Here is a 55277-nt window from a genome sequence, read left to right on the forward strand (position 1 = left end):
ATAAGTGTGCATCTCATCTAATTCCACAATATCTATCTGGTTTTCGCTTTTTAGATCCTCTAATTCCTGGCCAAATTTCTTAATCCATTTATATACTGAAACATGGCTTACTCCTAAAACTCTTCCGATAGAACGAAAACCTAATCCCTCAAGATAAAGTTGTAATGCCTGCCTTTTAACAGAAGTGGAACTAGCAGTTGATTTTATCTCGACGGTATAATTATAGCCGCAATCATGGCATTTGTAGCGTTGACGTCCACCAACTTTTCCATTCTTCTTGTGATTGGAACTCTTACATTTTGGACAGTTCATATTTAAGTATAAGAATTCAATATATATAACTATGTTTAGATAACAAAGCCCCAATAATTCGGAATTATGGAATTGAAAAATAGATTCTATTTTTCTAAGTAAAGGATCAAAGCACTCCTTTGGTGCTTTTGATCTCATCTCCTTCTACAACTATTGCTCTTCTGAGAGCATAGGCGAAGGCTTTGAAGAGTGCTTCTATCTTGTGGTGGTCGTTGTCACCATAAACATGGGCATGCATGTTCATTTTTGCATTCTGAGCAACGGCTTCAAAGAAGTGATCTACCATCTGGGTGCTGAACTCACCAACTTTAGGAGCTTTGAACTCTGCATCTATTACAAGATAGCTGCGTCCTCCAAGGTCCAGTGCAACGGTTGCAAGTGCTTCATCCATGGGGATGCGTGCTTCTCCAAACCTTGCGATACCTGCTTTATTTCCAAGTGATTCAGCAAGCACCTGACCAATTACTATGCCGGTATCTTCAACCAGGTGGTGGTCATCCACAATGAGGTCTCCGGTGGCTTTTACAGTGAGGTCGAAGTTCCCATGTTTTGTGAAAGCAGTCAGCATGTGATCAAAAAAACCGACTCCTGTACTGATATCTGCAACTCCTTTTCCATCCAGGTCGATCTCAATAGAAATGTCGGTCTCGCTGGTTTTGCGTGAAATCTCTGCTTTTCTCATGGGTGCACCTGTTGAATTTGCTCTCTATAGTATACTAATTTATAAATCCTCTCTGATAATATTTATCGCTTCTGGAAGTGTAAATTTTCCTGTATATAATGCACTTCCGACAACAACTGCCTTTGCTCCGGTATTCTTCAGTGCAATGAGGTCTTCAAGTTTTGTCACACCACCTGATGCAATTACCGGAATATTCACTGATCTGACAAGTTCTTCGGTAGGGGCAGTGTTCACTCCCTGAAGCAGTCCTTCAGTATCTATATTGGTAAACAGAATACTTCCTGCTCCGAGTCCCTCAAATTTGATTCCCATTTCAACAGCTGTGAATTCTGATTCCTTTTTCCAGCCTTCAATTGACACTTTGCCATTCTTTGAATCCAGAGCCACGTTAATGTGTTCACTTCCAAACTCCTCGGCTAGCTCTTTTACAAGCTGTGGGTTATTGATGGCGGCAGTGCTGAGTATCACTCTGTCAACACCAATATTCAGAAGTTCAGCAGCATTTTCAAAAGAACGGATTCCGCCACCGACCTGGATCTTCATTCCAAGAGGCTTGCATTCCTTTACTATGTTCTCGATAATTGGTGAATTCTTGCGTTTTCCGTCAATGGCACCGTCAAGGTCTATGAGATGCAGGGTCTTTGCACCCTGGGATACCCAGTCCTTTGCTACGGCAACCGGGTCGTCGATGGAAATCATCTCGCTTCCCGGAACACCCTGTACGAGTTGTACACATTTGCCGTTTCTCATGTCAACAGCAGGGATCACTTCAAATGACATGTAACCTCAGTTAGGGCATCATTCTTTCAATTGGAACTACCAGTATATCCTTTGCACCTGCTTTTTTGAGCTCGCCAACGGTGGCAAAGATACTGGATGCATCAACAACAGCATGTACGGCAAGTATGGAATTATCAGACTCAACTTTCATTACAGTTGGTCCTGCCATTCCAGGGAGCACTTTCTTTACGGTTTCAAGCTCGCTTTCCGGAACGTTCATCATAAGGTAACGTTTTCCCTTTGCCCTGAGCACACTTTCAACGGCTGTCTGGATCTGTTCGATCTTCTCATTATCAGCCCTTGTCTTTTTATTTGCGATAAGGTAAACTGATGAAGTGAACACTTTCTCTATCATTTTGAGATGATTGGTTACAAGAGTTGTTCCTGAACTTGAAATATCAACAATAGCATCAGCAATTCCAACGTGTGGTGTCATTTCACATGCGCCACTGACCTTTATTACTTCGATGTCAACACCAAGGTTTTTGAAGTATTTTGCAGTGATGTTTGGGAATTCTGTTGCAACACGCATTCCCTGAAGCTCTGCGGCAGAACTGATACTGGAATCTTCAGGCACAGCAAGTACCAGATTTGCACCACCGAATTTAAGGTCAAGCATGACCTCTACATCGGACTCGGTCTCATCAATGAGGTCAAGACCGGTGATTCCTACATCTGCGGCACCATCCTGTACATATTCCGGGATATCTGCTGCCCTTGCAAAAAGGTATGTGATCTCAGGGTCTGTTGTTTTGGCGAAAAGTTTCCTTGTCCCTCCTTCAAGTACAGGGAGACCTGCCTCTTTGAGGAGGTTTACGGTAGGGTCATGTAAGCGCCCTTTGTTGGGTATTGCAATACGTATCATGGGGATCCTTCTGTAATATTATAATCAGTATCAATTGAACGTTCTTTGAAAGACTTTTATAGCATATAGAGTTCACGCTGAACTTAAAAATTCTATAATTTATTTAATACATGAGGTATTATTACTATTAGTTATATTCTCTGATGGTAAATATTAAATATATATTGCGTTCTTGATATAGCGAAGAATACATAATCAATTTGATTTATCTTCTTACATTTGTCTTTTAATTAATTTATAGAGGATTAATATGATGCGAAACATCAAAGTTGAACACCTGATCGAAACGCCGGTGGAAAAACAGCAGATCGAGCTTGTGGAGAGAAAGGGAGTAGGTCACCCTGACAGTATCTCAGACGGTCTGGCAGAAGCAATGAGCCGTGCACTGTGTAAGGAATATATCGAAAAATGTGGCGTGGTTCTTCACCACAATACCGATGAGACTCAGATCGTTGCAGGAAGGTCAAACCCTCAGTTTGGAGGTGGAGAGGTCATCCAGCCTATTTACACTCTGCTTGTAGGAAGGGCAACCAAAGAATTCAATGGTGTCGAAATACCTGCTGAAGCGGTTGCTCTAAGAGCTGCCAAAGATTACCTCAGAAATACAATAGTTGACCTTGACCTTGAAGGTGACATTATTCTTGACTGTAAACTTGGTACAGGTTCATCTGATCTTAGAGATGTTTTCCAGAGGGACAGGGTTCCTGTGGCAAACGATACTTCCTTTGGTGTAGGTCATGCTCCATTCTCAGAACTTGAACAGATCGTCTATGATTCTGAGAGGATGCTGATCACAGATCTTAAGAAGAAGATTCCTGGAATCGGTACAGATATCAAGGTAATGGGTCTGAGAGATAACAATGATATTCAGCTTACCATCTGCTGTGGTATGGTTGGCAAGTACGTCGATGATATGGACCACTACCTGAACATCAAGGAAGAAATGGTGGATTACGTTACTGACCTTGCTCTTAAGCGCACAGACCGCACAGTAAAGACATTTGTCAATGCAGCAGATAATGTAAAGTGTAACTCAGTATTCCTTACAGTTACCGGTACTTCTGCAGAAATGGGGGATGACGGTTCAGTAGGACGTGGAAACCGCTGTAACGGACTTATCACTCCTAACAGGCCAATGAGTATGGAAGCAACCAGTGGTAAGAACCCGATCAACCACATTGGTAAGATATACAACCTGCTGTCAACACAGATGGCAAGGGATATCGTAAAGGCTGTTCCTGATGTAGATGATGTTTACATTAAGCTCCTTTCCCAGATAGGCCAGCCAATAGACCAGCCATTTGTAGCCAGCGCACAGATCATCCCTGCTGACGGTGCAAACTTCAACTCTATTAAGTCAGAAGTTGAGGTCATTATGGATGACTGGCTCGCTGACGTTACTAAGATCACAAAGATGGTCATCAACGGCGAACTGGACACTTTCTAACTCTATCCCGAAGTGCGCCCTTCAGATAAGTGACAGGGCAACTTCTTTTTTGTTTTTAGGTATTTTCTATTTTATTCCCTTTTTTAGATTTTTACTATGGCAGGTTTAGATGCTTCTCTTTATATAGTTCGCAGACGCAAACGTATTTTGCGGCGAAAGAGCTAAGTATGATTATGCGTATTGGAGTGTTGCATCGCACGGCACTGTCGTGCGGAAGCATGATTTGTAAGACCCGCTTTAACTCAGTTGGTAGAGTGCGCGGCTGTAGTTTGATTCATGTGCATGGTCACATTACGCGCAGGCACCGCGATGTCCCCGGTTCGAGTCTGGGAGGCGGGACTTTCAAAATCATGAATAAAGCACAAAAAGCTTTATATACAAGAGCAGCCTTTTAGGGGTGCTCACAAGCGAAATCCACTTGAATGTCCGAATAGTGTAGAGGCCTATCATGGAGCCCTGTCGAGGCTCCGACCCGGGTTCGAATCCCGGTTCGGGCGTTTTGGTCTAATTCCCGGAATTTCCGGGGATTTTTAACTATTTTTACTTAGAAACTATCCTTCTTTGAAAACATTCGCCGCAACTCATGTATATACATCAAGGTGTTAAACCAAGTTGTGGGATATGTCTCATATATGCAGCTTTTAGTTCATCACATTCTATGTGGTCATAGATATCTATTGCCTCTCCTCTTACGTCTCCTCGGAGTTCCTGGATGAAGGATTTAGACATTCCAGAACGTCTTAGATGAGTAGTGAACCAGACCCTAAAACAATGTGGTGTGAACTTCTCATGAACATGACCTTTCGGTCTGTGTATACCAAGTTTCCTTGCATATTCTGTGATGATCTTGTAGACCATATTACGGCTGATCCTATCTCCAGTAGTTGACAGGAACAAAGCCGGATTTTTGTCTGTCCTGGTCTTTAGATAAGCCCCCAGGAAGGCTTTACATTCATCGTCAAAGTATACCAGGCGGTTAGATCTCTTTGGAGTAGGCTTAAGCAATACTGTATTGTTTGCCAGGGAAATATCTGATCTATCAAGTGTAATTAACTCATTTCGACGTATTCCAGTTTTAGCCAGGAAGATCATTAAAGTCTGATGTTCCAAGGAATCGGCGGATTCTATGAGTTCTCGCATCTTGTCAATGCTAATAAGTTGCTTTTTTTGTGGTGTATGTCGTTTTTTGTAGCGTCTTAAGTATCGTTTCCGGAACTTCCCTATTTCATGCTTCTGAAGTATCCCTACATGCTCCAGATAGTCAAAAAAAGTACTTAGGGATGCAAAGTATGCATTGATGGTTGAAAACGTCAGATTCCGCTCATCTCGAAGATGTATAAGGAAAGGTTGCAGGTCTTCAGCTTTAATCTGAGGTCCAATAGAATAACGACCAAGATAATATTTCACATGGCCAGTATAGGATTCAATTGTTCGGTATGAATAACCCATAGTTTTACAATCAACAACAAAGTCATCTATCAAATTATTCATACAGTGTATATAAAAGTCAGATATATAATTTATAGGTAACGAAAAGGTGTTAATTCCAGAACATTGTAAAATAGTTTTTTTCGCTATTAGCACCCCGACCATACGTCGCACAATCCTTCGGTATAAGGAGCATAGGGACCCAGGCTAAAGCCTGGGTCCTGGAACAGGCAAAACAAGATTTTGAAAGATGCAATTTAAGATTTTTTTGATTTAATATTATCAACAACAAACATAACAAAAAACCCAATTAACGCACCTGCATAAACATAATAAGAAGCAATTTCAGCATAATGCACATAAAAGGAATCCTTTAAAGTCATACCTCTAAAAAGAATATCAACATACGTTAAATCACTGGTAAAAATACGAACTGGATTTAAAAAATAACCAATTAAAGAACCTATAAAAATAGAGATGAAATAAGAATAGCCATTTAACGCAGTTTCATCGGATGATATGTCAAGCATATAGAGCACCTGAATTAATTTTAATAATACATAATATTCATTATTATATATAGTTAACATTATTCTATTAATCCAACCATAATATGCATTATATTGAAACTCTGCCTATGCGCCGCCAAAGGCGGGCGCTTGAATCGCTTCCCTTTGCCTGAGCGCAATAACCGGCATTCTGAAAGAGTGATTCGTTATTGATTTTATTTTGTTATATAATACAGAAATAGTAAAAAATCTGAACTTAAGAAGGAGTTAGATTAAGTTGCAGATAGAGAAGTTCTTTAACGCTAAAGGAACCAAATACTCCATTGACTGAAAAGAAAGATGATAGAGAGATTAGAGAAGAGAGGAAAGGGAACCCGTTTAAAATAACGTTGAAACCTTTTGAGTTATGCAGCAAAAATGGAGAGCACCCTCCCAGGGGCCAGCCAAACCTACGAGAAAGACAGTCTTTTATACCCACTAAAAAAGACTTTCTTAAACTTTAGAAAACCCAAGACATTAGTCACACGCACCCTGTCTATGAAGTGAACCCGCCCAACCGACCCCGCAACCAGCTACGCCCTAAATCAAAGAATCAATAACCTCACAGGTATCATATAAACCCAGAACTGGAGAAGGTTCAATTAAGATCTGAGAAGGAGAAAGAGAGAAGACACCCCATTTATCTTTTTTAAGAGTATCTACTTTCATGAGAATTGGATTATCATTTTTATCTTTGAGAGTCTCTACTATAAGGATAGCCATCATTCTATCACGGTAACGACCATCTATGAGGTCCATAGATTGCATGTTAAGGTATGCATTCATATTGCGTTTTGCTAGTTTAGAGAAGATATAGGATCCTTCTTTATTCTTATTGGTGCCGAAGTTACGGCTATCGAAGGTGTACCAGGCTTCATCCATTACAAGGGTCCCGGAGTGCATTTTGTCGAGGTCTTCTACTTTGTTTATTCTGGTGTGTGGGAAGTTCAGGTCGTAGTTGCTGTAGATGGGGATTCCTTTCAGGTGGTCGTGGTAGGCTATGGCTGTCATGAGAAGGGTCTTACCGGCTGAGAGGTCGCCGATTATTGCGTATCTGCCGGTTGGTAGTCTTCCGGTCATGGGAGGACACCCTTTAGTTTGCTCATGAGTTCTTCTTTTTTGTCAAGGGAGTTCTTGAAGAATCCCTGCATGATGTCTCTTATGTCATGTCTTCCATGGGCTGATTTGGAGACATTTATTTTGAGGTAGATCTCTACGAATTCATTGATGAATTCGCAGGTATCAGGGAGCATCATGTTCTTGATAAGAAGTATCTTGTTTATCTCGTTTATCTGTGTACTATTGAGGTTTGAGACTGCAAGCCATGCTTTGAGGTCCTGGGGGAAGAGGATTCCCATGGAATCCCTCATGAGCTCATACTTTTGTTCATGCTCTGTCTTTCTCATACTGGTCTGTATGAGTTCGGAGAAATTGACAGGTTCATTGCTCATAGCAGGCTCACTCCAAGGACTGTCGTAACGAATGCCAGGGTAATACAGATACCCATTACAAAACCGATAACACCGAGGGTGATATTCGGTCTGAGGATGTTCGTGAGAAGTCCGGAACATAGCAGGGCTTCTGTTTGCTCGCCTGTGAGATAGTCCTGTTTTTCCTTCTCATGACGAATGGATACTGCTGAGTTATAGGAAGCCATAACTGCAGGTCCTTTATCATCGTGATACATGCCTTTATTTCCAAGGTAGATGAGCTTCAGACCAAAGACACTGATACAGTCCGTATCCGGTAGGTATTCACCTTCTTTTTTGACAATCTTATGTGAGGGTGTCAGATAGTAAACTGTAACCTTGTTATCTTTTACGACCTTGCCTTTGCTTCGCAGGTCCTTGAAGAAATGACGAAGCTGCTTGAAGTCTATGTTCAGGCTCATTCTGAACACATCCCCTTCTTTTTATAGAGGCTGTCGAACTGCCTCTTCGCTTTTTCTGTGTCTGTACTGTGAACTTTCAATACCTTACGGTGATTGATCTCTAAGTGTATCTTTACATTTTCCATGTCACCAACTCGTTAAAAGGATTAACCGGGGATGAGCCGGTTCGCTATGCTGAATACAAATTCTACGAAGAACTTGAACAGGATGAATGGAAGTTTCATGAAGAAGCCGAAGGCTTCTATGTACTTCTGTATCATCCTAAAAACGCCCTGGTTCTTGTGCAGGATACCCCAGAAGAGGGAGCCACACTGAGCAACCGCAACATATACCCAGAATGAACTCAGGAAGAACTCAACAAGGAATAGAAGGAAGGTGAGCATCTTCTGCATGTAATAGAGTATCTGATAAAGTGTCCTGTCAGAATCTGCAAAATCTATTAGTTCATACAGATAGTGCAATGGTCCTGAGATATCATTTGAATAATCTGAATCCTGGACCCTGAGTGTTGCATATCCATATCCTCCACGTCCTGGCTTTTCTTCAGCGGACATGAAGCTGATAGAGGATATATCAAAGGTCATTCCCTGTGCTGGAAGCAGGGATACGTTAAGGTCAGACCGACCTAAACTTATTGATTCCTGGGTAATTTCAATACTGCAGGAATCAACACCTAATCCCTGTTCGCCTTCAAGGTAGGTATTTCCGAGGGTATCGGTCAGATTATAGCATAATCTTTCATTGGTCCAGAAGAACAGGACAGTTTCTTCTTCATAGAAGAAGTTGAAGTTCAACTGCGTAGAGTTGAAGCTATCATACCAGAAATAAACAGGTAATTGGGAATCTTCTTTGATTCCTGTGAGGTCCATTTCAAGATAGTATATCTCATCATCTGAAGGGCAGATGACGTTATCGTATACATCATTATCAATTACTGTTCTGTCTGTTGTCACCCATTCAGTAGATAGTGAGTTCACTATGATGTACTCATCAAACCCGGGTGTGTTCTCAAGCTCATAGGTTCCTGCAGATGCAAGAGGGATAGTAAGAAGAATGAGACAGATAAGAGGTAGTAAGTATCTCAATTCTTACCACCCATTGCAGCCATTAGGAATAAACAGATCAATAGTATCCAGGTAATACCACTGTAATTGGTAGCTACTTCTTTTGCATCTTCAGGGGAATCAAGATTTAAAAGTGGATTGCCTGTTGTCGAACTGTCATCTTCAGAACTACCAGCTGATGAGGGAAAATAACCACCTGCTAGATTAATAGTTGAATACGTTTTTATCTGGTCCTGAAGAACCACATAGATCACACCACCAGAATCAATTAACAGATCCCATCCATAATTACCAAGAGATGATATTTGCGCATGTGTACCGGAAGAAGGATTATAATACCTCAACTCATCCATACCGACGTAATATATTATACCGTCTGTATCGGATTTTGCACCTTTGTACCATGAAGACGTGATATATGATACCACGGGATTGAAAGAAGGAACCGAAGATGTTAAATTCCAAATATTTAGACCGTTACCCGGATAATTATTTTCTGCCTGTACTACATGTATTTCACCATTGGGATGTCCAAATATATAATACCATTCTCCGGAAACAGATGAATTGGTATACCATATAGATTGTGATTCAGTGCCCTTATGGACTTTCCATAGTTTAGGATTAAAATCACCTACGCCAGACCGAACAGAACCAGTCCCTATATAGAGATAACCATCCTGATGATCATAAATAGACGACACCCAACCAGAGCCACCAGACTGGAATACTGTGTGAACATCATCAATTGTTGCAGAATCCATATCAAGAACGCCATTAGCTTGAAGACGTTTAAATATTAATTCCCCATCAGAAAAATAGAGGTTTGAGCCATCATAATATAGGGATTCAATACCATAATCGGCATTACTCACATATAGACTAGCACTTACACCCGGTTCCCAGATGTAAACAGCCTCGCCATAAGATGTAGTTGAACCTGAAAGGAAAAACTGACCGTCCTGATAATAACAGATAGACCTTGCAAGAGTCATATCAGAAGGCAATGAATACGAAGCTGCTGAAGCAGTAGAGACAGAAATAAACACTAAAAACAAACTTATAATTATTTTGTTCATAGTTTAGCACCTCTCTTCCATATCAGGAACAATCCTACAACGACACAGCCGACAAGTGCAAAGGCCAGTATGAAAGGTAGATATGCCTGGAACCAATAGACACCCTGAATAGGGTCTGCTGTAAGAGATACTACATTAGGCTTTACAGTGATCTGATAATTGTAAGCTGAACTCAGAACAAGAGTGTCGTTAGTTGTGAAATCTCCAATATATTCGGTGTCATTAGCTGTAACCTGATAGACCGTATACTCGTAAGCATCGAGTGGGTCTGTTATCCTTACTGTTCCTGCCGATGCAGTGGAGACCGAAAGCAGGAAAAAAGAAAGAAGAAGGAGAGAGAGGAACCTTCTCATAGTTACCTCATTCCTCTACGTCCTATGTTAAGTCCGTCAAGAAGCTTGTCGAATGCACCGGTGAAGAATCCGACTACTGAAACAGTAATCAGGATACCTGCAAAGGCAATGACAAGACTCTGCATAGAAGGCATCATAAGAACAACATCATCGACCATTGGAGTTATGGTTTCGTTAAGTTGTGCTGCGGAAGCCGGTGCAATTACTGAGACTGCTGCACCTGTAGCTACTACAGCTTTTCTACCATGTTCTTTGACCTTTTCTTTAAAATCACTGAGTTTGACCATGTAAAACACCCCCTCTTACAGAAGAGAGGATATCAGGTATTTTCAGACCAAGAAGTTCGAGATCATCAGCAAAGATAGAGAAGTTCTCGTATTCATCCTTGTGCTTATTGAACTTGGATAACTGCGCCCATCTGACAGTAGAACCGTCGTCCTTTTGCTTTTCAGATACCGATACACTAATACCAGGAAGGCGCACTCTTTCGCCTACCTGCCGAATTCCATATTTATTGAAGTCTGACATACTTATCAATGCAGACTTTAGGAAAGGGATATTTAAACTGTTCAAATTATCATAAATTTAAGCCTAAATTTAAGCTTAAAATTAAGTATAAAATATAGTTTTGAATAAAGTGAAAGGCTGAATTACTGCGTAGATCAACATTTTAGTAAATAACTGATGCGTCAATATGGCAGAGTGCCGCATTCACACAGAAAGAAGATATCACTTGCTACTTATGGAACGTCTATAAGTTCCCTGCGTGCTGGTTGCTGCGCTTCGCTTGCTATTCCTTCCGCTACGCTCCAGAAAAACCAGCCACTCAAGAAACTCACGACTTAGTGTTATGGGATTGCCTGTATTGGTGGGTATTTAGATGAAGGGTTGCTACATGAAGGACTACGACAGCGGGATGTATCCCGCTAATTCTTCCGTTTTGTCAATCATCCAAGAAGTTCATTTCCAAGGGTGTTTATAGATGTTGAAAAAAGAGAGTTTAGTATATAAAGAAATGAACGTTTTTCAGTATGTTGTTGGAAGTCTAAAAAGTAACACTTCCTTTTCTTGGCGGTTCAGGCAGTCACTAAATATGATTGTAAGATCGGACATTATTATCAACAACCTTTCTAAGAAGACTCGTCATCTTTCAGAGGCTCGAAATAAGTACACGCCTGGCAATAGTGACCAATCTTAGGAGTACTCAATTTACCATCAATACGCTTTTGAATATACGCCGAAACCATCTTACTACCACACTTAGGACAAATTAATCTAGACATATCCATAAATCAGACCTCATTACAAATAAAAATGTCTATAGACAATCACACCTGAAGTACAATATAAATACCGACACCACCCGCCATAAGTCCTGTTTTTTCGATATTTTCAACATTAAAAAAGAATGATGAAAATTCAACAGCGGGTATATGAGTAATATAGATATCTCCTTTTTTCAGGACCACATTCCGAACATCAGAATAATGAACACCATCTTCAGGAATATGATCAGGATGCCAATTAACATGTACTTTCATTCAAATCACTCCATGACCAATTATAATCTTATCAATAAAATCAAGTTTTAAATCACCTGTTTCAACTTCATTGTTATAACAAAAAGCAAGATGTTTACTGAATATTATTTTAATATCTCCAAGGACCTCTCTAAATCTGATAGTATCACATTCAAATGAAAAAAACACATCCCTACGACCAAATTCACATTCAGTATATACAAACGCATGTTTATACTTTGAATCAAAATATAGTATTTTAGCATTATTCATTTTAGTACCTCATAAAGTCTCTAGACAATTAACTATAAGTCTCTAGACTATATAAAAACATCGGCGGCTACTGATAGCGTTTTTATTATATCCAACAAAAAGAATAAATATAAATTGCCGCAAGTCTAGAGACATTTAGAAACCTTCCATTATTATGGGGTTCCGGCTACCTTCAACGCATGTGGATAGTACGGACTATCCTTGTTTTCCTGCCAGTAATGATCGAAACAAAGATCACCGCCTATCAAATATAGGCCGTCAGTTTCAACGACCTCTTCACCGCAAACTCTGCATTTCAAATTTTCATCTCCTTATCTATGGGTCATCGGCAGCAGGTCTGATGATTCCGTACGAGCCAGTATCATCATATCCAAGCTCGAACCGAACACAATCTATCAACAATTTTCCATCAAGGTCACGAAGGCCAAGAGCAAAGGCAAGCTCAGAAGGAATAGTGACATAAACGCCACTGCCGTTATTGCTTTTCAGAGCGTATTTTGCCTTAGCCATGGAAGACCACCGCCGTATTACATACCGTTGCTAGCAGGCCAATACAGGAAACGGAATGTCTTGTGATGTTCCAGTAAAAACGATCTGCATTTTTGTAAACATGATAGAGCAGAATAAGGAATGATGCTTTAATTGGAATTAGTGAAAGATATCCATAAGCGTTGAATATCTGAGAAAGTACAGGATTCCCTTCATAGAAAAGGCCTGTATGCAGTGCGTAGATCGTTGTGAGAGTATCTCCTAAAATAAAAAGAAGGAATAGAACCCTGACATCTTTTAAAAATGTCAAAGTGCAACACCCCGATTCAAAACATTATCAATATGATATTGTCTTGTATTCGGTTTACCATTCAGGAAATGAAATAAGGTAAGTTCTTGATCAGGCCGTCTTTTATCACATGGCTTACGTTTAACCGAAGCCCAACTATCCAAACTGTTTATCGAACTCATTTATCAAACCTCACACGTTTAACTTAGTGATCTTAAAGCTGTTTGGGGGATCCCGAAGATCTCCCAGGAACAAACGCCGCTTTTTTTGTGGGATATCAGTATCCTTCAAAATTCGAGAGTATTCACTCAGCAGGTACTCGACATAGACGGCGTTATCAGGATTCCGTATTGAACTGAGCCATGAATCAATACACTCGCCGGTGCATTCATCATAGGCAATGAACTCTTTAAGAGGGAAGTATCCGGCATCCTCTGCTGTTTTTTCTTCTTCCTTATCACGAAGATAGCAGAGTTCTCCCATGTCATCAACTGTATAGGGAGTGGTACGTTTTTCATTCAGGTGGTTTAAAACAGATAATTGTATGTCCTGAATCTCTTCAGGAGTGAGATAGTCTTCAGGCTTCCAATTACGGAGATCACCAAAGACTCCAGCAGGTTCCATCCGGGATTTACCTGCATTTACGAGTATTCCGCAGTGAGTAAGGAGATAACGGAGATGTTGAACGATATCAGAGACATTATCGAGAGTATAGGAGCCGTCCGTTTTTTGCAGCTTGGTGATTACGATATTTTTATCCCCTGATATCTTTTGATGACCGGGGAAAAGAAGGTAATGAACATGAGGAGAGAAGTTAACGAGGTCACGCCACGATTTAAAATCAGTATCGAGATAGTTGTTTATCTCATTAATAGAAGAAGGATTCAGAATATAGTTCCAGAAACCTCCGGAACTTGTTTCTTCTCCACAGAGAACACGGACAGCCTGTTGAACGCTCTTTTTTATTCTAAATGGGTGATCAAGTTTGAATCCGGCAGTTACACCGTTACGCTTTAACCGGTCCTTTGCGTTCCTGCGGAATCCCCGGTATTCATCAAGGGTTAGGGAATAGGCTTTATCTGAATCCATTGAAGCTACAGCCCTGAACGGCCTGTCACCGGTTACAAGAGAATAACATTCCAAGAGAACAGCATATTTGAATACTTCAGAATCTACTTTTAACCGATAACAGGAAGGACAACGCCAAAGCTTGCAGGATATTATCATTTCAAGGGCACTGTTACCCGATGCATGGATATGGCTAATATACGGAGTATGACAGTAGTCCGGTGATTGACCCTGTCCTGGCACGGTAAAGTTACCTTTGTTCAGGATGGTGGTTTTTGGGTCAAATAGCTCGTCCTGTCGCTTTTGATAGTCATACTCAAGGGTTCCAAGAGCACCAAGAGCAGACATCAGCACTCCTGAGCAAAGCTAAAGCTTAAGCTGTTTATATTCAATGGATTCATTTTATTCGTGCCTACAATTTGTTCCCAGGCTGGTGACCTGGAAGATTTTGTTAAGTTTGGTGAACTTAACATTTTTTGGAATGAAGTCCAAATATAAAAAGATTTTTAATTATGCACGTACATCTAGAAACTGACTTGTACTGGCCTGCTGGTAACAGGTCAAGTCAGGAATGCGAAACAAGTTTTCTAATCGTGCCGCTTGCTAGCATTTTGTGATAACAGTTACAAGACCAAAAACGCCCGGGGATTTAGACTCAATTCTCGATTGGGTTCAAATCCCGGTTCGGGCGTTAAATCCTTAATCCCGGTATTCCGGGTTTCTTTTCTCTTTTTGCTTTGATCTAAAACTTAGTTCTCCCTTTATTAAATTACATTTATCAATCAGTTTTAATAAATTTTGAATTTTAACTACTTATAAATAGCATGTATATGTAACCATAAATTGTGGTACATATGAATGATTCCGGCAATTTAATTGCTGCTAAAGCGTTGATACTTGCGATTTTGTATATCGCTCTTCTTTTTGGGATAGTGATCTTTGCAGGCGTAACCAATATATGAATTTACAGATTTTCGAATAACTCTTTTTGCATAACAATGCTTCTTATCTTATGTAGTGGCAGCCAAGTGCAATTCTCAATGGCACATCTGCCCTGTCACCCCTCTTTTGACTAGCATGGATCATTTACATATTCCTTAACGGTATGATGTTTGACATAATTAGAAATGTATTTATAACACAACTGTCTTTTTGTAGACTGTTATGTTTACAAAGGCTAGCAAATCCACTGCAGTAAGGGTAATAATTCTTATTTCTCTTTACCTTCTTTTGATGTTGTCAGTGGGTGTCTTCTCTGCCTTAATGCGCTAGTTCCATCATACTTTCAGATAATAATGTTCTCCCACTATCTTTAGAAGCTAAACTTCAATGATTACTTATAATAGTATACCGATGGAATATTATGGTACGAATGAATTCAGCAGCCAATCTCCCCATCATGAAGATATTATTTGTTCTAATGTTGTATCTTCTAATGGTACTATCTATTGGTCTGCTGGCAGGGATAATGTCAACATAACAGCATGATAAGATCAGATGTCAGAAAAGTAATAAAAATGGTGGATTTCCCGTTTTTTATCGTTTTTGGGACGTTTTTCCGTTTTTCTGTTTTTCGTCGTTTTTGGAACGTTTTTCCGTTTTTACCATCATAATGCCACAGTGTGGAGTATCTGCACAAGGCTGCATTCCATGAATATGACCATCAGGTTGTTCACCACCAGGAACAGACCTACGAATGCAATACCTTTCCTTGACACCCTCCACAAAAGATCTGTCCATTTTGAATCTGCATTCTTCAGGATTGTGTAATTCCAGTACACGATTCCAATGAACAGGATTTTAAGCATAAGGAGAGAGCCCACGCCATAGTTCTGCATAACTGCCGCCAGGAAATCATTCTCTTCGAATCCATAGTTAAGCGCATGAGCCGTTGTCAGGAAATCTCCAAGTACGTAAAACAGTATTATATACTTAATATCCCTGAGAAAATCAGAGACATTTGTGAACTGTGAAACGTACTGATTTGCATTGTGCATAATAGTTGCTTTTTATGGAGCTGTATATAATCAGAATGTGGTTATATTGCACATCTATGTTCATAGATCCCGGATAAATGTACTTTTCCCATGTAAATTAGGTTTCTAGTGGCATGGCGCAATATTTGTGAATACATTATTCTTTTATAATCACATATTTTACAATCAACTTCCAATCAAACATTTGATAACAATTTTGTACTAGTAGCTACTAGATATTATATTATGACCTCATCAACAGTTCCCATTGATATTTCCGCAACGCTGGAAAGCCACAAGTCAGATGCATATCTGATGGTAGGGAATTCGAACAATGCTGATATTTATTATGCAACCCGTTTTTCAGCATCAGACGAGTTCACATATACTCAGATAAAGAACGGTAAAGAAATCCTTCTGATATCTGACATGGAAAAAGGCAGAGCTGAACTGGAATCCCGGGTTTCTGATATTCGTACCTTACAGGGATGCGATTACAGGTCAAAAGTAAAGGAAAGGCAGGATCCTGCTCTTGCCTATTGCGACTGCATTGCTGAAATCCTTCAAAAGGAAGGTGCAAGGCACATTGCCGTACCCAGGGATTTCCCCTATCATATTGCTCAGACCCTAAAGGAAGAAGGTTTTAGTATACAGGCAATCAAGAGCCCATTTGCCCAGCTGCGTGCAAGGAAAGACGAATCCGAGATCAAAATCGTCAGAAAGGTACAGGATGCCTGTAACACTGCAATGAAAGCAGCTGCAGAAATGATCCGTAAATCCGAAAACGTGGAAGGCATACTTAATTACCGTGGCTTTGCCCTGACATCAGAAATGATCCGCAAAGAGATTGATATCACTCTTCTGGAACATGGCTGTGAGGCAGACAGTACCATTGTTGCCGGTGGAAAAGGTTCAGCAAACCCTCACTGGGAAGGCGAAGGTCCGATAAAGGCAAATGAACCTGTGGTCATAGATATCTTCCCTCGTAGTAAAAGAAAAAAATATTATGCAGACATGACCCGCACAGTTCTCAACGGAACTCCTTCTGATAAGCTCAAGGACATGTACGATGCAGTACTTGCAGCGCAGACCGCAGGTATTGAGATGGTCAAACCTGGTGTTAAATGCAGCGATATACACAACAAGGTTTGTGATGTTTTTAAGGAAAGGGGATATGACACAGTAAGGGAAGGCTCAAATGTTGGTTTTATTCATTCAACCGGGCATGGTGTAGGTCTTGAGATCCATGAACTTCCCTTTGTTGGCAACAGTGATGTGGAACTGGAAGAAGGTAATATCATAACCATTGAGCCGGGACTTTATTATCCTGATGTAGGCGGTATTCGTCTTGAAGACCTGATCCTTGTGACAGCAGACGGGCATGAGAACCTGACTGAAATGGAAAAGAAATTTGTATATTAGTGCCAACTAAAGTGTTATTAGGAGATTTTACATGGCTGATAAAGTTAAGGAGATCGAAGAGATAGTTGAAAAATATCTCAAAGCAGGAAAGATACTCTCACAGGTAAGAAGTGAGGCAAAGGACAGGATCAAGGTAGGTGTCAGCCTGCTGGAGATCGCTGAGTTTGTGGAGAACCGTGCAGTAGAACTCGGTGCGGATGGCTCTGCATTCCCATGTAATATTTCCCGTAACGATGAAGCGGCACACGCCACTCCATATGCAGGTGAGGAAACTGTCTTTGGTGAAGATGTCATAAAACTTGATCTTGGTGTTCATGTTGATGGTTATATTGCAGATTCTGCAATCACAATTGACCTTTCCGGAAAGTATACTGAACTTGTGAACGCGTCCAGAGATGCTCTTGATGCAGCAATAGATACTGTTAAGAATGGTGTAACCACAGCAGATATTGCCGCAGCCATAGAAGATGCAATTCTTGCGCATGACCTGAAACCAGTAGGAAACCTCACAGGACACGGGCTTGCACAGTATATTCCTCATGCTCCTCCAAGTGTGCCCAACAGAAGAGTAAGCAGTGGAGTTGTACTTAAAACAGGTGACATAATTGCCATAGAGCCTTTCGCAACAGATGGTGCAGGCAGGGTAGTTGACGGATCACTAACTGAGATCTTCCAGGTAGTGAACAAAAAACCAGTACGTTTACCAGCTGCAAGGGCTCTTCTTAAAGAACTTGCTCCTCACAGGACTCTTCCATTTGCAAAGAGATGGCTTAAGACACCGCAACTTGACTTTGCACTTATGCAACTTGAAAAAGCAGGAATTGTCCATTCATATCCTGTCCTTAAGGAAGTCGCAGGTGGAATGGTCTCACAGGCAGAGCATACTGTTATAGTAACAGAAGACGGGTGTCAGGTTACAACTAAATAACGTACTAGGAAGAGATTTGATTGAGAATCGGGAGTTTCTTATCTTTAATCTTTATTCTTTTTTTATTGCTGGTCATCCCTGCAAGTGCAGCCTACACCTGGGATAACAGCATAAATGTACAGAAAGACAATATGACCTGGTCTTACACGGAACAGTACTCAGGTGACAGATCTATCATTTTCAAAAAATATGTTGATATAGAATTCGGGAATGATGACGGTTTTGTGGCCGCCTGGGAATTACTGAAAGCGGATGTGTCCATGAGCAAGACATTCAGACAGTCCATAGAGGACAATATGGATGTGAAAATTGACAATTCTTCAAAGAATGTCATTTTACTGGACGTTGAAGCGGACATGTCATCAGAGCTTATTGGTCCCACAAACGAGAAACGTGATGTAGTCAACGAATATAAGGTATCTTACGACTTCAAGGTTCCCTTAGATGAGTCAGGTTCTGTGCTGTGGTTCCAGGGTGAACCTCAAACCGATGTTGCTATCAGTTTGCCTGAAGGTATGGATGTCTTATCTATAGATGGGATAGATAATGAATCTGTAAAGGAATCATCAAAAGGAACTATAATTGAAGGAACATTTGGCTTCACTGGTGAAGTGGTCATTGAGTATTCCATTGCAAAGAAAAAATCTGAATTTAACGACGGAAATGCTGGAAATGTAACTTCAAACATGACAAAGTCTTCTCCCGAATCAGCAAAGAAAACACGCATAGAGGATTTCTTTGACAGGTTATTTTCCGGTGGTACTGACGAAATACTTAAGAAATTGAAATTGGATGGCACCAACAATCCTCATATATACTGAAAAGATCGAGGTGGTATTATGCTGATAGAAATGATCGAACTTGAGAACGGAACTTGCATGGGTTTGAGTTTCGCTATGCAGAATGCATCATTACTCGTAATTCGCGCTGACAGAGGTTTTGTGATGTGCGGTTATCTTGACATGGAAACCGCATCAGCTCTTGGTGATGTAGCTGTGAAGGTCAAGGGTGTGAACAGCTTTGAAGATGTGCTTGCAGCACCGGTTGTCGGAGCAACTCAGAAAGCTATTAACCTCGGTATTAAAGTAGGTATGACAGGAAAAGAAGCATTAGAACTGATGTTCTGATTCTTTTCTTGTGCCGATTCCTAATTTGTTTTTTGTTTTTAAACCTTCACTGAAACGCTTTAAATACTACTTCTATTCTCTATTGCAGTTATTATGCTGTATGCTTTTGAGTTATCCGGTGAGCACGCTGTCCTGCCAGTAAAAGAGGTCTACGCCTGTCTTTCAATGGAAGGTCTGACATTCAGGGAACATGCATTCTATGACCAGTGCCTGATAGTTGATATTGAAGGTGAGGGCGTGGCTGCAAAGCTTCGCTTCATTGCAGGCAGATTGGCAATGTCCCATTACATACTGAAGGTTGTCGGGATCTGCGATGTTGAAGCCGAGCAGATCATAGAGATGTGTGACAGTTCCGATCTCTCAGGACACCTGTCAGAAGACCAGACCTATGTTGTCCGTGCAAAAAGGGCAAAACATCATGGTGATGTCAAAAGAGAGTTCATAGAAGGAAGACTTGGTGGCAGTATATATCGCAAAGGCTTCAGGGCTAATATGAAAGAACCTGATGTGACTTTCCGTTTAATAATGACCAACAAGGCAGTCCTGGGCTCATTGGTGGCAACAGTTGACAGGGGCGACTATGAACACCGTGCACCACATAAGAAACCATTTTTCTACCCCGGTGTGCTCATGCCAAGGGTTGCAAGAGCTCTGGTGAACATATCTCAGATCCGTTCAGATGAGGTTTTTTTTGACCCCTTCAGCGGTACGGCAGGTATTCTGGTAGAAGGTGGTCTTATAGGTGCTCATGTTATTGGCATCGAAGTACGCCGTAAGATCTCTCACGGTGCAAAGATGAACCTTGATGAATACAATGCTGAGTATTCATTACTGGTCGGTGATGCATGTCGTGTTTCTCTTAAAGATTCGTGTGTGGATGCAATCGTAACCGATCCTCCTTACGGGAGGTCTGCAGCTATCAGGGCTGAATCTCTTCATCATCTGTACACAGATTCATTTGCAGAAATGTATCGCGTCCTTAAAGCCGGAAAACTTGCAGTTGTGGTTTCAGAGATGAAGGTTGTTGAATTCGCAGAAAAGGCTGGCTTTACAGTTGTAGATATTTTCACGCAAAAAGTACATAAGAGTCTTACAAGGACATTTACTGTCCTTCGAAAAAACTAACAGAAGGCCCTACTGATAATTTTGAGATTCTTGCTGTATCATCGACCAGTAGGCTGCAAGCCTTGTCTCTGATTCTTTGTAATCAGGATAACGCTTTTTGACATGACTCCAGAACTTAGGACTATGGTTCAGTTCGATGAGATGAACCATCTCATGATGGACAATATACTCCACCATTTCATCTGGAAGGCATTGCATAAAAGTATTGAAATTGAGATTTCCTTTGGAACTACAACTTCCCCATTTTGTTTTCATTTTCCTGAACCTGACATTTTCAGGTTTGACTTTGAGTTCCTTTCCAATCAATACCACACATTTATGAACAAGACTTTTCAGTTCGTCCACTGACCTACCGGTTACAAGTTCAATGTCCTGAGAAAGATCCTGTATTTTCTGCATTCTGGAATAGCGGTTGTATATCCATCTCTGATGCCTGCGGATTATTTTCTCATGTTCTATGAACGATTTCGGAACAATGAGATACAGCTCTCCCTCACGAAACTCTAATCTTGGATTCTTCACATCCCTGCGGATCAGTTCATAGTCTATGACCAGATCCCGAATGCTTGCAGTACAACGCATTTTCTTAAAAAAGTTGAAAGGGTTATTCGTTTGGAACCAAGTGGTCCATTACTTCAGCCATGACCCTATGTCGCACCAGATAGTCGTGCACATTATCGCTGGCTCTTCTGATAGCATAAGCATCCTCACACCAGTCAATAGGTTCTGGATATTCCACTTCCATGAGTGTCAGGCCGTATGCAGCCGATGACTCAAGTCCTTCTTCGTATGATTCAGGGTCAAGCATTTGCATAAGCCATTCTTCATCCCTTACACCACTTCCAACCATTGTGAGGGCTGTGACGATTTTCCTTACCATGTTCCAGAGAAAACTGTTTGCCTGGATGTCTATTTTAGTTAAGGTTCCACTGACGCGCACATCTATTTTTTCCACATTGCGGACGGTGCTTTTGTCTCCTTCCTTGGTGCAGAAATTGGCAAAATCATGTTCACCAACAAGCAGTTTTGAAGCAGCTCTTATCTTTGCTATGTCATACTGCTCGCCGCTCATAATGTATCTATATTTGCGGCTGATGGCCCATCGCCTTGGGTCAAAATCATCAGGTACTTCTGCATGTGCCCATGCCCATATTGAATTTGGTAATTTTGAATTAATGACCCTTGGGATTGCGAGATTGGGTTTGTCGGTATCAAAAGCAACAACCTGTTCTCTTGCATGTACTCCTGCATCCGTTCTTCCGGAACTTGAAAAACGTGCAGATTTAGGATTTTCTATGATCTCAAGCTGTGTGAGTGCATTGAACAGCTCGCCTTCTATCGTAGCTACATCCGGCTGGACCTGTGATCCATGATAGCCAGTGCCTACATATGCTATTTTCAGAGCAACTCTCATACAATTCACTCTGGCTTCATATGTTCTTTTTTCTATAATAGATTTCTCTTACAAATAGAAGGGTGATCACAAAAATGCAGCCGAAGAAGAACCATACACTCATATGTGACAGAATTCCGTGCATAAACGGATCTGTAACAGTTCCTCCTGTTGCAGTCACACTATCTGTTACTGTATTAGACATGGGTGCGACCTGTGTATGATTTGTTGCCATCGCACTTTCTCTAATAAGATCAGCACCTGTATCAGTTCCATTAGGAGCTGATGAGGCAAGCATTTCAGGTTGTACGCCGTTTGATGGTATTGATGTCATTTCAGCAGGCATCTCATGTACAATGGTTTGATTATGGAGTACGGTGCCAGATGCGTTTGTATCCACATCATATTGGTATCCTGCAAATTTCGCTGCTTCATATGCCGGTACTTCTTTTGTCATTGCAGCCACGGATTCATTTCCTGCATAAACAGGAATGCTGCTGGTGCTGGCAGAATCCTGTGCCATTTGAGGTGCATAAGAAAACATTGAGTATCTGCTAAGGGCTTCAAGTCCTGTTGCAGCAAAAACGGCACCTGCGATGAGGCCAAGATACTTTTTGAGCATACTGATAATGGAAGATCTGTCTTTTTTCATGCTTCCAGGGGCAACAACTATCAGTTTCTGGACCGGTTCGTATATCTTGACTTCCCGGCCTTTGCGACTCCATTTTGTTTCTTTGACTTTTATAAGATCAGCTTCAATAAGCCCGTCCAGATTATATTTTACAGTTGTCAGCGGCATGTCAAGTTCTTCAGCGACATCACTGGCAGACATTGGTTTATCTGCAAGTATCTCCAGCATTTTCATTGCTTTTTCATTTGAAAGCAATTGGGTTATTTTTTTAGAATCCTCACTCAGAGGAAGAATGAGCACTTTTTCCGAGCTTGTACCTTCTTCGTTCTCTCCCATAAATCCCAGTATATGAATGTTGATTTATATTATTTCCTTTAAGTTCAATTTCACTTGAACTTATAACAATTTAAAATGTAACTCGAAAAGTTAAAGAATAGCAAGAACAATATGAGGTAAATTCTAGGGGCTATTACACTATGATCACTAAAGAAGAAATAATGGAAATCGTTGAGAATTATGACCAGGACAATCTGAGCATTGCCACTGTTTGTTCTCACTCCAGTCTTCAAATATTCTATGGTGCAAGACAGGAAGGTTTCAGGACCATAGGCATCTGTGTAAAAGAGCCACCAAGATTCTACGATGCTTTTCCTCTTGCAAAACCGGATGAGTTCATTGTAGTTGACAGCTACAAGGAAATCCCAACTATCCTTGATGAGCTGCGCACAAAGAATGCTATTATCATTCCACATGGTTCTTTTGTAGAGTACATGGGTGGAGAGGTATTTGCCGAGCTCCCAATTCCAACTTTCGGGAACAGGGCCGTTCTTGAATGGGAATCAGACAGGGAAATGGAACGTGAATGGCTTGAAGGTGCGGGAATTGAAATGCCAAAGCTGGTGAAACCTCAGGAGATCGATGGTCCGGTAATGGTCAAATACCATGGTGCAAAAGGTGGCCGCGGTTTCTTTGTTGCCAAGAACTATGAGGAATTCCAGGAACACATTGATCCGAATGAGAAATTCACAATTCAGGAGTTCATTGTAGGAACCAGATATTACCTTCACTTCTTCTATTCACCACTAAGGGAAGAAGGCTACAAACTAAGTACTGGTATCCTTGAAATGCTCAGCATGGACCGCAGGGTCGAGTCAAATGCAGATGAGATCTTCAGGCTTGGTTCACCAAAAGAGCTTGAAGAGGCAGACATAATTCCAACTTATGTGGTTACGGGAAATGTTCCGCTGGTTGCCAGGGAATCACTTCTTCCAAAAATATTCAATCTTGGTGAAAGGGTTGTTGAGCAGTCACTAGAACTGTTCGGCGGTATGATCGGTCCTTTCTGTCTTGAGACAGTGGTCACGGACAAACTTGAGATCAAGGTCTTTGAGATATCCGCACGTATAGTTGCAGGTACAAACATTTATCTTGCAGGTTCTCCTTACTCCGACCTCATTGAACCAAATCTCTCAACCGGTAAGAGAATTGCTCAGGAAATAAAACTTGCAACTTCAATGGGACAACTCGACAAAATATTATCATAATTCTTTTATCTTCACAACGCTAATATTATTCTGTGGTTCTTTTATAGGGAACCACGGAGTGATACTATTTCTGACGCAAGCTATGATTATGATGTTATTATCGTAGGTGCCGGACCGGCAGGTTTGTTCGCAGCCTACGAACTTGCCGGAAAAGGGTTAGAAGTGCTGGTTGTGGATGCAGGAAAGAATATCACAGAAAGGCATTGCAGTGTATCTTCAAGCTCAACATGCGGTCATTGTTCTCCTTGCTCAATTTTATGCGGAGTAGGTGGTGCAGGAGCTTACTCGGACGGAACTCTTAATCTGAGGCCGGATGTAGGTGGAAATCTTGCAGAACAGACAGGGGATCCTGACTCTGCATGGGAACTTGTGGATTATGTGGATAATATCTATCTTAAATATGGAGCGCCTACCAAAACATATTCAGCAACAGGTGAAGATGCTGAAATGCTCAAGCGTAGAGCAGCTTCTGTTGGTGCCAGATTTATAGATATCAAGCAACGTCATATTGGTTCTGATAATTCCGTTGTGCTTATTGAACGCATGAAAAATGATCTGGAGTCAAAAGGTGTATCCTTCTTGCTGGAATCCAGAGTAAAAGATATAATTGTTGATAATAACAGATGCAATGGAGTACTTCTGGAACACAGGGAGATACGTTCAAAATACACTTTGGTTGCACCTGGAAGAGTTGGATATGAGTGGGTAAACTACCTTGTAGATCACCATTCAATTAAATTCTCTTATAGTGGTGTTGATATTGGTGTCCGTGTGGAGGTTCCCTCAATAATCATGGACCCGGTAACAAAGATAAATCATGATCCGAAATTCCATATATATACCAAAGGTCACGATGATTTTGTAAGATCCTTCTGTACCAATGAACATGGATTTGTGGTTAAGGAAGAATACGAGGGTTTTGTTGCCACGAATGGACATTCCATGCATAGTAAAGAATCAGAGAACACCAATTTCGCTTTTTTGGTGCATGTGGAACTGACAAGACCTATGGAGAACACCATCAAATATGCAAGGTCAGTAGCAAAGCTTGCAACGACAATTGGAGGTGGAAAACCTGTCCTTCAAAGGCTCGGTGATCTTAAAAGAGGCCGGCGTTCAACATCAGAAAGTATCAGCAGAAATGCTGTTAACAATACCTTGACAGACATTACTCCGGGTGACATTTCCATGGCTTTGCCCCACAGAATAGTTATGGATATCATGGAGGGTCTTGAAGTTCTTAATGAGATAATTCCAGGTGTCTACTCAGATTGCACTCTTTTGTATGCTCCGGAAGTAAAGTTCTATTCCCTGAAAATAGATGTGGATAAAAGCATGCAGACCAATATCAAAGGTCTGTTCGTTGCAGGTGATGGTGCCGGTTTATCACGTGATCTTATTAACTCTTCAGCCACGGGAATTCTGGCTGCAAGAGGCATACTCACCCATGCAGAACATGGAAAAACTCTCTTAAAAATAAGTATCAATGAAAAGAAATGAGGAACCTCGCATAATGATGGTTTGGGTGAAGTTTGGGGTATGATACATTAAAATAATCAATGCATCAGAGGGGAATGATGTGATGACGGAGATTCCTCTTTCTCCTACATATTGATGTCCCTATAAATACTTTATTAATTAAAATACTGACACTCTTTTATTTTTAAATGTCTCCTGTTATTCATTTTAATCTTTTAAAATTGTATATTTTACATTTTCAGACGAAATCAAAAATACTATATATTGTAACTATGTTCTCCAGTCCTGTATGTCAGACTCTTTAAATGCAGGTGTTTCAAAGCAGCAATATATCCTTGGTGGGAACGGTGAAGATGTCCTTCTTTACATGGGAAGGTATCTTGCACGTGATCGCTCTTCCGGTTCACATGTATCACTGGATGTGAATAAACCGCATGCAGTTTTCATAGCAGGCAAAAGAGGCTATGGTAAATCCTACACAATGGCAGTTCTCATGGAAGGTATGATGATGCTGCCAGATGATATCAGGAGTAATGTTTCATCAGTTGTTATTGATACTATGGGTATTTTCTGGACACTTGGGAAAGCTAACGAGGTTCAAAAAGAACAGATGCTCAAATGGGAACTTGAACCTGCAGCATTTGATGTCGATATTTTCGTACCTGAAGGAAGTCTTGCTTCCTATGAAGAACGACACATCAATGTAAACCCGATCTCTTTACCAATATCAGAGATGGATGGGTATGAGTGGTGCAGGCTGTTTGGCATAGACCAGGTATCTCCATCCGGAGTTCTTATTGTACGGTTGATAGATGATCTGAGAAATAAAGAAACATTCTCATTTGAAGATATCATTGCTTCAGTGACGGTAGATGAACGTGCTGATCCAGTTGCAAAAAGTGCTGTTCAAAATCATTTCAGGACAGCAGATTCATGGGGTATCTTTTCGGAAAAAGGCGTGGGAATCGCAGAACTGGTTAAAGGCGGGTCAACATCAGTAATTGATGTCAGTACTATCAGAAGTGAGGCTGTAAGGTCTGCACTTGTGAGTTCAATTGCCAGGACTATCTATCATCTGAGACTGGAAGCCAGGCGTTCATATGAAAGAAAAATGATGGGCGATAATTCTGTCGAAAAAGGAATTCCAATGGTGTGGCTGTTTATCGATGAGGCTCAGCAGTTCCTTCCTGCACAGGGCGAGACGCTTGCATCGGATGTGTTACTGAACGAATGGTTAAAACAGGGAAGACAACCCGGTCTTTCACTTGTCCTTGCAACGCAGCGCCCGGTATCGATTCATCCAGATGTACTTTCACAATCTGATCTTGTAATATGCCATAGGCTCACGTCCCAGGATGATATCGATATCCTTGAATCTGTCAGACCTACCTATATGAAAGACAATTTCGCAGATTCAATAATGAAAATGGGTTCTGAGAAAGGAATTGCGTTTGTTGTGGATGATAATACAGAGGCTACACATATCATCCGTATTCGTCCCCGCCTTAGCTGGCATGGGGGAGACGATCCTTCGGTTATTCCATAATGTGGGTTCTGCGGATTCTGCAAAAATAATATGGCAAAAATTCAGATATCTCCAATAAATTATATAATACCTAAAAAGATTATTTGCTATTATATCAGAATTGATACGTGCGCAGAAGATCAGCGCTGGACTATGTTTGTGATCTAATGATATTTCGCAAACAGAAAACAGGTTCAGTGTGTTCTGTTTTCAACTCTCTTCTGCAGATCCATATACTATTAAGTGATTTGATGCAATCTTACAAACTCAGGCAGCAAAATATTGTAGATAGAATAGACTCTGAAGAACCTCTTGCAAAATGGAATGACTGGAAGTGGCAGTTAAGACATTCAGTTAATGATATTGACACTTTTGAAACACTTCTTGACATTAAGTTTGAGGCTGAAGAAAGGGAAGCTTTACTAAAAACACTTGAAAAATTCCCGTTATCAATTACTCCTTACTATCTTTCTCTCATAGAAGTGGAAGATTTCAGAAATGACCCAATTTTCATGCAATCTTTTCCTTCTCCGCAGGAACTCATTGTATCATCTGATGAGATGGCAGACCCGCTGAGTGAAGATCATGACAGTCCTGTCCCGGGAATAACGCACAGATATCCTGACAGGGTACTTTTCCATATCAGTAATGTATGTTCAATGTATTGCAGGCACTGTACAAGAAAAAGAAAGGTAGGTGACGTAGATTCCATTCCTGAAAAAGATGAAGTTCTTCAGGGAATAGAGTACATAGCAAACAACCCTCAGGTGAGAGATGTTCTTCTCTCCGGAGGCGATCCTCTGATGCTTTCGGATGAATATCTGGACTGGATTCTTACAGAATTACGTGCAATTCCACATGTTGAGGTCATAAGGATTGGTAGCAGAATGCCGGTTGTTCTGCCATACAGAATAACGGACAATCTTGTAAACGTCCTGAAAAAACATCATCCTGTGTGGCTAAACACTCATTTCAACCATCCGCGTGAAGTTACAACTTCTTCAAAACAGGCACTCAGAAAGCTTGCAGATGCAGGTATCCCACTGGGTAACCAGACCGTCCTGCTTGCAGGTGTGAATGACTGTTACAGGATTCTCAAAAGACTATTCCACAAGCTTGTGGAAAACCGTGTCCGTCCATATTATCTTTATCAGTGTGACCTTTCCGAAGGTCTGACTCATTTCAGGACATCTGTGGGTAAAGGCATAGAGATCATGGAAAATCTCATAGGTCATACAAGTGGCTTTGCAATTCCATCCTATGTAATTGACGCTCCCGGCGGAGGAGGAAAAATACCTGTAATGCCAAACTACCTGATCTCCTGGTCAACTAACAAAGTCATTCTCAGAAATTATGAGGGAGTTATCACTTCCTACAAAGAACCGGATTCTTATGAAGCAATTTATTGTGACAGGAAATGCGATGATTGTGCTTTGCAGTTAAAGCTTGATGAAGCTCAGGAATTCAGATCAGTGGGAATTGCAAAACTGCTTTCTGATTTTGATGATGCATTGAGTCTTGTACCTGAAGATACCGAACGTATGGAGAGAAGGAACGTTGAGTGATAAGGTTCTTAAGATCAATAATTCAGTGATCCAGCACGGTCCTTTCAATGACCGTGTGTACCTGATGAAGCTTTCACCGGAGGATTTTGCAGAAGTACCTGCCAGGGTAGAGGAAATAGCAGAAACGAATGGATATTCAAAGATATTCTCCAAGATACCTTCGTCTGCAAAAGATCATTTTCAGGAAACAGGCCATGTTGAAGAAGCCTGTGTACCAGGTATGTATAATGGAGATGAAAGTGCCAGCTTCATGGCAAAGTTCCTTTCAGATGAACGTAAGAAAGAGCAAACTCCTGATGAGGTTTCAGGAGTAATCAGTACCGCACTTTCAAAGCTCAATAACTCTAAGGAAGTAAAACTTTCAGGCGATGAATATTCTTTTGTTTGCACCAAAGAAGACGCTCAGGAAATGGCAAAAATATATAGTAAAGTTTTTCCAAGTTATCCTTTTCCTATACAAAGCCCGGAATATCTTCTCAGGACAATGCAGGAGAACCTTGTTTATTTTGGAATAAGGAAAGCAGGGAAAATTGTTGCTCTTGCATCCAGTGAAATGGATGTTGAGAACAGCAATGTTGAGATGACCGATTTTGCAACATTACCTGAATACAGAGGTAGAGGTTATTCTTACTATCTGTTGGAAAAGATGGAATCAAAAATGCGTGAGATGGGGATAATAACTGCTTATACGATTGCAAGGGCAAGATCCTATGGAATGAACATTACATTTTCCCGTAGTTCATATTCATATGCAGGAACCCTAGTGAATAATACTAACATTTCCGGGTCCATTGAAAGCATGAACGTCTGGTATAAAAAGCTTGATCAGATGTGATATATGCTGTCCTTGATATTTTTTGTAATTATCTCTACACTATAATTCTGTACGGGAATCTCATAGAGAAGACGATTGTTTATGAAATTTGTCAGTTCTTCTTCATCGTTGAAAAGACCGAAGGCTTTGATAGAGTATTGTCCTGTAGTCTGGTATATTTTGATGAACTCTTCAATATCCATGAGTTTTTTAATACTCTCTTTTGTCTTCTTTGGTTCCATTTCCAGATTGAAGATGGCAAATGTTCCCTTTCCAAACTTTTTGGGGTTTAGTAAAACAGTATAATTCTTGATGTATCCTTCATCTTCCAGTTTTTCAAGCCTGTACCTGACACCATTCTCACTAAGGCCTACTTCCTTGGCTATCTCTGATATTGGCGTTCTGGCTCCTTGTTGCAGTATGGATAGAATTAGTTCATCCTTTTTGCTGACCATCGCCTTTAACTTAGGTTTGCTATTATTAATGATTTCTTGTTAACTTGTTTCTGTTGTAAATGTCTACTCTATATACTTTTTCAAACTCATTGAGTTTTCCAGTAGTATTATTTAGTATGATGCTATCTATGGTATAGTTTCAAGTTCATTAATGATAATTATCAATTAATACTAATTAGGTGTAAATATGAGCGGAAGAGTCTGGAAATTTGGAGACGATGTTGATACTGATGCTGTAATTCCGGGAAGGTATCTTATTATGAATACCCCTGAAGAGCTTGCAGCACATGCTTTTGAAGGTGTAAGACCTGAATTCCCTAAAGAGGTAAAAGAAGGTGACATTATTGTTGCCGGTAACAATTTCGGCTGTGGTTCTTCAAGAGAACACGCACCAATCGCACTGAAAGGAACAAAGATAAGCTGCGTAATTGCAAAGTCATTTGCACGTATCTTTTTCAGAAATTCAATTAACATCGGTGTTGCACTTCTTGAGTGTCCTGACACTGACAGGATAGAGGACGGTGACCAGCTTGAGGTTGATTTCGCATCCGGTGTAATTAAGAATGTTACAAAGGGCGAAGAGTATCAGGCAACACCTCTGCCGGATTTCGTAAGAGGGATCATGGATGCTGGCGGACTTATCGAATACACAAGGCAGATCATCTGATCTGGCTATTTTATTTTATCAACATTAGCAATTCTATTCTAAATGCAATAATGGTTAGGAGTTATTATTTATGACACAGTATAAAATACCTGTAATACCAGGAGACGGTATAGGACCTGAGATCATTGCTGAAGGACGTAAGGTAATTGATGCTGCAGGTGAGAAATTCGGTTTTGATGTTAACTGGGTGGAGTTCCCACATGGAGCAGACCACTATCTTGAAACAGGGGAACTTATTTCAGAGGATTCCCTCAAAGAGCTTTCAGGTTACAAAGGAATCTTCCTTGGTTCGATTGGAGATGACAGGATTGCACCAGGTGTACTTGAAAAAGGTATCCTGCTTGCTGCAAGGTTCTACTTCGATCAGTATGTCAACCTTCGTCCAATCAAGCTTCTTGATGGTGTATGGTGCCCTATCAAGGACAAGACTCCTGCAGACATTGACTTTACAGTTGTAAGGGAAAATACCGAGGACTTTTACATTGGTATAGGCGGACGTGCAAAGTCAGGTGTAAGCAAGGATGTCCTTGAGGTTCACAGGACACTTTACAACGCAAAGTTCGGTCTTGACATAGAGACCGACAGCGAGGAGATAGGTTACCAGATTGGTATGATCTCAAAGGAAGGCACTCAGAGAGTTATCAACTATGCATTCGATCTTGCAGAAGGCAGTGACAAGCATGTTTCATCAGTTGACAAGGCGAACGTCCTTTCAGACATATACGGATTCTGGAGAGAGGAGTTCAATGCAGTTGCTGCAAAGCACCCTGATGTAAAGACCGACTTCAACTTCGTTGATGCTATCACAATGTGGTTCGTTAAGAACCCTGAATGGTTCGATGTTGTTGTAACACCAAATATGTTCGGTGACATCATCACTGATCTTGGTGCAATGGTACAGGGCGGTCTCGGACTTGCACCTGGAGGAAACATCAACCCTGAAGGTACAAGCATGTTCGAACCAATCCATGGTTCAGCACCAAAGTACAAGGGTCAGAACAAGGTCAATCCTATCGCTACTATCTGGGCAGGCGCAATGCTCATTGAACAGATGGGCGAGAAAGAAGCTGCAGATGCTATTGTTTCTGCAATTGAGACCAACATTAGTGAAGCAAAGGTCCAGACATACGATATGGGTGGCTCTGCAGGCACATCAGATGTTGGTGACGATATCGCAAGAATTGTTCTTGGAAAATAAATTGTTCTTTTGCATCCATCCGGGATGCACTCTTTTCTATTTTTATTCAGTACTTCTTCTTTAATAGAATATATTATTGATCTCTTCATTATTTATTGCCAAATACATTTATATCTGAATTATTTGTGATATTTTTATTTTATTATGTAGATTCATGAAAAATCTCTCTGTTTTATTCGATGAATTTATATACAATAGCAAAATTGTGAAAAATGTGACTAAATTGCACTAACGTGCGCAATTTATAATGTGCTAATCCAATCAAAGGGATGATAATTTGTCTCAGGGAAAAACTATTACACAAATTATAGATGAAGCAAAAAGATCCATACTGGATTTTGATGAGAAAGGCGCAGAAAACGCGGCAAATGGAGCCCTTGAGTTGGGTTACAACATAAACGAAATTATTGAGAAAGGATTTCTCGAAGGCATGAAAGCAATTGGGGACATGTTTGAAGAGGGAAACGCATGTCTCCTCCATATTTTTGCAGCAGCCGACACTCTGGATGCAGGTCTTGCTGTATTTGAGGAGTGTGAGGAATATAATAAACTCAGTAAGAACATTGCTATCGAACTTATCAGTGAAGGTCAGAGGGATGAAAAGATCGATGTCCTTGAAGCAATGTTCAGGATAAACGGTTATGATGTTGTCGAAATTCCAGACAATGTTCCAATAGTTGATTTCCTTGAAAAGGATGAAGCATTTGTAAATATTCCTGAATCCTGTAAGGAAGAGATCATGGAAAAAGTTACTGCCAATCCGGGTGTGACAACTTTCCAGCTATGTGAAATGTAATTTCTTCTTTTTTGGTAGGAATCCTACCTCTTGTTTATTTTAGCATACTAATTTTAAATTATTGATCCTCTTATTAAATTTTGATTAAATGGTTAGTTAATCAAAATAAGGATATTTCAGAAACCTTGATACATATTGTTTTTAAACCATTAAATATAGTTTCTATAGCATGAAACAGAATCCCATCTTCAAAACTAAAAATCCTCAACGAGTATCTTTTTTTAGGTGGGTTCTTGCAGATCTTTTTTTTATTGTTTTTGGTGTACACAGTTATATAACGTTTGATATTCACTCATATGATGGTTTATTTATTTTAGTTTCAGCCACATTTGTACTGACTTCATTATTATTCATCCGGGCAACTATGAAAAACGCTAAGATTCTGGATGAGGCTATAAATGGGCAAAATATGATTGTTCATTGGAAATACACAGATGAAGAATGGCTGGATTATTTATCGCATGAGGAGGATTATCGGAGCAATACGGGAATTCTAATGGCTATTGTTCTCTCAGTAATAACTGCAATCATATTCATTCCATTTATCTTGTTTATACCGGAAGGTAAGTTTTCCATGTTAATGGTTATGTTAGGTTTATTCATGCTTTACTTTTTCATGGGGTATGTCTTTCCTTCAATCCTGTTCTATGTCAAAAGAAAAAGCGTAGGAGAGGTCATTTTGCTTGAGAAAGGTGTTCTTTTGAATAAAGAATTCCATACATGGAACTTCCCTTTATCAAAATTCAATTCCGCAAAGTTCAAAGAAAAACCATATGTACATCTGGAAATAATCTATGATTACTTTGACCGAACAGGACCCAGAAGTTATACTATAAATGTTCCGGTGCCCAGTGATAATAAAAAGAACATTAACACGATAATCTCTAGTTTTTATTAGTTGCTTTATTTAGCTCTGTAGAAAATTTTCGTATTCAGATGACCAGAGGAATCAATGGTTATCTGGAATGTATATTCGATATTGGTACCCTTTGTCAATTTAGTATGGGACATGTAACTTGGACATCTTTTCTACAAATTTTTTTTTATTTCTTTTTGTTCAGTTCTTATTTTCTTTCCTGTCTCTCCTTTCTATCATCCTCATTATGATGATTAGATGGTTTAGAATAGATATTGTTATATATTAGTAATTGTACCCTTTAAATGTGAACTTGTGGCATATGGGCTGTAGAGTTAATCAAAAACGGACCTTTAGTCAAAGTTAACTTAAAGGAGTGTGAAACTCGTATGGCAAAAACAATTGAAGAACTGGAAAATGACCTTGATGTCATGAACGAGATGTTTCGTAAGTATGTAAAACTCTCTTTAAATTACCAGCAGCAGATAAACAACGCAGATATTTCTGAGGATCAGCGTAAAGCTCTCATGGAAAAACTGGAAGTTGAAAATGAAAAGGTCCGAAAGGCTAAAGAACAGATGGCAAAGTTCGAGAAGACCATTGAGACCCTTAAGAGATCCAATGATAAATTAAAAGAGGTGACTTCCTGCAAGGAAGAAACCGTAGAATATCTTGTGGCTTATAACTAAAGCCACCTTAACAACTTTTAATTCTTAATTAAAATAGAAGGATCAGTTAATGATCCTTGTGCCTAAATAAACAGCTTTTTTATCGGTCTTTCCGTTTTCATCACGAATGGCCTTCAGTACATCCTGTGGATCGCTGCCATCCATTACAATTGTCTCGATGTTGCAGCGCTCAATAATTTTTGCAGCAAGAGGGTCTACAGGTGATTTTGAGCCGGCTTTCATCTCAGTGGTCATCACAGTGCTTACAAGTTCTTTAGCTGTCATTGTTTCATACTTCACCGCATCAGGGTCCTTGCGTGGATCAGCAGAATATACTCCATCAACTGCTGTTGCGATTACAAGAAGGTTTGCACCCAGGTATTCTGTAAGAATCGCTGCTACTGCATCGGTAGTCTGTCCTGGAATAACTCCACCCATTACAAGTATCTTGCCAGAGGAAAGTTTTTCCTGTGCTTCCTTATAGTCCTTTGGTGGTTCAGGATAAGCAGCGTCTCCAAGGGCAGAAATTAGAAGCTTTGCATTGAGACGTGTTATGTCTATTCCAATATAGTCACATTCGACTTCATTGGCACCGGTACTTCGTGCAACGTTGATATAATCCCTTGCAGAAGCACCTCCTCCAGTCACGATTACGATTTCATGCTCTTTTGCAAGCTCTTTGAGAGCATCAGCATATCCTCTGAAACTGTCAGGGTTAAGTTCTTTTGCCAGTATTGATCCACCGACTGATAATACGATTAACATAATGATCTCTAGTCGTTACGTCGTTTTGATTTTAAAAGTAACGCTATCGATAAAATAGCCAAAGATCCCATTATGGATGAAAATCCCGGGACCAACGTGGATATTGACAATGGTGATTTGTTCAGTCCCATACTTTCACTGTAGAGTATCCTGCCATTGTAAAGTCCGAATACCTTTATTACATCCCCTGGGACAAGTTTTGTTGAACCGTAATAATATACTTTCAGGTCATTGTTATTATCGTCCCTAATGGTCATCTGGTATATTCCAGTGCTCATATCAATTTTGGACATGTTGCCTATTACGGTCATGTATCTTCCATTATGGGCGGATGAATTAGAAACAATGCTACTGATATTGACAAGTCCCATGTCCACAGTAGGATAATGGAGAACATATGTTGGTATGAATATACTATCTTCCAGTGGATCATATCTGAACTGACCTGTTATCATAGCCTGGTCGCCAACATTGAATCCATCAAACAGCTTTATCTCGGTTGTGTCAACTTTTAATGAAGTTGAATTCTCAGTAAGGTTTACATACTTTTTACTGAGTTCTGAAATATTTCCAACGACACTTATCTTGCGATAAGCCATTGTGCTATCATAAACTGTGGGATCTTTATTGATCTTGGATATCGGCACTATCTCCAGTTCAAACATTGAAGCATATGCATTGGTGGCAGTACAACTGAGTAAAAGTAATGCCATAATAATTATTCTTACAGTACTGCTTTTCAACACATTATCACATCGTGGGATTATAATACTAACTAAGTTATCTATGTATTTATATTTTGCACTGGTATAAATGTGTGCAACTTAAAATGCTAAAAAATATTCTGGATGAAAAAAGAATAGAAAAGAAAAAGTGTGGAATAGATGTCTAATCTTATTCCATTGCGATTGCGTCTGTTGGGCAGACGTCAACACATGCACCGCAGTCAAGGCACTCGCCTGCATCTACGATTGCAATGTTTTCACCGTTGAGTGTGATTGCCTCTGCTGGGCACTCGTCTACACATGTTCCGCATCCTACGCATTCATCGACAGTAATAATTGCTACCATTTGTTTTACGCTCCTTTAGTTGTATAACAACATGCTATTGCATTTGTATATTTTACTAGAGTATACTAGTTGAACTCTACACTCTATCATAACATAAGTGAGATAAAAAGTTATCGTTATTAAAATGAAAACATGGATACTGCTATTCTATTGCTGTTCTATATATAAGCATAAAAAGCTAATTTTTCTATAATTTAATTATTCGGGCGCTTGTATACTGGCACCGAATATATTATGATGATTAAGATTAATTTATATAGTTGGTATTAGATTTCTACATGTGGTTGAAAAAAATTTTATGATTTTGAATGATGGGGGTGGCACATCACCTATACTGGGAGTTGTGCTGATGTTACTTTTAACAATAGTACTGGCAGGTGTTACAGTGTCGGCAGTTTATAGTGATGATCTCAGTACATCACTCTCTAGCGCTCCAATGTCAGGTATAAAGGCAGAGTCAGAAGGTTCTATTGGCTATCATGTAGGCTTTGCTAAGAACTTTATTTATCTTGAACATACAGGTGGTGAACCATTATTTATTGATTCTACAAAAATAATCATAACTGGTGATGGGAATAGTTACACTCCCGTCTGCATAGGTGGGGTTGGTGGTTACCTGAATGGTGATGTCTTTATCAGTTACAATAACCTTTTATTTGATGGTAAGATTTCGGCATATGCTTCAAGGAATTCTGCTCTTTTGGATGGTGTTTGGTCTCCAGGCGAAAAATTAATCCTGAATGGTAAAGACAGCATTGATGGCACTTCGGCATCTTCAGTATCTGTTAGCGTAAACGGAAATACAAATACGTCCAATAACTATGGTTTGAAAGAGAATAGCATGATAACCATCAAAGTATTTGACATTAAAACACAGCGCCTGATATCTGAATGTGAATGTAAAGTGATTCCTGTAGAATGATTCTGCTGTATCAAAATCGTTTAAGTAATGTGAGCTCATAGGTAGTGCGATGAGCGGCAAAACCGGATACATGAAATATTTCCCAAAGGAAACCTGCTACCCGAATCAGCAGGATGCAATGGATAAGATCCATGCTTCTCTCATTAATAAGGAGATCATACTTTTTGAAGGAGCATGCGGTACAGGCAAAACTCTCAGTGCACTGGCACCTTCACTTAATGTGGGAAAACAACTTCAGAAGACCGTCATTATTGCAACAAACGTTCATCAGCAGATGGTTCAGTTCATTAACGAGGCCCGTGAGATAAAGCAGACAAACGACCTGAAGGTTGCAGTGGTAAAAGGTAAAGCCACAATGTGTCCGAATGAGACTGATTATGAGGAATGCAGGCTCAAACGTGAGAACACATTCGAACTTCTGGAAACCGAAAGGGAACTCGCTCTTAAAAAGCAGGAAATGAAGTCTGCGTATGAGAATTATAAAAAATCAAAGGATCCTGCTCTTGTAGCATTGCGTGATGCTCTTTCCAAGGAGCTTGATGTTGCAGAAGAAAAATCAAGAGAGCTTCGCAAGCGTTCCTGTGACTATCTTTATGAAGTGCTGCGTTATGACGGAGAAGCTTTCAGACAATGGCTTTTCGATGATGTCCGCACGCCTGAAGAGGTCAATGATTATGCTTTCCAGAAAGGCATGTGTGGTTACGAACTGCTGAAACGTGAACTGAAACATGCAGAGCTTGTGATATGTAATTTCCATCATGTGCTCAATTCCGATATTTTCATGACCGTGCTCAACTGGCTTGAAAAAGAACCGCAGGATGTTATTGTGATCTTTGACGAGGCACATAATATCGAATCTGCTGCAAGGTCTCATTCATCCATTACAATAACCGAACACACACTGGAAAAAGCAATTGCCGAGATCGAGGCAAATCTCGATATCATGCCGGATGGCGGAATCCATAATTTGCTTAAGATACTGACCAGTGTAATGCAGGATATCTATAACAACCGTTTCAAATTCGGAGAACGTGAACGTGTTGGAAGACACTGGTATGATATGCGTATCAGTGATCCATATGAGCGTAATGATATGGTTAGGGGTAAATTCCTGAAACAAGCACTAGAAGCAGGTTTTGGCGATGAAGCTGCAATTCAGGCAACCCTTTCTGAAGCAAGCGCTTTTGGAGCTATGCTTGATGAGAACTATCGCGAGCAGTATAAAAAAGGACTTACAGGTGTCCTGAAACGCTCCCATATAAGGTATGCGGCAGATTTCCTATCATCCTATCTTGTACTTTCAAATAACCTGAACTATTATCCGGTATTGAATGTGAGGCGTGACCTCAATGATGAGATATACGGCCGTATAGAACTTTTCACATGTATTCCGAAGAATGTAACTGAGCCTTTGTTTGATTCGCTTTTCTCAGCGGTGCTTATGTCAGCAACCCTGCGACCATTTGATATGGTCAAGTCCACACTTGGAATTGCAAGACCTACTTGTGAATTATCCTACGGAACCTCGTTCCCGGAGGATAGAAGGCTGACTCTTTCAGTTTCAGTTCCACCTTTGTTTGCAAAGACAAGAGATGATCCGCAGACTCTTCAGGCAGTTGAAGAAGTAATATTTGATTCCATTGAGCAGACAGAAGGTAATGTGATTATCTTTTTCCAGAGTTCCTTTGAAGCAAGGCGTTATTACAATAAACTGGAATCACGTCTGAGTGTTCCTGTTTTTCTTGATGAGGTGGGTGTGTCATCCCAGGAGATCAGGGAAGATTTCTTCAGGATGGGTGAATCCGGTGGAAAAGCAGTTCTTGTCTCGTATCTCTGGGGAACTCTCAGCGAAGGAATTGATTACCGTGATGGCAGGGGAAGAACTGTTATTATAGTAGGTGTCGGTTATCCTGCATTGAATGACAGGATGAATGCTGTTGAATCTGCTTATGATCATACTTTTGGGTTTGGTGCAGGCTGGGAATTTGCAGTTCAGGTGCCGACTATCCGTAAGATCCGTCAGGCTATGGGGAGAGTTGTGCGTTCACCGGTCGATTATGGGGTAAGGATCCTTCTTGACGGCAGGTTCACAACTGAAGCGCCGAAGAAGTTCGGGAAATTCTCCGTGTTTGAAATGTTCCCTGATGATGAAAGAGACGAATTTATTGATGTTGATCCTGAAAAGGTGAAATATTCTCTTATGAATTTCTTCCAGGACAATTCTGAAAGTTAAACACCGTATTTTTTGAAATTTACGGGATTTTTGATATATAGTTCCTCCATATTTTACAGGGACTACTTCTATATATTTTGAAGATACTTCTCTTATCAGGAAATAATATTAGCAATGAAATTCCATTATTCTTATAGGGGTTAAAATATGGCATTAGAAGATCTAATGAAGGAAGTATCCACAGAACTTGAAAGACTTGTGAGCACAAAGACCGTAGTTGGAGAAGCTATGGTCGTAGGTGAGACTACCATTATTCCTGTCACCAAGGTTTCATTTGGATTTGGAACCGGCGGCGGTGAAGGCAAGAAAATGGGTGAGGAAGAAGGCTTTGGCGGCGGTGGCGGTGCCGGTGCGAAAATAGAGCCTGTTGCATTTATTGTGATATCTGCAGAAGGCACAAAACTCATGACTATGTCAGGACAGACTGATTTTGGAAAGATCCTTGAATCAGTTCCGGGACTCATTGAGAAAGTCAAGTCCATGAAGAAGTCAAAGAAAGATGACAGTTGTGAAGGCGATGGACCCTGTGAGGGTGCAGAAGAGTCTTCAGAAGACTGATTCTTTCTTTTTTTGCTGACAGGCCCGCACAGGAGCAGATATGCTATCGATCCTAACGGTGATACTGCTTCTTATTGTATTTTTAGTTCTCTTAGTCCTGTTTGCCGCAATAGATGTTGTTTTTGATATGAAAGGCTCCGGTGTATCGGTTGAACATACTGTTGTTGTTCACTGGTTATTATTTTCCAGACAGGTGAGTCCCGAGCCGGAGGATGAGGTTAATGATGAGCATTCAAATGACGATTTTCCTGAGGAGTTCAAGGATGCAGAAAAATACGTTACAGAAAAGGTAAAGGGGCATTTTCAGGAATCCGGTGAAAAAGAGAAAACTAAAAAGAAAAAGTCAATTGATATGACCTATTCCGAGATGATACAGACTTTCAGGCAACTGAGGGCACCTGTAATTAGATTTATCAAGGGACTTGTCTGCGCTATAAAGATTCCTGATGCCAGGGTAAATGCAGTTTATGGATTCCCTGATCCATCATATACTGGTATTGCATGTGGATATTCGCATGCATTGATGGCTTATCTCAAATGCAATTTTAAAAATCTGAGAATGAATCTGGAGCCGGATTTTGTGGAGAGCAAGATTGAATTTGATATGTCCGGCAAGCTCCGTATAAGATTGTATCGTTTTATTCCTGTTATTTTGAAGTTTGTATTTAACATGAGTGTACTTAGGTTTTCATGGAGCTTTTTTATTAAAAAATATTACAGAAAATCAAGTGGTAATCTTTAATAGTATGTGTCACTGATAACCCATGACATGATTACTATTAAGTCCCCATCAAGACTTCATCTGACTCTTATCGACCTGAATGCGCAACTTGGAAGAGTGGATGGAGGCGCAGGAATTTCGATAGAATCTCCGCATGTTATTATATCTGCGGAAAAATCAGATACTATTGAAGTGATGGGTGACTCTTTTCTTGCCGAAAGGATGGTCAGTGCTGTAAAGCAGGTCCTTCCTGAAGGCGAGGGTATTAGCCTTAAAATTGAAGAAGATATGCTGGCACACGTCGGTTTTGGCTCCGGCACCCAGGCAGCGCTCTCTGCCGCTGCGGCTGTGAATGATATATATGGTCTTGGCATGAGCGTAAGGGAACTTGCAGTTGCAGTTGGACGCGGTGGAACATCCGGTATTGGTGTTGCATCATTTGAGATGGGCGGTTTCATAGTTGACGGAGGTCACAGGTTTATCGATAAAGGTTCATTCTCACCATCTTCTGCAAGCAGGGCAGACCCGGCTCCAGTGCTTTTCAGAAACGATTTTCCAGACTGGGACATAGTGCTTGCACTTCCTGATACAACAGGGGCACACGATGCAAAAGAGGTCAATATCTTCCAGAAAGAGTGTCCGATTCCTCTGAATGAGGTTCAGGAACTCTCACATATCATTCTTATGAAAATGATGCCTGCTATTATGGAGCAGGACATCGAAGCTTTTGGTTATTGCATAAACCACATACAGAACATCGGTTTTAAGAAACGTGAAGTAGCCCTTCAGCATCAGGTTGTAAAAGACGTTATGACCCTGATGCAGGACAACGGTGCCTACGGTGCAGGTATGAGTTCATTCGGACCTGCTGTTTATGGAATCGTTGAAAATCCTGAAGATGCTGCATATCTGCAGGAGGATGTACAGGAACTTCTTGACAAAACAATAGGTGGAAAGGTTCTTGTTACCAGGGCGAACAACACTGGTGCAGAGATAAGGAGGGTCTAAGCTGGCAGATATTGAATTCACTGCATGGTTCGGAAAACTAAAACTTGATGCAGACGGTGAGATGGAGGACTGCGATCTTTTTGATAAGGACCCTGAAAAGCTGGCAGAGCTTGTTGTGCAGTTGCAGGAGAGCTCAAAGGAAAATCCACAGTCTGTCCCATTACAGAGGGCTGATCTGAGGGATGCTGCACTTGAATGTGGTTTTGTAGAACTTGACGAGGATTATGATATTCTGCTGCGTGATGTTTGTATAAGAGCTGCAAAGAGCCAGATTTCACAGACCGATACCGATGATTCAAGAATTATCCAGGCAGTCGAGGCTTTGGATGATATCGATAAGAACGTGAACGAGTTGAGCGAACGCCTGTTCGAGTGGTATGGAAGGTATTTCCCGGAACTTGAAATGACAGGTGAGGAGCTTGCAAGATTTGTTTCTGCTTACGGTTCAAGGACAAATGTTCCTGAGGACCATGAAATGTCAGAGAAGGCATCAAGTTCAATGGGTGCTGAACTCCTGTTTGCAGATGAGGAGCTTCTGAGAACTTTTGCAAACAACATCTGCAGCCTGTACGACACACGCAGGTATATCGAGAATTACATTAATACAAGCATGGGCTCGGTAGCACCGAACCTTTGCGAGATTGCCGGTGCTTCACTTGGTGCCCGTCTTATGAGTATGGCTGGAAGCCTTGAGAAGCTGGCTGCTTTCCCATCCAGCACGGTTCAGGTAATTGGTGCTAGCAGGGCGCTTTTCAAGCATCTGCGCTCCCGGGCACCGTCCCCTAAACACGGAATTATCTTTAACAATCCTGTTATCAAGAATGCACCCTGGTGGCAGAGAGGAAAACTTGCAAGGGCACTTGCAGCTAAGATCAGTCTTGCTGCAAGGACTGATTTTTACTCCGGTGAACTTGATCCGTCCATCAAGGAAGCCCTCGATAAGAAACTGGAACACATAAGACAGGCTAACCCAAATCCTCCTGAGAGGAAGCCGGAAGCAAAACCACAAGGTAAAGGTGGCAAACGCAGGAACAGGGGACGGAAAAAAAACAAAAAGTCAGGAGGTAGTAACTGATGCCGGTAAGAGAGTTATCCAGCGGTATCTATGAACTGGATATCGATGACAGGAAGATGCTTGCAACAAGGAATATGATTCCGGGCATGAGTGTCTACGGTGAGCGTCTCATTACAGAAGACGATACAGAATACCGCCAGTGGGATCCAAGCAGGAGCAAACTCGGAGCTATGGTGCTAAAGAATTTCGATATTCCACTTAAATCTGATTCCATAGTACTCTATCTCGGTGCAGCTTCAGGAACAACAGTAAGCCACGTATCCGACATACTAACAGACGGACTTGTCTACGCAGTTGAGTTCTCTCCACGCACCATGCGTGACCTTATCCAGCTCTGCGACCAGCGTCCGAATATTATTCCTATTCTTGCAGACGCCAACAAACCACAATCCTACGCTCATATAGTGGAAAAAGCGGATGTAATTTTTCAGGATGTTGCCCAGCCCAACCAGGCTGAGATTGCAGCTATCAATTCAAAATACTTCTTAGAAGAACACGGCCATCTGATGCTCTCCATCAAGTCACGGAGCATTGACACCGTTGCCAGCCCGAAGAAGATATTCAAGGAAGAGGTCCGCAAACTGGAAAGCGGTTTTGACATCGAGTTCGAGGTGCTGGAAAGAAAAGAGCTTGAACCTTTCCACGAAGACCATCTGGGTCTGGTGGCAAAGATGTTTGTGGATGATGAGGAATGAAGTTTTCAGGATTAGTAACAATTAAACCATCCGCCGCAGGCGGCGCGTTACATAATTGCCATGAAATATTGACTCCGACATACCTTGAAATTTAATAACTCATTCAAGCATCCATTTCCAGATAGGCTTAACAGTTATCTGTTTGCCATCCATCTCGATACTGTCTTCCGTATCGTCTGTGAGAATAAGACCTTCACTCAGGTTGTAGGCTTCCAGAGCATCAAACAATCCTTCAATTTCTCTTTTTCTTGTATCCGGATTTTCAAGACTCTTTGTGACCTGGATTGCTTCTGCTATGTTGTAACCATTCCTGATGACAAAATCGCATTCTTTCTTTTCTCTGTGATAATAGATTTCAAGATTCCTTCTTTTTAGTTCCATGAACACAATATTCTCAAGGATTCTTCCATAATCCTCTGATGTTCTGAAACCCAGTATCTTAGCGATGGCTGTGTCTATGAAGTACACTTTTTTGTTGGAATAGACCTGCGTCTTGAGGGATGTGGAGAATCTAGGTAAAAGATACGCGAGATAACTGTTCTCAAGGTACTCAAAGTATTCTTTTATTGTAGTTGCACTGGAAAGGCCTGTAAGTTTTCTGACATTATTGTAACTTATCTCCTTTGCGATGTTGGATGCCGCAAAGTAGGCAGTTGTTTTGAGTGCTTTTTCATCTTTGAGGTTGTATCGTGCTATTATGTCCCTGTAGATTATGTTCTCATACAGTGTTTTGACATAGAGCTCATCCCGGTTCTTCACGAATTCCGGTATTCCTCCGGCTTCAATATACTCATTGAAGTGCCTTTTAAGTGTACTTCTCTCCACAGTAGTAAGCACTTCCGGGATTGGCAGCTCATATTTTTTATAACGAAGGAATTCCCTGAAAGAATACGGATACAATGAATAACTAAGATGCCTGCCTGTGAGGTGTGTTCCCATCTCCCGACTCAGCATACTTGCATTGGAACCGGTGACATACACCATTTTTCCACTGTCATGAAGCCTTCTGACAAACCTCTCCCAACCGCGAATGTTCTGTATCTCATCAAAAAAGTAGATGTTTCTTTCACCATACAGCTCGATGAGCAGTTCCTGCATGGTCTGAAAGTCCTCTATTGTAAAATCAAAGAACCTCTCATCATCAAAGTTCACAAAATAGCTTTCATGAAGATGATCTTTCCTTATCTCATTCATGAGCGTTGATTTCCCAACTCTGCGAAGCCCCGCAACTATTGTGATAAGGTCTGACTTCCTGCCCTTTATTTCATCCAGCAGTTCCCTTTTGACCAGATCTTCAACATCTTTGATGTGGTCATTCTGCTCTTTCAGCAGGATTTTTAGTTTCTCTTTGTCCATGTTTTATAGTGAGTGTTCTTTGTTTATATCTATTTGGTCTGGTAGACCAAATAAATGTATTATTATTTGGTTTAGTAAACCAAATACTTGGTTGATGCTGATTAAAACATTGGTTTGGTTGGAAATAATAATGTGATTTGGGCCAAATGACACAGATGTTTGTAGCAAGTATGTTGTTTCTTTAATTATCTTTCAATTCTCTTGCAGACTCAACCAATTTTTGAATAATATGGTCTTTCAATTCTATTGTGCTTTTCACTTTTTCCAATGGATAAGCGAAAGTTGTAATTGATTTTGAGTTATTATAATGTCCCGATGGTATTTCATAAATTCTTGGTTTCGAGATATCATCGTTTAGCATGTTGTTTTTTTCAGGATTATCTGTCCAGAACCATCTTTTAGACAACCAGCCTTCAAATTTAAAAGACTTAGGATCATGTGGAATGATGACGCCACAAACAATAAGGGGAACATTATCATTCATTATTATATCTTTACAGCCACCATCATATCTTAAAAAGAGGCTAATAAACAAAATCTCATTTGGACTTTTCTCATCAATTTCCGATTCAAGAGCATAAGCTCTACAAAAATATGAGGGAATCCATGCTTCTGGATTCAATAATGATCTGCTTTGTTCGTAGATTGCTGTATTTCCATTAAACGTGGTGTAGCCCTCTTCGCCTATCAATCGGTCACAATCCCTTAGTAAAGATGCAATTTCATGAAAAAACCTATTCATATTTTCAAAAGATTGGCTTAATTGCTGATTGAAATCTATACTCTCCATGTTTTACTCCCTTATATGGTAATTGTATGTAATTTTTGAGAAGAAGCTATTAAAATTATATTCTTTTGCGTTTTCATGTTTACTATACTTGTATGATATTGGAGGAACACAGACTAAGAAATGATATTTCATATCAACGTGATCTTCAATTTCTGATGTATATGAATAATGTGGGAACTCAAAATTGATTATAGATACCCCACCAAATCTTGAAAGTTTTTTTGCTTGCAATACGTCTTTGATATGTCTTATTATTCTGTTCTTTGTTTTCTCTTCAAATTTGTAATGTTCTGCTTTTGTTGCAATATCTTCTATTTTCCACCAGGGAAGCCAGTATAAAGGCAACTCTATTGTTTTTTTATATTTGGTCCCCCTGGGTTTTTTCATAAATTCACTAGCAGAATCAGAAAGTGATTTTTGTGGGATGGTATCATCGGCAGTCACATAGACCAAGGCTTTTGAAATTATCTCTTTTCCTTCAAGCCCTGATAGCTGCACATATAACTGTTGTTCTTCGATTATTCTTAGTTCTCTTGCTAGTTGATCGGTAACATCGTCTACATTATAGTCTGCTTCGGATGATTTTCCTGAGTTATATTTTGCCTCTATAAGAATTAAGGTACACTTATTTTCAGGGTGATGTAGGATAATTATAACATCTGGCTCTGTGCGTGTTCTTCCTGTTTTTACCATTGGCCAAAAAATGTATTGATCTGAAAGAACAGGTTCGTTGACAACCAATTTTTTTCTTTCATCAAAATGTATTGCTACCTTCAGTATGCATTTCAAAAAATCTTCATAGTTTAAAAAAGAACAACATCCAATTATATCTGATGTTAGAAGGTCTTCTGAATTAATAGTTGTAAGTTTGTTGTTTATTTCAGAGAAAGTCATATTTACTCTTTGTTTTGTTCTAGAATTCTTATAAAATAAACAGTTTCAAGAAATAAAACAGTATTGAAATTAACAGAGAACTTATACATATTAAAAATAACATATAACTGAAAAACACTTTTCGAGATGAAAATGCCAGCCAAAAATGATATTGAAACTTACAGGAAAAAGCTCCATGAAATGTTGCCGGAGCTTGAGGAAGAATACAATGTCAGCTACATAGGACTATTCGGTTCCTATGTACGTGGAGAGCACACTCCAGAAAGTGACCTTGATGTGCTGGTGGAATTTAGTAGGACTCCGACAATTTTCAGGTTTGTTCATCTTGAGAACTATCTATCAGATTGCCTTGGAATAAAGGTTGATCTTGTAATGAAAGATGCACTAAAGCCGAATATTGGGAAGTACATACTGAACGAAGTTGAAGCTGTTTGAGGTGTTAGAATTCGGGACATAAGGGACTATGTACAGGATATCTATAATGCTATGGAAACAGCAGAAGACTTTGTAAGTGACTGTTCATTTGACGAGTTTATTGAGGATACTAAGACCCAGTATGCTGTAATCAGGGCACTGGAGATTATTGGTGAAGCTGCAAAGAACGTTCCAGATGATATAAGACAAAAGTATCCTGCTGTTCCGTGGAAAGATTTGGCAGGCATCAGGGACAAATTAATACATGCTTATTTTGGCGTAAATCTGGAAGTTGTGTGGCTTAGTGTGAAAGAAGGCATTCCCGAAGCAAAACCTGTAATTGAGGATTTGTTGAGGGAATTAAATTACTAAATGCGGAAATAATATGGATGTTATTGTGGCAAACTATATAGTTGAAATAGAACAGGATGAGGATGGCATTTATGTTGCTTCAGTGCCGGAATTGCCAGGTTGTCATACTCAGGCAGAGACACTTGATGAACTTAACCAGCGTATCAAAGAGGCAATAGAACTCTACAATGATGTAAAATACATTTGATTCAACATTGTAAATTGTTGACAAAAGAGTCCCTATTTCAAATCTTCAAGAATTTGATGCATCTTTTCTTTAAGTGTCGGCAAGTCATATTGGATAATATCCCATGTGAGATTAAGATCAACACCAAAATATCCGTGAATCAACTTGTCTCTGGTCCTTGCCATTTCACTCCAGGGCACATCAGGATATTTGCTTTTGAAATCTTCAGGTATGTTTTTTGATGCTTCGCCTATAATCTCTATTCTTCTGATAGTTGCATCCTGAAGCTGAACATCTTCCAGAAAATCGTCCTTTGTTTTGTTGCTAGTAAAATCCTCTATTTTTTCAATAGAGTCAATAATATGCATCACAAAGACTTCAGGATCTTTCATAGTATCTTCACTTCTTCTTTTAGGATTCTGTCACGAATAAGCGGACTTATGGAATCATAAGTAATGACTTCAACTTTCCGGTGAGATTCTTTTTCAAGCTCCATCTCCAGTTTTGAAAGGTCAAAAAGAGTTTTTCTGCTTTTGAAATTTACAAGAATATCGATGTCACTATCTTCTCTTGCCTCGTTTCTGGCAAATGAACCAAAGATACCTGCTTTATCAACATCATTCCTGACAAGTATCGGAATGATGATCTGCTTGTATTCATCGATTTGATTTTCTTTCTTAGCAGAATTCATATTCATAACCATATTGTTTATCATTATTATTAAGTTTCAGGTATTATTAGTTCTTTTATGGGAATAATGTTTATGAACAGAGTCATATTTCAATCAAGATTTCTGGAAAAAGAGAAATAAAAAAGTAAATGGTGGTTTGAGCCCACCATCATTAATTAAGCAAAAGTCAGTTCTTCACCACGCATGACGACCATGTTATTCTTGTATGGAAGGAGTACTTTGCCGTAAAGTTCCCACTGGTAAGTTCCGTCTGTTTCATTGACTGTCCAGACATCATAATCCCAGTATTTTCGGTCTCCATTCTCATCGAGAATTGTCCATCCGCTCACACCGTAGTATGTGTTTGTGAGTGACTTCATTGCCAGTTTAACGCTATCATCATTCTCCGGGATTGAGTCGAGGTCCACGAATGTGGCCAGCCAGAGAGCATCATATGCAGCCAATGCATAGGAATCAGGCATTCTTCCAAGCTCTTCTTCAATTTCAGGTCCAACTACCTGATATAGGTCATTAGCTCTTACGTATCCGTACATAGCTGCCTTGATATTGGTTGTTGCAGCAAATGCGGCTGCATCCTCATCGGTGATCAGTTCGTTGTTAAGTGCTATACCATCGGTAGCATACCAGTCTACATCTGACAGAGCAGGGTAATTTTGAGCTAAAGCAAAGATATCTGTTACTTCTCCATATGAACAAATAAGTACGGCAACGTTTCCATCTTCATATTCAGAAGTTGCAGCCACTACTTTTTCATTGAGTGATTCTACTTCTGCGGAAAAGTTTGTGGTTTCCGTATCATATGCAACTCCCTCTATCATTGTGCCGTTGAGTTCCTCAAAATTTGCGCCTATCTCATCAACGAGTCCGTTACCCCATACGTCATCAACGTAGATCGGGATCACAGCACTGGTTCCTTCTTCATTCATGAATTTAGCCAGAACCATTCCCTGTTTCGTATCATCAGGTACAAGCCTGAACAGGTTATCATCAGGAATAGCTAAAGAAGGGGCAGTTGATGCCGTACTCAGAAGAGTAATTCCATTCTCATTTGCATAATCCAGTACTGCTTCTGCTTCACTGCTTGACTGCGGACCAATAACTATTGTAATTCCCATATCATGAAGCTCTTTGAGCTTTTCCAGTGCAGTTTCAGGATTGCTTTCAGTATCCTTTACAACTACTTCTACATTCTTTCCTGAACCAAGTCCTGAAAAATAATCATTGATATTCCCGGCTGAAACAACAAGTGCCGCCTGGCTCGCTTCTCCAATGGAGGCAAGATTACCGGTAAGTGGTAAAAGCGCTCCTATGGTTATGTCCTCTGATTCGCTGGTAGCTTTCTCAGTAGACTCTGCACAACCCGATAATAAGATTGCTGCAAGTAAAATACCTATAAATATGAATGTTGTTCTCTTCATTTGATCACATCAGGTCATAGACTGTATCAGTATTTGTATATTTCTACTGTATTGTGATGTAAGTAGTATCATTTCCAGCATTTATCAGGCATTTTTGCATAAATGTGATTATAATCATACATGAAATTGATGTAATATTCTTCTCAATCTCGTATCCATATAAAAAAGCTGAAGGCAGAATATTATTCTTTTTGTATTTTTACAAAAATCATTGGTTATACACAACTACTGTTCCAACAATCATATCATAGAGTCCCTGTTTCTTTTCGGAGAAAATGATCGTCAGGTATCCAATATAAAATAAGGAGCCTGTGATGACTTTACATATATGTCTCATGAATGCTCTTTTAAAAGAGATTCTTTTTCCTTCCTGATTAGTCACTATAATACCTATTACTTGTTTTCCAAAAGTAGCCTGGCTGGGTGAACTCTCCATAATGGCATAATAGAATAAAGCAAGAATAATGCTGATTGCAGAATACAATATGGCGGACCAGTCAGTTGTAGAGAACAATAGGTTGTACCAGTCAATTGAATTTAGATATAGTTCATAATAAGAGAAATCCATGTCAGTTGTGCCAACTGACACAAAAACAACTATGGTAAAATCAACAACTGACAATATGATCGCATCGATAATGCAAGCCATCAATCTACTCCAAAAACCTGCATATGTTAGCAAACGTGGTTGGGCTGATGGATGACTTCTTAGTTCATAGCCACAGTTTTTGCATGTAGTTTCAGAATCTTCGTTTTTTTCTTCACATTCAGGACAGTACATGTACATTTAACCAAGTCAACTAAACGATGTACCTCTATTTTAAAATTTTTACTGATAATATACTTTTATTTAAAATCTTCTCTTATATTTCAGTCTGATTCTGTATTTGATAAATAAAACAAAAGCTACATCGTTATTAGCATCAAAACCTTTATCTGCTCTCCTCTCATAAATGAGATTCTGCTCAAATATGAGATTGATGTGATTAGTCAATGTACACAACAACGTCCCTGAAGAAACTGGCACTGCTCGGTGCGATCGAAAAACCTGTGAAGATCTCCTCCACTGAGTTCATGCACCACGTATCAACCAGTTCCAAGACTGCTGCAAGGGTGCTCAAACAGCTAGAGGACAACGGTTACATCTCAAGACAACTTGTTGCAGGCGGACAGATGGTTCATCTCACAGAAGCAGGTGTCGGGCTTCTCAAAAAAGAATATGCCGACTACCAGCAGATATTCTGCAAAGACCATCTTGACCTTGAACTCTACGGAGAGGTCATAACCGGTCTTGGAGAAGGGCAGTACTACATTGCAAAGGACGGCTACATGTCCCAGTTCAGGGACAAACTCGATTTCAAACCATTTCCCGGAACACTAAATGTGCGTCTCAATGACGAGAGTGCTCAGATGCGTGATAACATGGACTTCATGGAACCGCTCACAATCCACGGTTTCAATGATGGGGAGCGCAGTTTTGGTGGCGTAAAATGCTATCTCATTGAGATTGAGGGGATAAAGAGTGCAGTCATCATACCAGACAGGACACACTATCCGGCAGACCTCCTTGAGATAATCGCGCCATTAAAACTGCGTGAAGCTCTGAAACTGAATGATGGTGACGAAGTAAAGATAGTGGTGAAAAACCCGCAAAAATGCAAGTGATGATTGGAAAGTCAGGAAGAGAATAGTGGAAGAGAGAAGTGCAAGGGAGAAATGGAGAAGTGATAATTATGGTTTCAAATGCGGATTCAATTGAAAATTATAGTAAGAACATACAGAACGCGATCAAGTCTCTCCAACGAGGCGAGATGATCCTGCTTTTCGATCTTGAGGGCCGCGAGGCTGAAACAGATTTCACAATTCCTGCAACTGCTGTTACATCTGAAGATGTCAGATGGATGCGAAAAGATGCAGGTGGGCTTATCTGTGTTGCTCTTGACTCCGAAGCATCAGAAGAACTTGGTCTTCCATTCATGGCAGATATAGTAAGGGAAGCCAACCAGTGCAGCACAGCACTCCACAAAATTGTGGAAAAGGGAGGCGATCTCAAATATGATTCACGTTCATCATTTTCCATATGGGTAAATCACAGAGATACTCGTACCGGAATCCCTGACAATGACAGGGCACTTACAATTAACAAACTTGGCGAGATCGTCGATAAGACCCTCAACGGAGAAAAGATTCACTTTGGAAGTGAATTCAGGACTCCCGGCCATGTTGCAACCCTGCGTGCTGCAAAAGGACTTGTCCATGAACGCATGGGTCAGACAGAACTTTCTATTGCTCTTGCAAAGATTGCCGGAATAACTCCTGCAATGGTTGTCTGTGAGATGCTGGACGATGAGACTGGCAGAGCGCTTGAAAAGACTGATGCAAAGCAGTATGGAAAAGACAATGACCTTGTCTTTGTAGAGGGAGAGGAAGTCATTGAGGCTTACGATATCTGGCTGAAGTCTCAATAACTATTCTTTTTATTCTTTCGAAGCTTCTGTTCTCGGAAACACTAAAATACTGTAATGTATATCTAATTACAATCCTGCGGGACTGTAGGGTAGCCTGGTCCATCCTGTTAGGCTGGGGGTCTAGCGACTGGAGTTCAAATCTCCGCAGTCCCACCATTTTTGTATTCATTTTAAAAAAGAGTTGTTCCGAATTATTCACGGAATCAGAATCTCATCTATCGCATGGATTATCCCATTACTGCATTCGATATCAGCTTCAATGATATTTGCAGTATCAATTTTTATACCGTTGTTATTTGTTATCCTGAGCTTGTTTCCACTTATGGTTTCAAGTTCTGTAAGTCCTGCAAGGTCTTCTGTAGTATATTTCCCCTCAACGATGTGATAGTTTATAATTCCCAGAAGATAACCATGGTCATCAAAGGACTCATCAATGACATCATCGGGTATTGGCTCAAAAGCCGATTCTACCGGTGCAAAGATAGTGAAAGGACCTTCGTTGCTATATTTGCTGACGAGCTTGAGTTTCTCTGCTGCCTTCATAAGGGTTGGAAAAGAACCCTTTTCCTTTGCTGTTGCTATCAGATTCTTCAGTTCGGTCATTGTAATCCTCCGATTTTTCTTGCTATTCAGGATGTATTATGTCTTTTATCGTTAAATACTGTTTGCATATAATATGCAAAACCCCTGGAGCCTTTAATCTCCAGTCGAAATAATTAATACCGAGTCTTTCCAACTTCCATAATGGTGGTGTAGATAGCTTCGATAATTGCAGCCAGAGATCTGAAAAAGTCTTTCAAGGACTTAGTAGCCGTTGACGGGATTAGTTTTAGTATTGAAGAAGGTGAGATGTTCGGATTCCTCGGACCCAACGGAGCAGGTAAAACAACCACTATGCGAATGATACAGTGTGTATCTCCGATAACAGGTGGAACACTTGAAGTACTGAATATGGATGTTTCCAGCCAGCAGCGTGAGATAAAATCACTCATGGGTGTTGTTCCTCAGGAAAATAATCTCGATGAGGACTTCACGGTCTATGAGAACCTGCTTGTGTATTCAAGATACTTTGATATTCCAAAAGATGAGGCAGAAAAGCGGGTTGAAGAATTGCTGGATTTTGTGCACCTTCTGGAAAAAAAGGATGTAATGACAGAAAGCCTGTCAGGTGGAATGAAACGCAGGCTTGTACTGGCAAGAGCGCTGATAAACCGTCCAAGTGTCCTGATACTTGACGAACCGACTGTCGGACTTGATCCACAGGCAAGGCATTTGATATGGGATAAGCTCAGGAGTCTTAAAAAACAGGGAGTTACCATCGTACTCACATCTCATTATCTTGACGAGGTCGAAAAGCTCTGTGACCGGCTTGTGGTGATGGATAATGGCAAGATACTGGTGGAAGGCAGTCCCACGGGTGTTATTGAAGAGTTCATAGGCTCAGATATCATAGAAGCCGAGAACAATCCGGAACTTCTGGAATGCCTCCGTCAGAAAGAAGCAAAATACGAGGTCATAGGTGATATTGTCCACATTTATGCGGACAACGCCAGGGAAATTTCAGAGTATCTGGTAATGGAATGTTCTCTCTCAAAGATCAGTGCAAGGCCGGCAACACTTGAGGATGTATTCCTCAAACTCACTGGCAGGAGTCTGAGAGAATGAACCCGGTAGATTATTTCAGGATTCCCTCTGTAAGTTCAAGGTCATTTAAGGTCTGGCAGAGGAACAAAGATGTTTTCATGAAAGACATCAAACTCAACTTCCTGCCGCCTTTCCTTGAACCTATATTGTATCTTGTGGCTCTTGGTTTTGGGCTTGGGAAATTTGTGGAGAGTATTGACGGAGTTCCTTATGCCCGGTTCATAGCCCCGGCGCTGATAGCAGTTTCAGTTATGTATGCATCATTCTTCGAGTGCAGTTACAGCTCTTATGTCAGGATGTATTACCAGAAGACATTTGATGCCATCATTGCAACTCCGCTTACGATAGAGGATGTGATTGCAGGAGAACTGTTGTGGGGAGCTACCAGAAGCGTGATCAATGCTACAGTTATGATCCCTGTGATAGCACTTTTTGGTTTGATCGACCTGAAGTACTCTCTTCTGATAATACCCTTCGCCTTTTTTGGAGGATTACTCTTTGCAGCCATAGGTATGTGTTTTACAGCCATCACTCCAAACATTATGTCTATTAACTATCCGGTGCTGTTATTCATTACACCGATGTTCCTTTTCAGTGGAACCTTTTTCCCGCTCAGTGCACTTCCTGTTCCGATACAGTATTTTGCCACGGCATTTCTTCCGCTGACCCATATTGTGAATGTCATAAGGATTCTCTCCTATGGAATGCTAAGTTCATCTCTGATATTTGATGTTGCGTGGGTTTTGTTTGTAGGCATGGCTCTGCTGGTGCTTTCAATAAATCTCATGAAAAGAAGATTGATAGTCTGATTGATAACTGGAAATTTGAGAATTGATGAAAAACCTGTTATGCAACAGCATATATGATATGACGCTTCAATATATGTAGCGATAGTTTCATAAAATAAATCATCAATTGGTGTAGCAATGAAAAAATATTTTTTTCTGACATTGATCCTGTTAAGTATCATACTTTTCGCATCAGGTTGTGTAGGTGACCTTGTGCCTGTTGGTGAAAATACTACTCAGGATATGTCTGCTTATGAGTTTGAAGTTTTTCTTAACAATAGTTATGACAATGGAACTTTTATTCCAACTCATACTTTCTATCTTTCAAATAACGGTTCTGCAAAGGTAGTATCTATTCTTGAGAATCAATCGATCATAAAAATAATGCCACTGGAAGACCTTAGTAATCAGAATAGTGATACCGTAAGTAATGTAGTTGTACTTGGGGACATTTCCAACAATACCAATGCTACACCGGAAAACATTGAGTATTTCGCTTCCATGAGCTCACCTTCCTCTATTAATTACACAATATCAGATGATGTAATCAGAGGACAGAAATACGTATTCGTCAACTTTGAAGAACCAGTGACAGGATTTGTAGCTTATACGATGACCACTGCTCTTGGTCAGGATTTTATCTATATCACAACACCGCCATCTGTTGTCCGTTATGTTCTTCCGGCAGGTTATACAACCGGCAATTCCCTGATTGGAAAAGTGAACCCTACGCCAAATGAGATTTATTATGACTCAGATGGAAGAGAGAATCTTGTCTGGACCAACGAAGTTACAACAAATGGTTTCCTGAGCATGCTTGGACAGTTTTCATCGGGGAATGAAACATCTATTGAACCTATTCCAAAGCTTATAAGTGTGAAATTCTACACGAAAGATGCTCCAAGGGACCTGTCAATAGCTGGTGTTGTACTGGGATTAGTTGCTCTTTCGGTTTATTTGAGATTCAAGAA

General features: G+C 40.3%; 68 protein-coding genes and 3 tRNA genes (1 of these 71 running past the window's edge). 34 read left to right on the forward strand and 37 right to left on the reverse strand.

Translation table 11 applies throughout. From position 1 onward, the window contains the following. From BLP52_RS02425 to hisG, 4 genes are all read right to left on the reverse strand, one after another. Positions 1–312 (reverse strand): IS1 family transposase (locus BLP52_RS02425; protein WP_154717790.1); only part of this gene is annotated, 312 nt, incomplete at its 3' end. Positions 313–418: 106 nt separating this feature from the next. Next, positions 419–994: an imidazoleglycerol-phosphate dehydratase HisB gene (gene hisB / locus BLP52_RS02430; RefSeq protein ID WP_091708422.1), complete on the reverse strand. Its 576-nt coding sequence runs from the start codon at positions 992–994 to the stop codon at positions 419–421. Between the two features lie 39 nt (positions 995–1033). Then, positions 1034–1774, reverse strand: a complete 741-nt coding sequence (gene hisA / locus BLP52_RS02435) for a 1-(5-phosphoribosyl)-5-[(5-phosphoribosylamino)methylideneamino]imidazole-4-carboxamide isomerase (protein ID WP_091708423.1) — start codon at positions 1772–1774, stop codon at positions 1034–1036. A 10-nt stretch (positions 1775–1784) separates the two neighbouring features. Next, on the reverse strand, positions 1785–2639 hold the full coding sequence (gene hisG, locus BLP52_RS02440) for an ATP phosphoribosyltransferase (RefSeq protein ID WP_091708425.1): 855 nt from the start codon (positions 2637–2639) through the stop codon (positions 1785–1787). 250 nt (positions 2640–2889) lie between these two features. Here hisG and BLP52_RS02445 point away from each other — a divergent pair, with 250 nt between their 5' ends. The 3 genes from BLP52_RS02445 (at position 2890) to BLP52_RS02455 (ending at position 4583) form a co-directional block, all read left to right on the forward strand. Next, positions 2890–4086, forward strand: a complete 1197-nt coding sequence (locus BLP52_RS02445; protein WP_091708427.1) for a methionine adenosyltransferase — start codon at positions 2890–2892, stop codon at positions 4084–4086. 231 nt (positions 4087–4317) lie between these two features. Then, positions 4318–4425 (forward strand) — tRNA-Tyr (locus BLP52_RS02450). 85 nt (positions 4426–4510) lie between these two features. After that, positions 4511–4583 (forward strand) — tRNA-Asp (locus BLP52_RS02455). Between the two features lie 97 nt (positions 4584–4680). On the opposite strand, the gene BLP52_RS02460 is transcribed toward BLP52_RS02455, so the two are convergent. The 18 genes from BLP52_RS02460 to BLP52_RS02540 all read right to left on the reverse strand — a co-directional run bounded on the left by BLP52_RS02460 (position 4681) and on the right by BLP52_RS02540 (position 16085). Beyond that, complete coding sequence (locus BLP52_RS02460; protein WP_091709142.1) at positions 4681–5577, reverse strand: tyrosine-type recombinase/integrase; 897 nt, start codon at positions 5575–5577, stop codon at positions 4681–4683. A gap of 194 nt (positions 5578–5771) precedes the next feature. After that, positions 5772–6044 carry a hypothetical protein gene (locus BLP52_RS02465; protein ID WP_091708429.1) on the reverse strand — a complete coding sequence of 91 codons (273 nt, stop codon included), beginning with the start codon at positions 6042–6044 and terminating at the stop codon, positions 5772–5774. Positions 6045–6602: 558 nt separating this feature from the next. Continuing rightward, on the reverse strand, positions 6603–7142 hold the full coding sequence (locus tag BLP52_RS02475) for a hypothetical protein (protein WP_091708433.1): 540 nt from the start codon (positions 7140–7142) through the stop codon (positions 6603–6605). Beyond that, entirely contained in the window at positions 7139–7513 is a 375-nt protein-coding gene (locus tag BLP52_RS02480) for a hypothetical protein (RefSeq protein WP_091708434.1), read from the reverse strand. The genes BLP52_RS02475 and BLP52_RS02480 overlap by 4 nt, the downstream gene beginning before the upstream one ends. Continuing rightward, a complete protein-coding gene (locus tag BLP52_RS02485; RefSeq protein WP_091708435.1) occupies positions 7510–7953 on the reverse strand; it encodes a hypothetical protein in 444 nt (147 codons plus the stop codon). The genes BLP52_RS02480 and BLP52_RS02485 overlap by 4 nt, the downstream gene beginning before the upstream one ends. A 146-nt stretch (positions 7954–8099) precedes the next feature. After that, the gene (locus BLP52_RS02490) at positions 8100–9038 is read right to left on the reverse strand and encodes a hypothetical protein (RefSeq protein ID WP_091708437.1); all 939 of its coding nucleotides are present in this window, start codon (positions 9036–9038) and stop codon (positions 8100–8102) included. After that, positions 9035–10096 (reverse strand): hypothetical protein, encoded by a 1062-nt coding sequence (locus BLP52_RS02495; RefSeq protein WP_091708439.1) that lies wholly within the window; start codon positions 10094–10096, stop codon positions 9035–9037. The genes BLP52_RS02490 and BLP52_RS02495 overlap by 4 nt, the downstream gene beginning before the upstream one ends. Further along, positions 10093–10449 (reverse strand): hypothetical protein, encoded by a 357-nt coding sequence (locus tag BLP52_RS02500; RefSeq protein ID WP_091708440.1) that lies wholly within the window; start codon positions 10447–10449, stop codon positions 10093–10095. The genes BLP52_RS02495 and BLP52_RS02500 overlap by 4 nt, the downstream gene beginning before the upstream one ends. Before the next feature lie 2 nt (positions 10450–10451). Continuing rightward, positions 10452–10736, reverse strand: a complete 285-nt coding sequence (locus tag BLP52_RS02505) for a hypothetical protein (RefSeq protein WP_091708442.1) — start codon at positions 10734–10736, stop codon at positions 10452–10454. After that, positions 10720–10977 carry a hypothetical protein gene (locus tag BLP52_RS02510; protein ID WP_091708444.1) on the reverse strand — a complete coding sequence of 86 codons (258 nt, stop codon included), beginning with the start codon at positions 10975–10977 and terminating at the stop codon, positions 10720–10722. The genes BLP52_RS02505 and BLP52_RS02510 overlap by 17 nt, the downstream gene beginning before the upstream one ends. Before the next feature lie 602 nt (positions 10978–11579). Further along, positions 11580–11732: a hypothetical protein gene (locus BLP52_RS14255; protein ID WP_154717772.1), complete on the reverse strand. Its 153-nt coding sequence runs from the start codon at positions 11730–11732 to the stop codon at positions 11580–11582. A gap of 45 nt (positions 11733–11777) precedes the next feature. After that, positions 11778–11990, reverse strand: coding sequence for a hypothetical protein (locus BLP52_RS02515; protein WP_091708445.1), 213 nt, complete (start codon positions 11988–11990; stop codon positions 11778–11780). Beyond that, complete coding sequence (locus BLP52_RS02520; RefSeq protein WP_091708446.1) at positions 11991–12242, reverse strand: hypothetical protein; 252 nt, start codon at positions 12240–12242, stop codon at positions 11991–11993. It abuts the gene before it with no gap. Positions 12243–12394: 152 nt separating this feature from the next. Further along, positions 12395–12541 carry a hypothetical protein gene (locus BLP52_RS14260; RefSeq protein WP_154717773.1) on the reverse strand — a complete coding sequence of 49 codons (147 nt, stop codon included), beginning with the start codon at positions 12539–12541 and terminating at the stop codon, positions 12395–12397. A gap of 16 nt (positions 12542–12557) precedes the next feature. Then, positions 12558–12752, reverse strand: a complete 195-nt coding sequence (locus tag BLP52_RS02525; RefSeq protein ID WP_091708447.1) for a hypothetical protein — start codon at positions 12750–12752, stop codon at positions 12558–12560. After that, complete coding sequence (locus tag BLP52_RS02530) at positions 12745–13041, reverse strand: DUF5658 family protein (protein WP_091708449.1); 297 nt, start codon at positions 13039–13041, stop codon at positions 12745–12747. The genes BLP52_RS02525 and BLP52_RS02530 overlap by 8 nt, the downstream gene beginning before the upstream one ends. A 171-nt stretch (positions 13042–13212) precedes the next feature. Beyond that, complete coding sequence (locus tag BLP52_RS02535; RefSeq protein ID WP_091708450.1) at positions 13213–14436, reverse strand: hypothetical protein; 1224 nt, start codon at positions 14434–14436, stop codon at positions 13213–13215. 1259 nt (positions 14437–15695) lie between these two features. Continuing rightward, positions 15696–16085: a DUF5658 family protein gene (locus tag BLP52_RS02540; RefSeq protein ID WP_091708452.1), complete on the reverse strand. Its 390-nt coding sequence runs from the start codon at positions 16083–16085 to the stop codon at positions 15696–15698. A gap of 225 nt (positions 16086–16310) precedes the next feature. Between BLP52_RS02540 and BLP52_RS02545 the strand changes: the two genes are divergently transcribed. From BLP52_RS02545 to BLP52_RS02565, 5 genes are all read left to right on the forward strand, one after another. Beyond that, entirely contained in the window at positions 16311–17486 is a 1176-nt protein-coding gene (locus tag BLP52_RS02545) for a M24 family metallopeptidase (RefSeq protein WP_091708454.1), read from the forward strand. A 31-nt stretch (positions 17487–17517) separates the two neighbouring features. Then, complete coding sequence (gene map, locus BLP52_RS02550; RefSeq protein ID WP_091708455.1) at positions 17518–18414, forward strand: type II methionyl aminopeptidase; 897 nt, start codon at positions 17518–17520, stop codon at positions 18412–18414. A 65-nt stretch (positions 18415–18479) separates the two neighbouring features. Then, on the forward strand, positions 18480–19235 hold the full coding sequence (locus tag BLP52_RS02555) for a hypothetical protein (RefSeq protein ID WP_091708457.1): 756 nt from the start codon (positions 18480–18482) through the stop codon (positions 19233–19235). An 18-nt stretch (positions 19236–19253) separates the two neighbouring features. After that, positions 19254–19541, forward strand: a complete 288-nt coding sequence (locus tag BLP52_RS02560) for a YunC family protein (protein ID WP_091708458.1) — start codon at positions 19254–19256, stop codon at positions 19539–19541. Between the two features lie 93 nt (positions 19542–19634). Then, on the forward strand, positions 19635–20666 hold the full coding sequence (locus BLP52_RS02565; protein WP_091708460.1) for a TRM11 family SAM-dependent methyltransferase: 1032 nt from the start codon (positions 19635–19637) through the stop codon (positions 20664–20666). 9 nt (positions 20667–20675) lie between these two features. Here BLP52_RS02565 and BLP52_RS02570 read toward each other — a convergent pair whose 3' ends face one another. From BLP52_RS02570 to BLP52_RS02580, 3 genes are read right to left on the reverse strand one after another with little or no spacing between them, the layout of a single operon-like run. Beyond that, positions 20676–21248, reverse strand: a complete 573-nt coding sequence (locus BLP52_RS02570) for a M48 family metallopeptidase (RefSeq protein ID WP_091708462.1) — start codon at positions 21246–21248, stop codon at positions 20676–20678. Positions 21249–21270: 22 nt separating this feature from the next. Beyond that, positions 21271–22080 (reverse strand): tRNA pseudouridine(38-40) synthase TruA, encoded by an 810-nt coding sequence (truA, locus tag BLP52_RS02575; protein ID WP_091708464.1) that lies wholly within the window; start codon positions 22078–22080, stop codon positions 21271–21273. 16 nt (positions 22081–22096) lie between these two features. Continuing rightward, the gene (locus BLP52_RS02580) at positions 22097–23026 is read right to left on the reverse strand and encodes an ArsR/SmtB family transcription factor (protein WP_091708466.1); all 930 of its coding nucleotides are present in this window, start codon (positions 23024–23026) and stop codon (positions 22097–22099) included. A 140-nt stretch (positions 23027–23166) separates the two neighbouring features. Between BLP52_RS02580 and BLP52_RS02585 the strand changes: the two genes are divergently transcribed. The 5 genes from BLP52_RS02585 (at position 23167) to ablB (ending at position 29638) form a co-directional block, all read left to right on the forward strand. Next, complete coding sequence (locus tag BLP52_RS02585; RefSeq protein WP_091708469.1) at positions 23167–24234, forward strand: formate--phosphoribosylaminoimidazolecarboxamide ligase; 1068 nt, start codon at positions 23167–23169, stop codon at positions 24232–24234. Between the two features lie 66 nt (positions 24235–24300). Beyond that, positions 24301–25734, forward strand: coding sequence for an NAD(P)/FAD-dependent oxidoreductase (locus BLP52_RS02590; protein ID WP_274377635.1), 1434 nt, complete (start codon positions 24301–24303; stop codon positions 25732–25734). 268 nt (positions 25735–26002) lie between these two features. Further along, entirely contained in the window at positions 26003–27259 is a 1257-nt protein-coding gene (locus BLP52_RS02595; RefSeq protein ID WP_091708473.1) for an ATP-binding protein, read from the forward strand. A gap of 230 nt (positions 27260–27489) precedes the next feature. After that, positions 27490–28803, forward strand: a complete 1314-nt coding sequence (gene kamA, locus BLP52_RS02600; RefSeq protein WP_091709143.1) for a lysine 2,3-aminomutase — start codon at positions 27490–27492, stop codon at positions 28801–28803. Beyond that, positions 28796–29638 carry a putative beta-lysine N-acetyltransferase gene (gene ablB / locus BLP52_RS02605; RefSeq protein WP_091708475.1) on the forward strand — a complete coding sequence of 281 codons (843 nt, stop codon included), beginning with the start codon at positions 28796–28798 and terminating at the stop codon, positions 29636–29638. Before kamA ends, ablB begins: the two co-directional genes overlap by 8 nt. On the opposite strand, the gene BLP52_RS02610 is transcribed toward ablB, so the two are convergent. After that, positions 29629–30072: an Lrp/AsnC family transcriptional regulator gene (locus BLP52_RS02610; protein ID WP_091708476.1), complete on the reverse strand. Its 444-nt coding sequence runs from the start codon at positions 30070–30072 to the stop codon at positions 29629–29631. The genes ablB and BLP52_RS02610 overlap by 10 nt on opposite strands. 187 nt (positions 30073–30259) lie before the next feature. Between BLP52_RS02610 and BLP52_RS02615 the strand changes: the two genes are divergently transcribed. From BLP52_RS02615 to BLP52_RS02635, 5 genes are all read left to right on the forward strand, one after another. Next, positions 30260–30739, forward strand: a complete 480-nt coding sequence (locus tag BLP52_RS02615; protein WP_091708478.1) for a 3-isopropylmalate dehydratase small subunit — start codon at positions 30260–30262, stop codon at positions 30737–30739. A gap of 70 nt (positions 30740–30809) precedes the next feature. Then, a complete protein-coding gene (locus BLP52_RS02620; RefSeq protein WP_091708479.1) occupies positions 30810–31937 on the forward strand; it encodes an isocitrate/isopropylmalate dehydrogenase family protein in 1128 nt (375 codons plus the stop codon). Between the two features lie 277 nt (positions 31938–32214). Next, positions 32215–32733 carry a B12-binding domain-containing protein gene (locus tag BLP52_RS02625; RefSeq protein ID WP_091708480.1) on the forward strand — a complete coding sequence of 173 codons (519 nt, stop codon included), beginning with the start codon at positions 32215–32217 and terminating at the stop codon, positions 32731–32733. 169 nt (positions 32734–32902) lie between these two features. After that, a complete protein-coding gene (locus tag BLP52_RS02630; RefSeq protein WP_091708482.1) occupies positions 32903–33631 on the forward strand; it encodes a hypothetical protein in 729 nt (242 codons plus the stop codon). Between the two features lie 347 nt (positions 33632–33978). Beyond that, entirely contained in the window at positions 33979–34278 is a 300-nt protein-coding gene (locus BLP52_RS02635; protein ID WP_091708484.1) for a hypothetical protein, read from the forward strand. A gap of 42 nt (positions 34279–34320) precedes the next feature. Here BLP52_RS02635 and pyrH read toward each other — a convergent pair whose 3' ends face one another. From pyrH to BLP52_RS02650, 3 genes are all read right to left on the reverse strand, one after another. After that, positions 34321–35022 (reverse strand): UMP kinase, encoded by a 702-nt coding sequence (gene pyrH / locus BLP52_RS02640; RefSeq protein WP_091708485.1) that lies wholly within the window; start codon positions 35020–35022, stop codon positions 34321–34323. Positions 35023–35030: 8 nt separating this feature from the next. Continuing rightward, positions 35031–35765 (reverse strand): hypothetical protein, encoded by a 735-nt coding sequence (locus BLP52_RS02645; RefSeq protein WP_162272926.1) that lies wholly within the window; start codon positions 35763–35765, stop codon positions 35031–35033. 151 nt (positions 35766–35916) lie between these two features. Next, positions 35917–36093 (reverse strand): 4Fe-4S binding protein, encoded by a 177-nt coding sequence (locus BLP52_RS02650; RefSeq protein ID WP_091708489.1) that lies wholly within the window; start codon positions 36091–36093, stop codon positions 35917–35919. Positions 36094–36397: 304 nt separating this feature from the next. Here BLP52_RS02650 and BLP52_RS02655 point away from each other — a divergent pair, with 304 nt between their 5' ends. From BLP52_RS02655 to BLP52_RS02685, 7 genes are all read left to right on the forward strand, one after another. Beyond that, the gene (locus tag BLP52_RS02655) at positions 36398–37015 is read left to right on the forward strand and encodes a type IV pilin N-terminal domain-containing protein (protein WP_162272927.1); all 618 of its coding nucleotides are present in this window, start codon (positions 36398–36400) and stop codon (positions 37013–37015) included. Between the two features lie 49 nt (positions 37016–37064). Further along, positions 37065–39248, forward strand: a complete 2184-nt coding sequence (locus tag BLP52_RS02660) for an ATP-dependent DNA helicase (RefSeq protein ID WP_091708493.1) — start codon at positions 37065–37067, stop codon at positions 39246–39248. Positions 39249–39395: 147 nt separating this feature from the next. Further along, positions 39396–39806, forward strand: coding sequence for a GerW family sporulation protein (locus BLP52_RS02665; protein ID WP_091708494.1), 411 nt, complete (start codon positions 39396–39398; stop codon positions 39804–39806). Positions 39807–39846: 40 nt separating this feature from the next. After that, the gene (locus tag BLP52_RS02670) at positions 39847–40548 is read left to right on the forward strand and encodes a DUF2953 domain-containing protein (protein WP_091708496.1); all 702 of its coding nucleotides are present in this window, start codon (positions 39847–39849) and stop codon (positions 40546–40548) included. 27 nt (positions 40549–40575) lie between these two features. Further along, positions 40576–41535, forward strand: coding sequence for a beta-ribofuranosylaminobenzene 5'-phosphate synthase (locus tag BLP52_RS02675; RefSeq protein WP_091709145.1), 960 nt, complete (start codon positions 40576–40578; stop codon positions 41533–41535). A 61-nt stretch (positions 41536–41596) separates the two neighbouring features. Then, positions 41597–42610: an NOP5/NOP56 family protein gene (locus BLP52_RS02680; protein WP_202905714.1), complete on the forward strand. Its 1014-nt coding sequence runs from the start codon at positions 41597–41599 to the stop codon at positions 42608–42610. After that, positions 42610–43305: a fibrillarin-like rRNA/tRNA 2'-O-methyltransferase gene (locus BLP52_RS02685; protein WP_091708499.1), complete on the forward strand. Its 696-nt coding sequence runs from the start codon at positions 42610–42612 to the stop codon at positions 43303–43305. The genes BLP52_RS02680 and BLP52_RS02685 overlap by 1 nt, the downstream gene beginning before the upstream one ends. Positions 43306–43404: 99 nt before the next feature. Here BLP52_RS02685 and BLP52_RS02690 read toward each other — a convergent pair whose 3' ends face one another. The 3 genes from BLP52_RS02690 to BLP52_RS02700 all read right to left on the reverse strand — a co-directional run bounded on the left by BLP52_RS02690 (position 43405) and on the right by BLP52_RS02700 (position 46345). Next, positions 43405–44661: an ATP-binding protein gene (locus BLP52_RS02690; protein WP_091708500.1), complete on the reverse strand. Its 1257-nt coding sequence runs from the start codon at positions 44659–44661 to the stop codon at positions 43405–43407. A gap of 181 nt (positions 44662–44842) precedes the next feature. Then, a complete protein-coding gene (locus BLP52_RS02695) occupies positions 44843–45451 on the reverse strand; it encodes a hypothetical protein (protein WP_091708502.1) in 609 nt (202 codons plus the stop codon). Positions 45452–45454: 3 nt separating this feature from the next. After that, positions 45455–46345 (reverse strand): hypothetical protein, encoded by an 891-nt coding sequence (locus BLP52_RS02700; RefSeq protein WP_091708504.1) that lies wholly within the window; start codon positions 46343–46345, stop codon positions 45455–45457. 126 nt (positions 46346–46471) lie between these two features. Here BLP52_RS02700 and BLP52_RS02705 point away from each other — a divergent pair, with 126 nt between their 5' ends. Genes BLP52_RS02705 through BLP52_RS02715 form a run of 3 tightly spaced genes read left to right on the forward strand, consistent with a single transcriptional unit; the run spans position 46472 to position 47318 of the window. After that, positions 46472–46780 (forward strand): nucleotidyltransferase family protein, encoded by a 309-nt coding sequence (locus BLP52_RS02705; RefSeq protein ID WP_202905715.1) that lies wholly within the window; start codon positions 46472–46474, stop codon positions 46778–46780. A gap of 51 nt (positions 46781–46831) precedes the next feature. Next, positions 46832–47131: a HepT-like ribonuclease domain-containing protein gene (locus BLP52_RS02710; protein ID WP_091708507.1), complete on the forward strand. Its 300-nt coding sequence runs from the start codon at positions 46832–46834 to the stop codon at positions 47129–47131. A gap of 13 nt (positions 47132–47144) precedes the next feature. Next, positions 47145–47318 (forward strand): type II toxin-antitoxin system HicB family antitoxin, encoded by a 174-nt coding sequence (locus BLP52_RS02715; RefSeq protein WP_238380698.1) that lies wholly within the window; start codon positions 47145–47147, stop codon positions 47316–47318. A 32-nt stretch (positions 47319–47350) separates the two neighbouring features. Here BLP52_RS02715 and BLP52_RS02720 read toward each other — a convergent pair whose 3' ends face one another. The 4 genes from BLP52_RS02720 to BLP52_RS02735 all read right to left on the reverse strand — a co-directional run bounded on the left by BLP52_RS02720 (position 47351) and on the right by BLP52_RS02735 (position 50193). Then, positions 47351–47689, reverse strand: a complete 339-nt coding sequence (locus tag BLP52_RS02720; RefSeq protein ID WP_091708509.1) for a HepT-like ribonuclease domain-containing protein — start codon at positions 47687–47689, stop codon at positions 47351–47353. Next, positions 47686–47988, reverse strand: a complete 303-nt coding sequence (locus tag BLP52_RS02725; protein WP_091709148.1) for a nucleotidyltransferase family protein — start codon at positions 47986–47988, stop codon at positions 47686–47688. Before BLP52_RS02725 ends, BLP52_RS02720 begins: the two co-directional genes overlap by 4 nt. A gap of 155 nt (positions 47989–48143) precedes the next feature. Further along, positions 48144–49406, reverse strand: coding sequence for an ABC transporter substrate-binding protein (locus tag BLP52_RS02730; protein WP_091708511.1), 1263 nt, complete (start codon positions 49404–49406; stop codon positions 48144–48146). A gap of 208 nt (positions 49407–49614) precedes the next feature. Next, positions 49615–50193 (reverse strand): RDD family protein, encoded by a 579-nt coding sequence (locus BLP52_RS02735; RefSeq protein ID WP_091708513.1) that lies wholly within the window; start codon positions 50191–50193, stop codon positions 49615–49617. A 206-nt stretch (positions 50194–50399) separates the two neighbouring features. On the opposite strand from BLP52_RS02735, the gene BLP52_RS02740 reads away from it, so the two are divergent. From BLP52_RS02740 to BLP52_RS02750, 3 genes are all read left to right on the forward strand, one after another. Continuing rightward, a complete protein-coding gene (locus BLP52_RS02740) occupies positions 50400–51071 on the forward strand; it encodes a winged helix-turn-helix domain-containing protein/riboflavin kinase (RefSeq protein WP_091708515.1) in 672 nt (223 codons plus the stop codon). Between the two features lie 68 nt (positions 51072–51139). Then, positions 51140–51874 (forward strand): 3,4-dihydroxy-2-butanone-4-phosphate synthase, encoded by a 735-nt coding sequence (ribB, locus tag BLP52_RS02745; RefSeq protein WP_091708517.1) that lies wholly within the window; start codon positions 51140–51142, stop codon positions 51872–51874. A gap of 78 nt (positions 51875–51952) precedes the next feature. After that, a tRNA-Pro gene (locus BLP52_RS02750) sits at positions 51953–52030 on the forward strand. Between the two features lie 39 nt (positions 52031–52069). Here BLP52_RS02750 and BLP52_RS02755 read toward each other — a convergent pair. Beyond that, positions 52070–52477, reverse strand: coding sequence for a fasciclin domain-containing protein (locus tag BLP52_RS02755; protein ID WP_091708519.1), 408 nt, complete (start codon positions 52475–52477; stop codon positions 52070–52072). Positions 52478–52696: 219 nt separating this feature from the next. On the opposite strand from BLP52_RS02755, the gene BLP52_RS02760 reads away from it, so the two are divergent. The 3 genes from BLP52_RS02760 to BLP52_RS02770 form a co-directional block, all read left to right on the forward strand. Then, positions 52697–53539, forward strand: coding sequence for an ABC transporter ATP-binding protein (locus tag BLP52_RS02760; protein ID WP_274377636.1), 843 nt, complete (start codon positions 52697–52699; stop codon positions 53537–53539). Further along, positions 53536–54327 (forward strand): ABC transporter permease, encoded by a 792-nt coding sequence (locus tag BLP52_RS02765; protein WP_091708523.1) that lies wholly within the window; start codon positions 53536–53538, stop codon positions 54325–54327. The genes BLP52_RS02760 and BLP52_RS02765 overlap by 4 nt, the downstream gene beginning before the upstream one ends. Positions 54328–54444: 117 nt before the next feature. Beyond that, positions 54445–55277: the 5' portion of a DUF5803 family protein gene (locus BLP52_RS02770; RefSeq protein ID WP_091708525.1), read on the forward strand. It continues 82 nt past the right edge of the window; 833 of the gene's 915 nt are visible here — the first part of the coding sequence; the start codon lies at positions 54445–54447; its stop codon lies off the right edge, out of view.

The organism is Methanolobus vulcani (genome assembly GCF_900100715.1).
Lineage (GTDB): Archaea > Halobacteriota > Methanosarcinia > Methanosarcinales > Methanosarcinaceae > Methanolobus > Methanolobus vulcani.

Excerpts from the sequence above, each read along its gene's own strand:
- BLP52_RS02730 (WP_091708511.1), bottom strand. The coding sequence starts at position 49,406 with ATGAAGAGAACAACATTCATATTTATAGGTATTTTACTTGCAGCAATC.
- BLP52_RS02615 (WP_091708478.1), top strand. The coding sequence starts at position 30,260 with ATGAGCGGAAGAGTCTGGAAATTTGGAGACGATGTTGATACTGATGCT.
- BLP52_RS02485 (WP_091708435.1), bottom strand. The coding sequence starts at position 7,953 with ATGAGCCTGAACATAGACTTCAAGCAGCTTCGTCATTTCTTCAAGGAC.
- hisG (WP_091708425.1), bottom strand. The coding sequence starts at position 2,639 with ATGATACGTATTGCAATACCCAACAAAGGGCGCTTACATGACCCTACC.
- BLP52_RS02495 (WP_091708439.1), bottom strand. The coding sequence starts at position 10,096 with ATGAACAAAATAATTATAAGTTTGTTTTTAGTGTTTATTTCTGTCTCT.
- BLP52_RS02540 (WP_091708452.1), bottom strand. The coding sequence starts at position 16,085 with ATGCACAATGCAAATCAGTACGTTTCACAGTTCACAAATGTCTCTGAT.
- BLP52_RS02650 (WP_091708489.1), bottom strand. The coding sequence starts at position 36,093 with ATGGTAGCAATTATTACTGTCGATGAATGCGTAGGATGCGGAACATGT.
- BLP52_RS02765 (WP_091708523.1), top strand. The coding sequence starts at position 53,536 with ATGAACCCGGTAGATTATTTCAGGATTCCCTCTGTAAGTTCAAGGTCA.
- ribB (WP_091708517.1), top strand. The coding sequence starts at position 51,140 with ATGGTTTCAAATGCGGATTCAATTGAAAATTATAGTAAGAACATACAG.
- BLP52_RS02500 (WP_091708440.1), bottom strand. The coding sequence starts at position 10,449 with ATGAGAAGGTTCCTCTCTCTCCTTCTTCTTTCTTTTTTCCTGCTTTCG.
- BLP52_RS02610 (WP_091708476.1), bottom strand. The coding sequence starts at position 30,072 with ATGGTCAGCAAAAAGGATGAACTAATTCTATCCATACTGCAACAAGGA.
- BLP52_RS02680 (WP_202905714.1), top strand. The coding sequence starts at position 41,597 with ATGGAGGACTGCGATCTTTTTGATAAGGACCCTGAAAAGCTGGCAGAG.
- hisB (WP_091708422.1), bottom strand. The coding sequence starts at position 994 with ATGAGAAAAGCAGAGATTTCACGCAAAACCAGCGAGACCGACATTTCT.
- BLP52_RS02690 (WP_091708500.1), bottom strand. The coding sequence starts at position 44,661 with ATGGACAAAGAGAAACTAAAAATCCTGCTGAAAGAGCAGAATGACCAC.
- BLP52_RS02620 (WP_091708479.1), top strand. The coding sequence starts at position 30,810 with ATGACACAGTATAAAATACCTGTAATACCAGGAGACGGTATAGGACCT.
- BLP52_RS02660 (WP_091708493.1), top strand. The coding sequence starts at position 37,065 with ATGAGCGGCAAAACCGGATACATGAAATATTTCCCAAAGGAAACCTGC.
- BLP52_RS02685 (WP_091708499.1), top strand. The coding sequence starts at position 42,610 with ATGCCGGTAAGAGAGTTATCCAGCGGTATCTATGAACTGGATATCGAT.
- hisA (WP_091708423.1), bottom strand. The coding sequence starts at position 1,774 with ATGTCATTTGAAGTGATCCCTGCTGTTGACATGAGAAACGGCAAATGT.
- BLP52_RS02445 (WP_091708427.1), top strand. The coding sequence starts at position 2,890 with ATGATGCGAAACATCAAAGTTGAACACCTGATCGAAACGCCGGTGGAA.
- BLP52_RS02460 (WP_091709142.1), bottom strand. The coding sequence starts at position 5,577 with ATGAATAATTTGATAGATGACTTTGTTGTTGATTGTAAAACTATGGGT.
- BLP52_RS02525 (WP_091708447.1), bottom strand. The coding sequence starts at position 12,752 with ATGGCTAAGGCAAAATACGCTCTGAAAAGCAATAACGGCAGTGGCGTT.
- BLP52_RS02695 (WP_091708502.1), bottom strand. The coding sequence starts at position 45,451 with ATGGAGAGTATAGATTTCAATCAGCAATTAAGCCAATCTTTTGAAAAT.
- BLP52_RS02725 (WP_091709148.1), bottom strand. The coding sequence starts at position 47,988 with ATGAATTCTGCTAAGAAAGAAAATCAAATCGATGAATACAAGCAGATC.
- BLP52_RS02665 (WP_091708494.1), top strand. The coding sequence starts at position 39,396 with ATGGCATTAGAAGATCTAATGAAGGAAGTATCCACAGAACTTGAAAGA.
- BLP52_RS02720 (WP_091708509.1), bottom strand. The coding sequence starts at position 47,689 with ATGAAAGATCCTGAAGTCTTTGTGATGCATATTATTGACTCTATTGAA.
- BLP52_RS02465 (WP_091708429.1), bottom strand. The coding sequence starts at position 6,044 with ATGCTTGACATATCATCCGATGAAACTGCGTTAAATGGCTATTCTTAT.
- map (WP_091708455.1), top strand. The coding sequence starts at position 17,518 with ATGGCTGATAAAGTTAAGGAGATCGAAGAGATAGTTGAAAAATATCTC.
- BLP52_RS02700 (WP_091708504.1), bottom strand. The coding sequence starts at position 46,345 with ATGACTTTCTCTGAAATAAACAACAAACTTACAACTATTAATTCAGAA.
- BLP52_RS02520 (WP_091708446.1), bottom strand. The coding sequence starts at position 12,242 with ATGAATAATGCTAAAATACTATATTTTGATTCAAAGTATAAACATGCG.
- BLP52_RS02505 (WP_091708442.1), bottom strand. The coding sequence starts at position 10,736 with ATGGTCAAACTCAGTGATTTTAAAGAAAAGGTCAAAGAACATGGTAGA.
- BLP52_RS02710 (WP_091708507.1), top strand. The coding sequence starts at position 46,832 with ATGGAAACAGCAGAAGACTTTGTAAGTGACTGTTCATTTGACGAGTTT.
- BLP52_RS02595 (WP_091708473.1), top strand. The coding sequence starts at position 26,003 with ATGTCAGACTCTTTAAATGCAGGTGTTTCAAAGCAGCAATATATCCTT.
- pyrH (WP_091708485.1), bottom strand. The coding sequence starts at position 35,022 with ATGTTAATCGTATTATCAGTCGGTGGATCAATACTGGCAAAAGAACTT.
- BLP52_RS02475 (WP_091708433.1), bottom strand. The coding sequence starts at position 7,142 with ATGACCGGAAGACTACCAACCGGCAGATACGCAATAATCGGCGACCTC.
- BLP52_RS02535 (WP_091708450.1), bottom strand. The coding sequence starts at position 14,436 with ATGTCTGCTCTTGGTGCTCTTGGAACCCTTGAGTATGACTATCAAAAG.
- truA (WP_091708464.1), bottom strand. The coding sequence starts at position 22,080 with ATGAGAGTTGCTCTGAAAATAGCATATGTAGGCACTGGCTATCATGGA.
- BLP52_RS02635 (WP_091708484.1), top strand. The coding sequence starts at position 33,979 with ATGGCAAAAACAATTGAAGAACTGGAAAATGACCTTGATGTCATGAAC.
- BLP52_RS02630 (WP_091708482.1), top strand. The coding sequence starts at position 32,903 with ATGAAACAGAATCCCATCTTCAAAACTAAAAATCCTCAACGAGTATCT.
- BLP52_RS02515 (WP_091708445.1), bottom strand. The coding sequence starts at position 11,990 with ATGAAAGTACATGTTAATTGGCATCCTGATCATATTCCTGAAGATGGT.
- BLP52_RS02545 (WP_091708454.1), top strand. The coding sequence starts at position 16,311 with ATGACCTCATCAACAGTTCCCATTGATATTTCCGCAACGCTGGAAAGC.
- BLP52_RS02740 (WP_091708515.1), top strand. The coding sequence starts at position 50,400 with ATGTACACAACAACGTCCCTGAAGAAACTGGCACTGCTCGGTGCGATC.
- BLP52_RS02580 (WP_091708466.1), bottom strand. The coding sequence starts at position 23,026 with ATGGGAGAGAACGAAGAAGGTACAAGCTCGGAAAAAGTGCTCATTCTT.
- BLP52_RS02480 (WP_091708434.1), bottom strand. The coding sequence starts at position 7,513 with ATGAGCAATGAACCTGTCAATTTCTCCGAACTCATACAGACCAGTATG.
- BLP52_RS02675 (WP_091709145.1), top strand. The coding sequence starts at position 40,576 with ATGATTACTATTAAGTCCCCATCAAGACTTCATCTGACTCTTATCGAC.
- BLP52_RS02705 (WP_202905715.1), top strand. The coding sequence starts at position 46,472 with ATGAAAATGCCAGCCAAAAATGATATTGAAACTTACAGGAAAAAGCTC.
- BLP52_RS02715 (WP_238380698.1), top strand. The coding sequence starts at position 47,145 with ATGGATGTTATTGTGGCAAACTATATAGTTGAAATAGAACAGGATGAG.
- BLP52_RS02585 (WP_091708469.1), top strand. The coding sequence starts at position 23,167 with ATGATCACTAAAGAAGAAATAATGGAAATCGTTGAGAATTATGACCAG.
- BLP52_RS02565 (WP_091708460.1), top strand. The coding sequence starts at position 19,635 with ATGCTGTATGCTTTTGAGTTATCCGGTGAGCACGCTGTCCTGCCAGTA.
- BLP52_RS02560 (WP_091708458.1), top strand. The coding sequence starts at position 19,254 with ATGCTGATAGAAATGATCGAACTTGAGAACGGAACTTGCATGGGTTTG.
- BLP52_RS02670 (WP_091708496.1), top strand. The coding sequence starts at position 39,847 with ATGCTATCGATCCTAACGGTGATACTGCTTCTTATTGTATTTTTAGTT.
- BLP52_RS02755 (WP_091708519.1), bottom strand. The coding sequence starts at position 52,477 with ATGACCGAACTGAAGAATCTGATAGCAACAGCAAAGGAAAAGGGTTCT.
- kamA (WP_091709143.1), top strand. The coding sequence starts at position 27,490 with ATGCAATCTTACAAACTCAGGCAGCAAAATATTGTAGATAGAATAGAC.
- BLP52_RS14255 (WP_154717772.1), bottom strand. The coding sequence starts at position 11,732 with ATGTCTAGATTAATTTGTCCTAAGTGTGGTAGTAAGATGGTTTCGGCG.
- BLP52_RS02735 (WP_091708513.1), bottom strand. The coding sequence starts at position 50,193 with ATGTACATGTACTGTCCTGAATGTGAAGAAAAAAACGAAGATTCTGAA.
- BLP52_RS02510 (WP_091708444.1), bottom strand. The coding sequence starts at position 10,977 with ATGTCAGACTTCAATAAATATGGAATTCGGCAGGTAGGCGAAAGAGTG.
- BLP52_RS02570 (WP_091708462.1), bottom strand. The coding sequence starts at position 21,248 with ATGCGTTGTACTGCAAGCATTCGGGATCTGGTCATAGACTATGAACTG.